Origin of the sequence: Flavobacterium sp. YO64 (assembly GCF_004119505.1) — a bacterium.
Classification (GTDB): Bacteria; Bacteroidota; Bacteroidia; order Flavobacteriales; family Flavobacteriaceae; genus Flavobacterium; species Flavobacterium oncorhynchi.
Window position 1 is genome coordinate 115,344 of the sequence record NZ_NRQV01000007.1, and the last position, 57,671, is coordinate 173,014.

Sequence of the window (57,671 nt, forward strand, 5' to 3'; positions counted from 1 at the left end):
AAGAATTTAGTATATCTTTCGGCAAGCGTATTGTACATTCCGTTTCCTAACAAAACGCCAATTACGTTATCGCCTTTTAGAAATTCTTTTGCGCTTAATTCGTAAACATTGTAATTAACCGTCTTATCGTAATCTGTCCACAAAGGCGCAAATTGACTGTTACCCACTTTTTTCCCGTTGATACTCAATTCATAATGTCCTAAACCTGAAATATAAACTACGGCTTCTTTGATTTCTTTTTTTACTTCGAAAGGCTTACGCAACATAATACTTCTTCTTGCTAAAGAATCGGAAGCATTGATAAACGAGTTCTTTTTTTCTCTGTTGAAAGTGGCCGTGTGATAATTTCTTCCTTCTGGCAAATGACTATCGGCTTTTGTTATTGCACCAATCCAAGTTGGATTTAAATCCGATTCTAATGAAGCGGTTCTGAAAGTGGCTGTTCTACTCCATTTTGAAATTTTCCCTTCCTGATTCCAAACTTTAACTTTCCAGAAATACTTAGTTTCGTTTTTTAATGGATTTCCACCGTAAACAATATGCAGATTTTTCTCGGAATTTACTCTTCCTGAATTCCAGATATCTCCATCGTCATTATTTAGTTTTTCTTCTGAAGAAGCTACTAAAATTAAATAAGCAACTTGTGACGCACCAGATTCTTTTGAAACCAATTGCCAGCTTAATCTCGGCTGATTCTCAACTACTGCTAATGGATTTTCTGCCATTTCTGTTGTTAGGTGTACAGGCAGAATTTGTCCTTTAGAAACTACAGTTGCTAGAAGACAAACGACTAATAATATGCTTTTAAAAAACTTCACTTTGTATATTTTTTTTTCGCCACGAATTCACGAATTAACTCAATTTTTTACTTTGCGTTTAATTTCTCTAATTTTTTCTGCCACAGATTAAAGGATTAATTGGATTATAATCTGTGTTAATCATTTTAATCTGTGGCAAAAATTACGCAACGTTTATAAAATAATTCGTGAATTGCTTCGCCCGTTCGCTATCGCTCGGGTCGTGGCTATTTTTCTTTACAACTTTTTAGTTATCAACGATTCGATATTGAATACTGCTTCTGGGATTAATTTTCCGGTTTGAGGCAGATCGTCGTAATCGTCTGTGTCCGGCGCTGTGTCCGGATCTGGCGTATGTCTCTGTTCTCCTGTGCGGAACATGATTCGCTCAAAACCGTCCGTTGGCGCGTAAAATATCTTTGTTGATTCTTTTCCATCGTTTACTTTTATAGTGTACTGACGGTTTTTAGCATCTAATTTAACAGTGATTGTATATGCTTTGTTTGCTTCGTATTTTGTAACCGAACTCAAACGCGCACCATTTTTCACCTTTAATTCTCCATCCGAATCAAAAATCAATCTTACGGAAGGCAATCCTTTTTTGTTTTGGAATTCGACCTGCAATAAACCGTGATTGTTTTGCTCTGGTTTTACTGTAAAAACGGCTTCCATCTTTGATGCAAAAGGAATCACTCTTTCAGCACGGGAATAATCAAAATAATCCTGATCTCTCAAAGTCAGCCATTTTTTACCATCAGCTTTCTTTTCGATTTTGGTTGATGCCCAAGAAAGATCATACGTATTCCATAATTTTAATTCTTGTCCGTCAGGAAGATTATTGAAAACATCATCAACATTTTCAGTAACCACCGAAGTAACAGGAACGGGAATCGATGCCACCCAAATATCTTCTTTGTTCACGCTGTAACCTACCCAGATTTTTCCGTCTGGCGGAGTTCCATTCTTTTCCGTAATTCCACGAACATATTGAGGGCCTGCAGATTTGTAGTTTCCGCCGTAACGCATCGGACTTACTTCTCCGTGAACCAATAATAAATCTTTATAATTCAATCCATCATCACTTGTAGAAATCGCCAAAGGCCATCGATATTCTGACGGATTATAAAGCGTTGCATAACGATTATCAGATGTTTTTTGTCCCCAAATTTTAGCATTACTGTTTACAAATCCTGGTGCACGCAACGGCATATAATCCCATGATTTTCCACCATCTCTGCTGATTGAAGTTAAAGCATGTTTCCATAAACCAACAACGTTTCCGTTTGGTAAATGATAATAACTAAAGGCTTTGTATGGTTTCTGTAACGGAATCAATTCATCGTCACGATCGGCTTCCTCTACCCATTGCTGTAAAACTAATGGTTCTGATAAAATTTCTTCGCAGGCTTTTTTCAAACCTTTGTCTTTTGATGCGGTATAAAAAGGAAATTTCGATTTCGATTTATCCCAGCTTTTGTTGTATCTGATGAAATAAATTTCACCAAAACTTCCGTCTTTCTTGATTTCACGAATGACACGTCCAATTCCTTTTCCGTCATTTGGATCGTCTTTTTCATCCATTGCAATTCCGTAATACGCTAAAGCAAAAAGTCGGTTGTCTTTTGAGGTATAAAAGCCCATTCTTTGGTGCATAATCGCATCTAAGTTTTTCGCAACGCCCTCAACACCTTCTTTTTTCCATCCGTCAGGAATGCTGTAAATAGGGAAAATAACTTCTGGTTTTGTCCACGTTACGCCATCTTTAGAATTCATAATAAAAGTCTGGCTTGGCGGAATATGTTCGCCAGAAGGATCGCTTAAATAATGCAGATAAAAGGTATTATTCCAATACGCCATCATTGGCTGGTGGTTGTATGTCCATCCAAAACCATCTGCTTTTTCAGGATGTTCACGGCTTGCACGCATGATTTGTGTAGCGTGAACGCCAACCGCTGGACTCAACTGTCCGTGATGATAATCGATGTTTGAAAGTGTTTTACCAACATAACGTACAGTATCGTTCTGTGCATTTACAGCAGTGCAAACCAAAATAATTGTAGCTGTGATAATGTTGGTTTTTATGTTTTGGAAAGTAATCATTGTTTATGTTTTTTTGCCACAGATTTCACAGATTTTCACAGATTAAAAAAAATCCTTTAAATCTGTGAAATCTGTGGCCTTATCTTTTATTTTTTATCAATTAATCCTTTTAAAACGTCTTCAGAGACTGTTGTAATTGTTCCGTGTTTGTGTCCTTCGGGAAGGGTTATTTTTGATGAAACATCTTCAAAATGAACAAAATCTGTGGTGCTTAACGCTTTATAATTTTTTGAACCGTAATTATCATAATATAAGAGCCAGTTTTTACCAACTTTCACTACTGTTGGTCCTTCTGATAAATATTCTGTCAAGGGTTTTGACGGTTTTTCAAATGGTCCTAAAGGCGATTTTCCAAAAGCTACTTTTATATTTCGCATAGGTCTTGTGTTGTCTTTTAAAACCAAAACATAGTCTTTTTTTCCTTTTTTGACAATCACACAATCAATTACGCTGAAACCTGGTTCGTAATATAATTTTGTATCTGAGAAAGTTTTGAAATCTTTCGTCGTTACATAATACATTCGGTGGTTGTTTTTCTCTTCTTCAACTCCTTTTTCAAATCGGAATGGGATTGTTGATGCCCAAATAATAATGTATTCTTTTTTTACATCATCATAAAAAATTTCAGGCGCCCAAACGTTTACGACTTCTGGCTCATTCTTCATCACAGGAATATATTGCTGTTCTGTCCAATGAATCAAATCTTTTGAACTAGCATAGCCAAAACCATTTCCGCCTTTCCAGTCGGTTGTCCAAACCATGTGATAGGTTCCGTCTGCCCCTTTTGTCATCGATGGATCACGCATGATTTTACTGGCTCCGATTTCTGGCTTTAAAAATGAGCCTTCTAAACCTTTCCAATTGTAGCCGTCTTCGCTGTAAGCCAGATATAAACCCTCGGTTGCGGGTTCTCTAAACGACGTAAAAAGATATAAATCTTTCTTTTTCTGCGAATAACTAATCGCAAAAAGCGAAAGGGTCAGTATGATGAATATTTTTTTCATGATATAAAATTGAACACTAATTTCATGAATTATCACAAACCAAATTGGTGTAAATTCGTGAAATCTGTGTTATTATAATCTATTCTGTAATTGCTTTTTTATATAAAGAAGCTCCTTTTTTGATTTTCGTTGTTACGTTATTTAAAACATTGTTTTTTAGGAAAATGTTTTTAGTGTCTTTTCCATCTGCTTCAATAAAAATATCAGTTGGATTGAATGGAAAATTATTATTGATTAACACATTTGAAACATTATCTAATTTAATAACAGGAACTCCTTTTATGGCTGTCGAAGATCCAACGTTATCTAAAATCACATTTTTTGAATCTGATATTTTGAAAGAAGAACCTACACTTGCATTTACTTTTACATCGTGAAATTCTACATCTGTGGCTGTACTTACTGTAAAACCTTCTTTTCCGTCCATATTGATATTAGAGAAAGTGATGTTTTGAATTGGCATTTCAGTAATTCCAAGTATCTGCCCTGCTTTATTTACATTTGAAGCCGTAATGTTGCTCATATGAATGTTTCTGAAAATCGGCGTTTTCTCGGTTACAGGTTCAACTTGTGTTCCTTTATCGTAGAAAAGGCTCAACACGATGGCTTCTTCTTTGATATTTTTCATTACGATATTATCTACCCGAATATCTTCTACCACTCCACCTCTTCCTCGTGCTGCTTTAATACGGATTCCGCGATCTGTTCCGTCAAAAACACAATTTGAAATCGTTATTTTTTTGATTCCGCCTGACATTTCACTTCCAATAACAACGCCACCATGACCACTTAGCATTGTGCAATTGGTAATCGTAACATTTTCTGTAGCTTTTCCGTATTTACGTCCGTCACCGTCTCTTCCTGATTTGATGGTGATACAATCGTCGCCGACGCTGATATGGCAGTTTGAGATATGAACATTGGTACAAGAAGAAGGATTTATTCCGTCTGTATTTGGCGAATGCGGATTAAAAATTGAGATTCCAGTAACTGTTACATTATCACAGAATTCCGGGTTGATTGTCCAAAAAGGCGAATTTTGAAATGTAACACCTTCAATTAAAATGTTTTTGCAGTTGTAAGCCTGAAAGAAAGAAGGTCTGAAGAATTTCTTATCAACTGTTCTTTTATAATACGGTTCTGTGTAGAGGCCTTTGTTTTGCTCTTCCCACATCGTTTGGTATTTGGTTGGAGGCAGTGGTTCTTTGGCTGTTTCTATTCGGTAAACTTCATTCCACCACGCTTTTCCTTGTCCGTCGATTACACCTCTTCCTGTGATTGTGATATTTTCAACGTCTTTTGCATAAAATAAGGGTTGGAAACTTTTCATCACAATTCCTTCATAACGCATTTCTACATAAGGAAGAAAATCATCGAAATTCTCTGAGAACTTCAAAAGTGCTCCAGAATCTAAGTGAATCGTGATGTTGCTTCTTAATGTTAAAGCTCCAGTTAAGTATTGTCCAGCAGGGAAAAAGATGGTTCCTCCACCGTTTTTAGATGCTTTTTCAATGGCATTCTGAATGGCTTGAGTGCATTTTATTCCTTTGTTGTTTCCGCCTTCGTTTAGAATGTTTAACCAGCCGTCATTTGCGAAAGCAGTGTTTAATCCGGTGATGAAGCAGAGTATTATTAGTATATTTTTCATAGTTGTGTTTTTTTGTTCTCTCGCATTTTTTGTCATTTCGACGTAAGGAGAAATCCTCGCAAGAAACTCCATAAAGTGAATCTCTAATCTTTGTCGAGCTACTAACGGAGATTTCTCCTTCGTCGAAATGACAAGATTGTGGATAATTCGTGATTCCTCCATATTCACGAATTGCATTTCACTAATTACTTTTTACCTTTCACTAATCATTTAGTAGATTTCAAAATCAAAACCCAATCATTACCATCTTCTTTTTTCCTTCTGGTTGGAAATTTTGAGTTCCTTTGTTATCGAATATTCCGATTTTAGTTTTCTTTCCATTTCTTGGATTGTACCAAGTCGCTTCGAATTTATCTCCTGAAATTTTTCCTAGTTTTACTTCTATTATTCTTCCATTGTACGTATATAATAAAGCATATTTTTCTCCTCTTACGGCTGGAATATAATCGTATTTTTCTCCTTGATTAACCACTAAAGAAACATCTGGAGCTCCTTCTAAAAATGGTACTTCTTCCATTAATTTCTTAATGTAAATCATTTGCTTTGCTCCAGGAGCATTGATTGCCGATGTCCATAATTCTTTGTTTCCATACGCTGGGTTATCTCCTTTTCTGAACATCTGCATTACGGCATTATGTCCATACGTGTAACCTGCTGCACCTGATAAAACTGACCAATATCCGTAACGGCGTACATCACTGTCTTTCCATTTTGGCTGCAAAGTATCATGCAAACCGTGTGGAATTCCTTCGTAAGATGGTTCTCCGTCAAGAGTTGGTTTTGTTGGTTTTAATTCGAAATCTCTTAGAACGAATTTGTAATTGTCTTCTTTGAAATTCGTTTTTATTGAATCCTGATCGTATCTTCTATGTCCAGACTGAAACATATTAAAATCTAACCATTTTTCGTTATGATAATTCTCAGAAGAATCAGTTCTACCGAAAGGGTGAAAAGTTACTAATTGGTTTGGATTATTCGTTTTTAAAGTATTTCCGATGGCATTCCAAATATCCATAAACTCATTTCCATGAGTATCTCCTCCGTTTAACCAAATTATGTTTGTTCTATTTTTATATCTATCAGCCAAGAACTTAGCGTAAACAATTGCTTGTTCTTTACTTACTTTATTTCCTTTCGAAACGTTTGTTCCCCATACTGGAACCATTGCCAAGTAAATTCCGTTTTTCTGAGCCACGTCTAAAGTGTAATCTACGTGATCCCAATAATCGTATTCTTGCTTATTATTAAAGTTGTTTCCAGCTGTAGTTAAAGGTTTTGAAACATCCTCGTTAATTAAAGCGGCATCGCCATAAACGTTAACAGCATTGATATTATGCAAAACCATCACCTGAACAACGTTGAATCCTTTTTCTTTTCTGTCTTTAAAATATTTCTCTATTCCTGCTCTATCTAGTTTTCCGAATGCCAGCCAGCCTGTGTCGCCCAACCAAAAAAATGGTTTTTCGTTTTCGGTCACAAAATGATGCTGATTTTTAGAAACTTTTAGCTGAGGCAGATTTTTAGATTGCGAAAAACCGCTTTGTGCTGTAAACATAAAGCTTATACTTAGTGCGAATAAAGATTTAATTTTCAGATTCATTTTGTTTTTTGTTTTGCCACGAATTGCACAAATTTTCACTAATTTTCTTTCTTTACTATGTTCTGTTTTGCCACAGATTTCACAGATTAAAAGGATTTTTTATTCTCTTTGTGTTTTTATTTCACACAAATTCTGGCAGATTATTTTTAATTTTTAATTCTCAATTTTTAATTTTTTCTAACTACAAAAAGCACTTTTTCTTTTATTTCAGCTTGTGGGATTGTCACTTGTTTTCCTCCGCTGATGTTAGCTTTTTTTGTTATATTTCCTGTTGTTGCATTGATTGTAAATACTTCAAATGTTCCTTTTTCGTTTGATAAATCGATTGTAATATCTTGGTCATTTTTCAGGTAAAAAAGATAACTTTTTCCTTTGTTTTCTAATTTCCAAAGATTGTCTGAAAACGTATTTCCGTCAACTAATTTCATTTCGCTTAAAGCAGAATAAAACTGAGGCAACTCAATTTTCGGGATATTTGGCATTGAAGCTCCCGCCATTAAAGCTGGCCATCCAAATCTTGAAGAACCATCTGTTGAATATAAAATGACTTTCTCTGGATATTTTTCTCTGTATTCGCGAACGGCACGATAAACTTGATTGTCTGTTTCTTTTCCAGTTTTTAGTTTTCTGGCGTGCTGTCTTGGTGCTAAATTAACACCTCCCTGCGGTGCATAAGCCGATCCGTCTTCTTTGTAATACCAATAACGAATATCGATTACGTCAACGGTTTTTACTCTTTTGGCGTCATTTAAAATGGCATCTTGCACATCTTTTGTAGCACTTAAACCAATTAAGCCTTTTTTGCCAGTTTCGTCTTTCCACTTTTGAGCTTGGTCTAACCAAAATTCCATAAAATGAAGCGGACCTGTATATTCGGCACTAGTTAACTGAATTACGTTGCTGTTTTCCTGAAAGTTTTCGAATGATTTTCTAATAAACCCTTCGTGTAATTTTCTTCTTTGAGCATTAGTAATATCGTAAAACTGCTCCGCCATAAAAATACGTTTGTCTCCTGCGTAAGGCGGTGGCTCTGGAAATCCTGTGCTGTTGATATTGTTCGCAGAACGCCAAGGCGAACTTGCCCAATGCGCTCCCGCTTCTAAAATATTATGCTGAAAATACTGCTGATTGATTAACAATTGTCCGTTTGGTTCTGCAAGCGTTGCAAACTGCGCTAAACGTGTCCAATACCAATCGTTGAATTTTGTTAAATCGTATTTGCTTAAATGATCCCAAGCTAACTCTTTTCCGCTTCTTGCGAAAGGCTGTTCGTAAAATGGAGGCCAAACATCGTCATCGACTCTGCGAACACGTTCGTGATCATCCATTCTTCTATCATACCATAAACCGTAATTGTGCTCTAAAGCAACGATATTATTTTTAGTTAAATAATCAACGGTTTCTTGTACTTTATCAGTCAATCCGTTTCCTGTTCTTCCAGGTACAAAACGCGTCAAATGTGGTGTTGATTTATTTACAAAATCATCGGTTAAATCTCCTCTCCACCATGCAACGTTGGTTTGTTTTCCAGCAATTACTTTTCCTTCAAAAGTTAACCAGCCATTTTCTGTTGTTACTTTCGAAGTTGATTTTTCTATTTTATTTGATACAGCTTTTAAATCGTTTGCATTTCTTAAACCTTTACTATCTGTATTAATCGGATTTGCTTTTGAAGCTTCTACAATCCATTCTTGTAAACTTTTTGCTGTTGCAGCTGAATTTTTAGTAAGCTCTTGCGCTACTTCAATCGTTGGACTTGAAGAGGGTTCTGAACCTAGATCATAAATAAATGGCTGAACAGGAAGTTTTCCTAATCTGGCTTCTAACTGTGCGTAGAATAAACTTCTCGGACTGATGTGTCCATTTACATCTTTCCAATGTCCGTTTCCTCCAAATTGTCCCCAAACTCCAAAAGCCCAGTTTTGTGCTGTTGGCGGACTGTAACATTCTACTTTTGATGCTGATGATTCCCAGATTACAGAATTAGCGGCTGTCCATCCAGCGCCTCTTCCGCCTTGTTCTCTGTTGTTGTAGCTTAACGCTTTTCCGTCGATATTAGCGATGTCAAATAAAACTCCTGTTGCCCAGCTTCCAATTGCGCCGCTGTTTTCGAATGGTAAATGTGATTCGCATTGCACGAAAGCATTTGGACCTGTTGTCCCAAATCCGCCAACGGCAAAATCATGATATCCAAATTCTGAATAACAGCGTTGGAAAAGTATTTGCTGACCTTCGGTATAAAAAGTATGTCTTCTAAATGAAGCGATTTCAGAAATCGGTTCTGTCGCAATACAATCTTCAACTGTAATCTGCTGACTTGTTTTTAAAATTGTAACGGCTCCTCCTGCAAAGTGTTTGAAATTAACTTGTTTTACCCAAGCATTTCTGGTGTTTTCAATGCTGATTGCCTGCCATCTATGTTCTTCGTCTTTTAAGTTTGAAGGATTGTAAGTTGATTTTATTAATATGTTTTCAACTCCGTTATTTTCAATTCTTCCTGCCCATAAATAAACGGTTACTTTTGAAGTTCCAAAAACATCATCCAAAGACATTGTAATTGGTGCATTTACAGTTACTTCGTTTCCGTTGATTTTAGTTACGACACGATTCCAGGTTGTAATCCAATCTCCTTTTTTCCAGCCAATCCATGAAGTTTCTCCGCCGAAATCCTGCATGTTTACTTCTTTAATGAAATTGTCTGTTAAAGGTTTGCTGATTTCGATTTCGTCGCCAACTTTTAATTTTGAAGTGTTTTTTAACTGAATTTTCTGCGTTCCAAGTGGTGTGTAAGCGTTTGCGAATTCAAATGAATCTTTATACACTTTATCGTTTATGCCTACGATTCTAATTAAAGCTTCTCTTTCTAATCCTGTTCCTAAAAGTATAGTTCCGTTTTCAGAATTGCCGCTTCCTCTTAAAACTACTCCTGATTTTCTAATGTATAATGTTCCGCTGATTTTGAAAATTCCTTTGTCTAACAAAATTGCGCCGCGAAAACCTGATTTATCTGGCTTTAGAGAGCTTACATAATCAATTGCATTTTGGATTTTCTTCGTTGCATCATCTTCTTGTTGGGAAACAAAAATTTTGTTGTCTAAATTTGGAATGGCAACTTCAGAGTTTCTATATCCTGCAAAAGAAAAATCTGGAATTTGGTTTCCTAGATTATCAGTTGTGAAAGAAAGTTTTCCTTCTTTGGTTTTAATGATATCTGGGAAATTGTTTTGGGCTGTGATGTTTAGACTTAAAAGTAACATTAAACCAGACAAAACTATTTTATCTTTTTGAAGGGAGATTGTATTTTTTAACTGGATAAAATTCACCTTATTATTTTTTTAGACTTTAAAATTAAACCATATAAGTAATATAAGCTCATATAATTTTTAGGTTTGTCTTTTTGCACAATCTTGTCATTTCGACGAAGGAGAAATCTTCGTTGCTAAATCGACAAAGATTGATATACTTTACGGAGTTTCTTGCGAAGATTTCTCCTTCGTCGAAATGACAAACTTTGGGTATATTCTGTATGTTAATTAAACCTGACAGGTTAGCGTTGAGAATATTAACTGATTGAAATTATTATTGTAACAATGATTTCAACTTAGCCAAAGTATCTGTATTATTTTCAATTTTCGTCCAATCAATTTTACTGTTTGGATCTATTCCATTAAAATATTTTTCAATGTTGGTATAACCGTCTCCATTTGCATCTTTATTAGCATCTGAAGCATCGTTCGGATTTAAGCCATATTTCTTCTCCCAAGCATCTGGAATTCCGTCATTATCTGAATCTTTATAAGCTTTTCCTTTGTAAGTTGGATATCCTCCAACTTGATCAGGATGCGTAATAATTCCTTTTTTGTATGAATCAGCAGGTAATCTTCTTTTAATGAACTCTTTTCCGATGTTGTTTTCTAAACCGTCTTTAACTTCGATTTTTCCTGTTCTAACTTGTTTTAGGATTCTTTCGTCAACAGCATCTCTTCTTGGAATTGTCGCCCCAACATTTGTCAAAACATATTCGTATGCTTCTTCTGCTTTCATAATTTTAAATGCAGGCATTGAGAAAGGTTTTGGTTGTTTGATTGCGGCTAAAAACTCTTTAGTTTCAGCCTCAGGAAGACTTTCCAATTGTACTCCGCCATTCCAGTTATCGGCTGTAACTTCTGGAGAACCTACAATGAAGTTTCCAGAAACATAAGCTCTTCCGTATTGTTTTGGTTCAATATATCCTGATTCAGGTTTTACTATTCTATACGCAATAGGTTCATTTTCCGGCGTTACCGGACCTGGTTTAAAATAGTTATTGATGATATTCAACATCGAACGATAATCTCCTCCATCAAGAGTACGATTCCACCAATTAAATACTACGTTATTCACAAAATTAAAATCGCCATGCATTCCGATAGAAGCATTTCGAGAAATATTGTCTGCCCATAAATTACGCATAAACGTACTATTTAATCCACCAATTGTACTTCCGAAAGCATGATTATAAGTATCTAAACCTTCTGATGAAATAGTGTTTTGAATCGTGATATTACTAGCTGGTAATTTTTCTAGTTTTGATTTTGAGTTAACTGCAAACTGATGTCTGTAAAGTGAAATATTTTCGTCTAATCCCCAGCTTACGGAGCAATGATCAATTATAGTATTTCCAATTACATTTCCTCCCAAAGCATCATCTCTTCTTGTTACTTCGGTTGCACCACGTCTGAAACGCATGTGACGGATAATAACGTCATGTGTATCTATTTCTAAAGTTTCTCCTGCAATACAAATTCCATCACCTGGAGCGGTTTGTCCTGCAATCGTAACGTATGGCGCACGCATGCTGATTCTTTTTTTCAATTGAATGATTCCCGAAACATTAAAAACAATAGTTCTCGCTCCAACTGCTTCACAAGCTTCACGAAAAGTTCCTTTTCCACTGTCTTCCAGACTTGTTACAACAAATATTTTTCCGCCGCGACCACCTTGTGTGTATGCTCCACCTCCTTCAGCTCCGGGAAAAGCAGGAATATCTGCCACTACAAAATCTTTTGGATACGAAGCCCAAGGTAAATAAGGTTTTCCTTGTTTTGCTTCTTCTTTAATAATGTGGTAATTGGTATTCCAAATTTCGTTAAGTCTTTTTTCTTCGTCAGCTAAAAGAGCATCCGCTTTTTCTTGAACTGGTTTAGGAATTACAGGGTATTGTGCATAAGCAGATGACACAAGCGAACAAAATGACAATGTCATAAATGTTCTTTTTAAAGTACGGTTTGGGAAAAAATTTTGCATTGAATTGTATGTGGTTGTAGTTAATAGTTTTTGGTGCAAGTTTTTAAACAGAAAATTATTCTTTTGCAGTAGAATCTTTTACTTTATTCTTTTCTCTCTGCTCAACACGTTCGTGCCAATCTTTACTTTCTTTATTTAAATCGTAACCTTGTTTTGATAAATAGTTATTGATTCTTCCTTTGTATTTACCAAACCAGCCGTGTTTTTCTTTAGATGAACCACCGTCCATTGCATGTTCTCTGGCTTCAACTAAAGCTTTGTAGATGTAGTCTTTTTGCTCTGCTGTTAAATTTGGAAGCATATCGTTGTAACCTGCGACAGTAATAGGAAGTACACCGTAAGTCATTCCGTCTTTAACTTCTGTGATTTTATCTTCTGATAATTCTTTACTTAATTTTTTGATATACGATTTGTGCAATTTTGCAATTGATTCGTCGGCTTTTGCTTTTAGTTTATCAATTTTCTCGTTTTGCTTTTCTTTAGCTAAACTCTTATCTTCTTTTACTTTTTTGATTTCAGCGTCTCTCCCATCTTGAATTTCAGTTAAATCTCTGAATTGCTGAGCGATGATGTTCGAAACTGCTTTTTCTTTTGCTTCGTTTTTCAAATCTAATTTGGTAACGATTTTTGCCGCTCTTTCATTAGTAACTTTTACATATTCAGGATCTAAATGCTGTTGCGCATTTAAAGTTGAAAATGCGAAAACCAACGATAATAAACCAGCATTTATTTTATTTAGTGCCATGAGTTTTCTTTTTTAGCATAATTATTTTAAACACATAGAAACATAGTTTTTTGTAACGTTTAAAGATGTTTCACTTATTCTAAATACACAGAGTAAGCTATGTGAAAGAAATGTATTTCTCTTTTTATTCTTTTAATAAAGCTTTAAATCTATGTTTCTATGTGTTGAATAATTCTTTCTGTTTTTCTTATTTTAAATCTAATAAAGGTCTAACTAAAGTTTCTTTGTTATTAGCTAAATCTTTCCAGTTTACTTTTATTGCAGGGTTTACACCATTTATGTAATCTTCAATATTAGAGTAACCATCTCCGTTTAAATCTCCTTTTGCATCAGATGGATCGTTTGGATTTAAACCGTATTTTTTCTCCCATGCATCCGGCATTCCGTCTTTATCTGTATCAACGTATGGTTTTCCTTTGTATTCTGGATATCCTCCTACTTGAGAAATATCAGTGATAATTCCTTTTTTATAAGAATCCATCGGTAAACGTCTGTGTTCGAATTGGTAAAATTCTTTTTTCTCTAATCCTTTTGCATATTCTGGAACTCCCGTTTTTACAGTTCTTACGATTCTTTCATCCACTTTGTCTCTAATTGGAAGAGTTGCTCCAACGTTTTTAAGAACAAATTCATAAGACTCTTCTGCAGTCATAAATTTGTTGAACCACGGCATTGGGAAAGGTTTATCTGTTTTCATTTTAGCAAAGTATTCTTTTGCTTCGTCATACGTCATTAATTCCCCTTTTTTATTCTCTAACTGAATTCCGCCATCCCAGTTGTCTTTAGTTACTTTATCGTTACCGTTAACAACGTTTCCGTTTACATAAGCTCTACCAAAAACCATGTATGGTAATTTACTTCTTCCAGATTCTGGTTTTAAGATTCTATAACTGATTGGTTGTGTTAAATCGGTTACAGGTCCAGGCTTGTAGAAATTGTTGATGATGTTGTAGTTTGCTGTATAATCGCCGCCATCTGTAGATCTGTTGTACCAGTTGAAAACAACATTATTTACAAAATTGAAAATTCCGTTCCAACCGATAGAAGGGTTTCTTCCAGCATTATTCGCCCACATATTTCTCATGAAAGAGCAGTTTTCTCCACCTAAAGTACTTCCGAAAGCGTGGTTGTACGTATCTAATGCTTCTCCGAATAAACTGTTTTGGATTGTAATATTTACCGTTCCAACTTTAATATCTGGATAACCAGGTCCTGGATTGTACATATGTCTGTAGATTGACATATTTTCATCTAATCCCCAAGTTGCTGATACGTGATCGATCATAATATTTCCAACAGGGTTTCCTCCGATAGCATCATCACGACGGCCTACGAAAGTTTCTCCACGGCGAAAACGTACGTGTCTGATAATTACATCATGCGTATCGATCCAAGTTGATTCTCCTGCAATACAAATACCATCTCCAGGCGCTGTTTGTCCCGCGATTGTAATGTAAGGTGCACGGATAATTAACGGGCTTTTCAATCTGATAATTCCAGCAACATTAAATACCACTATTCTTGCTCCTCCTTTTTCGCATGCTTCACGCAATGTTCCTGGTCCACGGTCTTCTAGACTTGTTACAGTGTAAACATTTCCGCCTCGACCACCGAAAGTAAACATTCCACCTCCTTCAGCACCCGGGAAAGCAGGAATTTCTGCCTGAGGTAAATCTGTTGGTCTTGCTGCCCACGGAATATATGGTTTTCCATGTTTTGCTTCTTCTTCAATAATAACTAAAGCTTTTTCCCAAGCTTCATCAGAAAGTTTTTGGGCTTCTTCTTTAATTGCTTTTTCCTGCGCTTGAACTTCCGGACTTATCTTTGGATATTGAGCAAAACACTTTGCACTTCCCAAAAAAAGCAGAGCTGTGATAAATAATGCGGAATTTTTCATGTTATTTTTTAATTATGGTAATTCTTTTTAAACAAATCACCTGTATTCTTGAAATACAGGTGACTGTTTTTTGTATTATAAACTATTATTTAAGTGGGTCAAATGATCCGCCCCATCCTTGAGTTTGCTCTAAATATGGAGAAGAATCTAATAATGATTGATAAATTCCGAAGAAATAGTATTCATTGTACCATGTAAACTTCCAATTGTTTGTTGTAGGATCTAAATTATCTCTTTCTACAATTTTAAAATAATTGGTATACATATAATCTAAATACGCATCAAAATTTGCCAATGTCGTTCCGTTTATTGTTACAGGAAACGAAGCTGGTTCTCTATTAAGCACAGGTGCGTTACCCGTTGCTACATAAAATGGATCTGCAGTTCCGATGTAATTTGTACCATCAGCTTTTTTTGCTACAATATAATAAGCTGTTCTTCTTGTTCCATTCAATGGCTTAACTCCAAGTCTTGATGCAGTTGCACCAGCATCAAAAAGTTTCCAACGTCTTAAATCATAAAAACGCTTATTTTCGTATGCAAACTCAATTGTTCTTTCGTTTAATACTGCTGCAAAATGCTGATCTCTTGAACTTACCGCAGCCAAACCATAATGTCCGTCACCATTTGTAATTCCTGCACGAGCTCTAACTGATTCGATCAAAGTTTTTCCTTCTGCCAAACTACCAATACCAATTGCACTTTCAGCCAAATTCAAAACAACTTCAGCAAAACGCATTTCCATATAATCAGTTCCGCTGTTCAAATATCCTGCAGAACTGCTTGATGCTTCATTTGTTGCTTTTCTAAGATAAATTCCACTTGAGTTAGCTCCTAATGTCTCTGTAAATTTATCAGGATTTGGTGCTGCTGTAGTTGGCGCTTTACTATACCAGCTATATGTCCATTGTTTAAATGCTGTATTTTCAGCATATTTCCAAGTTGCACCATTGTATGCAAAAGTTTTATAAAATCTAGGATCTCTATTTTTATAGAATAATACAGGATTGTAAGCTGGATTTCCAACTATACTTTTACCATCTGCCATAGGAAAAACATCAACCATTTGTTTGGTAGGTGAAATAGCTCCATTTCCTCCTGATGCTTTAGATCTTACTGCTCTTTCCCATCCATTATTTTTTTGAGCATTTACTATTGTTGAATTGTTAAATCCAAAAACGATAACTGCTTCAGGATTTCCTACTTCTGCAAGCCACATATTTCCCCATGCAGTTCCATTTGCTGTTCCTCCAACTGAGTAAAGTCCTTTTCCATCTGCTTCTAAAAGTGTTTTCGCTTCAAGATTTGCATCATAGGCACGTTTCCATCTTTGTGCATCATCTGTTGGATTAAAAAGCGGACTTGCCCATGTTAATAACACTCTTCCTTTAAAAGCTGCTGCCGCTCCTGCTGTAATTCTACCCCAGTTTGCAGTAGTCCATTTTACATCTTTCAATAACTCTTTTGACTTATCTAAATCTGATACAATTTGTTCGATACATACTGATGTTGGGCTTCTAGGAATTTGAGAAACGGTAGATCCTTCATCAATAATAGGATTTTGAGCTGTTAAAACAATTGGCACACCACCATACAGTTTTACCATTTCATAATATTGATAGGCTCTCCAGAAATACATCTGTCCTTTCAGCGGATTTTTATCTGCATCAGCCATTCCGTTTTTATCAATTTGCTCTAAGAAGATATTAATCTGTCTTAATCTCGTCCATGTATTGTTTGCAATACTCGAAGAGACTCTGCTTCCAATGTAAGGAAGACAGTTTGCATTGTTTGGAGAAATAGTTGCCCAAATTTTATTCCAGTTTACTTCGCCTGTTAACTCTTCGGTTGTCTGCGAAAAATCGTCATTTCCTCCAGCTGCTAAATCCCATGTATTAACTGCTGCATTATTTCCTGGCAAAAACAATCCATAAACATAATCAACATATCCAGTAGCTAATGAAGGAACTTTAAATACATCTTCATTTACACCGTTAAAATCTTTTTTCTCTTCAAGAAAATCATCATTACAGCTAGCTAAAGATAAAGCTGCTAAAACTGTAGTTAAACCTACTATTTTTATATATTTTATTTTCATAATATCGTATTTTATGAGTTATTAGAATCCTAAATTAAGTCCCAAAGAAATTGTTCGTAAAGTAGGATAATCTAAATAACTACCGTTAGCTTCCTGAAAACTATATGGATTATAAAGATTAAAAGGATTAAGCGCCACAAGATTTACCTTACAGCTATTCATTTTAAGAGCCTTTAAAGCATTTTCTGGCAATGCATAACTTAGTGTTATGTTTCTACAAGCGATTCTAAAAGAATCAACTTCCCAAAATTTAGATGCAACTGAGTTTATAGATTCAAAAGCTGGATTTGGCATTGATCCGTTTGGATTAACTGTTGGATCATATATATCATTCCAAATTGAAACTGTATTATCTACTATTTGCGGAATTTTAGTTTTTAAAGATTTTCTTGCTTGGCTTCCAATGTCGCTCCATCCATTTCCAAACGAAGCATTTACAACTGTATTCAAACTAAATGATTTATAAGCGAAACGCAAAGTAGTTCCTATAGAATATTGAGTATTTGCTTTTGAAGCCAGCTGTACTTGATCGTTTACATCTATAATACCATCTGGAGCTGCAAATTTTCCATTTCCTAAATACGCACCTCTTACATCTGAGTAATACAACATTCCTGGTTTAAGGTTTGCAACTGCTGTTCCAAATACCGAAGTAATATTATACTTACTCACATATGCATTTATATCCTCTTGAGTTTTGAACATACCTATGTAATCATATCCCCAAACTCCATTATCTGATGAATATCCTGGCTTAGGATTCCATGGTTTTAAGATGTCCTCATCATTAAAATCTCCTTTAATTACCTTATCTCCCGACCAGCCAAAACGCAAATCAATTCCATAACTTGTGTCTTTACCAATTTTATCAGACCAGCCAACAGATAATTCATAACCATATGTATCTACAGAACCATAGTTTTGTGCTGCTACTGTTCCTCCAATAGTAAAAGGAAGATTTCCTGTTTTGTTTAAAAGCAAATTAGTTCCTACATTATAATACGATTCTGCTGTAACGCTTAATCTATTGTTTAAAAATCTAGCATCAACACCAAAATTCATTTTAAGTTCATCACTCCAAGTTGCGTCTGGGTTTGGAGAAGCCTCCATTTTCCATCCATTTGTCAGGTCTGAATTTCCTCCAAAAACACCACCTTTATAACCTTGGAAAGTATAACGTTGTCTCCATAACCAAGCCTTAGTATCATCTTTTCCTAAAAGACCAACAGAGTATCTTACTTTAAGAAAATCTATAACTGAAGATTTAAAAAAGTCTTCTTTTGACATTACCCATCCAACAGAAGCCGAATAAAAATTACCCCAATAGTTTGCAGGAGCAAACTTTGTAGAAGCATCAGATCTAAATAAGAACTCTGCTAAATATTTGTCATCATATGCATAATTTACCCTTCCAACATATGATAAAGATCCTGATTCACTTTTTGTAGTAGAACCATCAATTGGCCCAGTCGCTGTATTAAACTGCCCATTTGTACCTTCTAGAACGTTTGATTTAAAAACAACTTCATTATTAGATGTTGCTTCAGATCTTTCTATTGCAAACAAACCACTTACGTTATGTTTTCCAAAAGTACGATCGTAAGAAAAGTTTAAATTATACTGTTGAGATAAATTTGTTGTATTTGAAAAATACAAACGATTTCCGTTATCATAAAATTTTGATCTAAGCGGTGGTGTTGTAATATCGTCATTATAAATATGACCATTAGTTCCCAAACCTGTAAATTGATACAAAGTGTATCCAGTACCAACTTGAGTTCCTCTGCCACTGCCCATAGTTCTAGCATATGCTCCTCTAGCCATTAATCCTTTTACGAAAGGAAATTTGTACTCAGTGTACATATTAATGGTCATTGTAGTAGCTGTAGTTTCAGCAAGATTATTTAAACGCTTAATTTCGTTATAGTGATAACGCTGATTACCGTCATTATTATTAGGAAGCTCCATTGGAAGTCCATTTACATAATTTGGAATATACGGCACGTGCATCAATAATTTATTGTAATCATTCTCTTCAACCTCTCCTCCAATTTTATTAAATGTTTTAGTTTGATCTGAGTAAAAACCAGACAATTGAATTCCAGCTTTCCAATTACTAGATAACTTAATATCAGTACCTGCTCTAAAATTCCACTTTTCATAATCTAGAGTACTTAAATTACCATTTTGTTTATAGTAAGAAACTCCCGCAAAATAAGTAGCTTTATCTGTTCCGCCACTCACATTTAAATTTTGTCTTAAGTTAAAAGAAGGCTTCCATTCGTCATCTAAATAGGTGTTCTTTAATGTCTTGAAATATTCCAATTCATCATCTGAAAAGAAATACTGAGGATCTGTTACAGGCTGATTGTAACCATTAGGTCCATTCATTATATTCACGTACTTTCCAAACTCATATGCATTTAACGTTTTTGTCTGGTAGGTTTTGTCGTTGGTACCGTAAGAACCACTATAAGTAAATTTTGGATCACCTTTTGTTCCTCTTTTAGTTGTTACTAAAACAACACCTTGAGCAGAACGAGCTCCATAAATAGCGGCAGCAGCATCTTTCAAAAACGAGATACTTTCAACCTCAGATGCGTCTAAGTTATCAAACAAAGTACTGTCGTTTAAACCTTGCGCGTCAATCTGTAATACACCATCAATTACATATAATGGATTTAGATTTCCACCATCTTTTGCTAATGAATAAGGCTGACGAATTGTTAAATTAGATTTTGCTCCAGGTCTTGTCGATCCTCCTGATACTCCAACTCCTAAAACTCGTCCTTGCAAAGCAGTTCCTAAATCACCAACAGGCAGGTCTGAAATTTCACTCATCTTAGCGGTCACTACTGAACCTGTAAGATGACTTTTCTTTTGACTTGCATATCCTACAACTACAATGTTTTCTAATTGATTTGAATCTTCTTCTAATTTTGCATCAATTACTGTTCTTCCTGAAAGAGGTAATTCTTTCTTTTTCATTCCAATAAAAGAAAAAACTAATGTTCCTCCAGCTTTTACTTTAATCTGATACTGCCCATTAAAATCTGTAGTAACAGTATTTTTTGTAGACTTTTCAGTTACGTTTACTCCAGGCATTACTCCTCCTGAATTATCTGTAACCGTTCCTGTCACGGTTACAGTTCCTTGACTGTTTGTTGTTTGAGCATAACTCAGCACACTCATCAGTGTAAACAAAAGAAAACTACATCTTTTTATAAGTGCTTGTTTCATAAATGTTTTTGTTTTGGTTAGGTTATTATTTAATGTTAGTTAGTCATGGTAAATGTGCCTCTTTATTTCTCTAAGATTCTAATGAAAACTTAAAGCAATAAAATTAAATGTTAAAAACACATTTATTTTTTTGTATCCCAAAAATATAACGATGATACATTACAACCGTCCTGCACTATCCTGCTTTAATGGCATTATCTAAAAAAAAGCAACTCAAAAAAACAATATTAATAAAAAATAGAAAGAATATGTGTGCGATATCGAAAATTTAGGCAATATGTTTACGCATAATTAAATAGAAAGATCGCAATTTTAAGAAATGCAGCAGTATCTTCATCAAAACTAAAAATTAGCTGTTAATTTTGTAAAATTACGCTGTGAAGCTCTGAATTTTAAAGCGTTAACTTTACACTTATAATTCTAATAAGAGGTTTTTACTTAGCTTTAAGAGTACATATTAGCCTAATAAAACCTACAAATACTACAACTTAAGTCTTTTGAATATTCCTTAAAAATTTCACAAAAAATATTTTTTTTTAAACGTAAATTCTGACCAATACTTTTTATAAGTGTAAAACAAACAAATATTCAAAATTATGTTCAAATATCGTTTGCCTTAAAAAACATTAAAATGTTGGAATGGTAAAATATTATCGAAAAGGAAGATTTTTTTTTATGATTGCTTTCTAATTTTATTTACTAGGATTCCATCCGTTTAGAACTAAATCCCTACTGTATTTTTTACCATCTGCTTTTTTTAGCTGATGTGACCACGCAGCTCTTTGAGATAAATCTTTTGCGCTAGATCCTTTACTTCCCAATTCAGCATAATACGCCGTTTTATCTTTATCGGGAAATCTGGTATCAATCCACGCATTCCAACCTTCTGGTGTAATATGAGAACCAATATCAGTATTAATGAAAACCGTTTGAGCGTATGGCCGCCAAGGTCTTCCTAAAAAGACTTTATCTACAGATTTGTCTTTTGCGCTAAGCTTACAATCAACAAAAACAAAACCGTAAGCTTGTCCCTCCGGAGTTGAAGCTGCCGTAATATAAGAATTGACTAAACTTTCAATCGTGCATTTATAAAAATAAGCTGTTGCAGCACCAAAAATAAAATCAGTTGTTCCGTTAATAAAACAGTTTTCAAAATAAGTTCGAGTATTTCCTTCTGATAAATAAAGCGTATCCTGATTCCCTAAAAGATTGCAGTTTTTCACAATAACACGATCGCTTTTAATATGAAGTGCCACCGCCTGTCCTACTCTGCCTGCCGTATTTTCAACAGTAAGATTTTCGAGTGTACAATCGTTTCCTTTAATCAAGAAAGAATAAGAAGTTCCTGTTCCAAACTCTTTTTTGCCAGATGCATCAACTTCTCTTAATGGTTTTCCCGAATAATCATCGAATGAAATAATAGTTTTGTTTCTGTCAAGACCTTTTAAAGTAATGAACGTTTTAGAAACTGGAATCTCCAATTTCTCGACATACTTTCCTGGCTTTATACTTATTATAACACGTTTTTCTGAATTGTCCTTGATATTGTTTACTGCTTCTTGAATGGTTTTAAAATCGCCTGAACCATCTTGAGCAACCGTTAATGCCAATTTGTTATCGAGCGTTTGGGCCGATATTGAAAGTGTTGTTACTAAAAACAAGGCTAGGGCATATTTCATGTTTTCCAATTTACTTATTTATCTTCTATTTATCCTTCTATGAGAAATTTAAAAATCCGTTTATAATCCGCGTCTTTACGAAGTAAATCCGTTTCATCCGCGTACAAACTTAATGCGACATCCAAACCGTCATTTCGCCTTTTCCTTTATTTCCCCATGCAAAATACGGAATCAATTTTACGGGTACAGCAGTTGCATCTTTAGACGAAAGCGATTTGTATAAAGTTTTATTCCAAGAATTATTCGAATTTATAATGGCTTCTGCATCAATACTTACTAAATTTCTATTACTCAACGTGAAATTGTTAGTTGTAAATTTCGATTTCAAATTCAAAGCCACATCATTAACGCTTATTTTAGCAGGAAGCTGATCCGATTCTAAACAATAAACCAAAGGCCCTCTTTTTACAGCAACCTGATTTTTAACTTCTTCTACTAACGGATTGGCTTCCATCAACTCGACTGGCATCGGGAAATTTATTTCAATAATATCTCCTTTTTTCCATTTTTGATTTAATTTCAAATAACTTCCTGAAATGATTTTATCATTAATCTTGGCATTATTAACTGAAACCGAACCACTCTGACTCCAACCTGGAATTCTTAAAAAGAAATTCTGCAAATCTTTAGGAGCTTTTACAATTTTCAAAGTTATTTTTCCATCCCAAGGATAATTAGTTTGCTGTTCAATTTCAATTTCTTCTCCGTTTAAAGATTTTGTTTTCAATTGATTACTTCCGTATAAATTTACATACAAACCTTCTTTTGAAATATTATAAGCATAATTTCCAACTTCGGCAACCGTTCTCGTTACGTTTGGTGCGCAACAATTTGATAAGGCGATATAACCTTCACGTTCATTTCCCCAACGCTGATGAAATGGCAAATCGTTAGAAACATTCAGCGGATTATTATACAAGAATTTTTCTCCTTCTAAATCCATTCCAGAAAGAACACTATTGTACAATGCCAATTCTACAATATCAGCATATTTGGCATCTCCAGTAATCTGAAGCATTCTCCAATTCCATAACACATTTCCAATATTGGCACAGGTTTCGGTATGAGCCGTTGCATTTGGCAGTTGAAAAGGTCTTCCATACGCCTGATGAATTTTCTGAACAACCGTTGGATCATAAGAAGTTCCATCTGGGGAAACTCCATCGTATAAAGAACCACATCCTCCCGTAATGTACATTTTACGATAGGTTACATCATCCCAAATCGATTCTAAATTGTCTAACAATTTCTTTTCTCCTGTTTCGGCATATAAATCGGCAACTCCGGCATAAAGATAATTCGCTCTTACAGCATGTCCCATCGCAGTAGTCTGCTCTCTAAATGGAATTCTATCTTGATTATCATCGGTTCCGTCATTTGTAGTTCCGCGAATGTCAATTAGATTATTAGCTAATTCTAAGTATTTCGGGTTTTTAGTCGTTCTGTACATTTCGACAATTCCCATGTAATGTGACGGACAAATTGCATTTCGAGCCAATTCTGGCGAAGCTTTTTTGTAGAAATCATATAAGAAATCTGCAACTCCTTTTCCAATATTCAAGAAGTTCGTTTTTCCTGTGGCACGATAATGAATGCAAGCTGCAGTCATTAAATGTCCCATATTGTATTTCTCAAAACCCAATTGTTTTTTCACTTCTTCTGGGCCTAAAGTTCCCCAACGTTCGTCGATTAAAACTGGTGTATGAATATAACCGTCTTTGCGCTGTACTTTCGCGAAAAGCGCAATGGCTTTATCCATTTCTGCGTCGAGTTTTTTATCTTTTGTTACGGCATAAGTCGCTGCCATTCCTTCAAAAATTTTATAAAAATCTCCATCATGAAAAGAAGGTCCTTTAAAAGCTCCTTTGCTTAATCCTGCTGCTATTTCAAAGTTTTTGTAAGCATGCGAAACTTCATCGTTATGATACAAATCCCACATGTACGGCAAGGTATTTTTGGTTTCTACATCAAATTGTTCTTTCCAAAATCCGTTTGTCCATTTTACATCTTGTAAACCTACGCTTTGTAATTTGGAATATGGACTTTCTGAATTTGCAACCAAACCTTTGTTCTGGGCAAAGATTACGGTTGAAAGAAATAAGGATGATATGATGATATTCTTTTTCATTTTGAATTTATTTTTTGTTTGCCACGAATTACACGAATTGCACTAATTTTTTCTTTTTCTTGCCACAGATTAAAAAGATTAAATTGATTTTAATACTAAATAATCTCTGCTAATTCTTTATCCCGATAGCTATCGGAGTGGCAAAAAACTAATTCGTGGAAATTAGTGTAATTCGTGGCTAACTAATTTTTTATTTTACAAAGAAACTAATAGTTCTGCTCATTGAATCTCCATCCGCATCTTTTACAGTAACGATGAAAGAAGCAAAACCTTTATCTGAAGCCGTAAACTGAATTTCTTTTCCTTTTAAACTTACTTTTCCATTTTTTACATCGGAGAAAGTATAAACAGGTTTGTTTTCAAAACCTTTGAAATAATCCGCTGCATTTAAAACTTTTTTATCTTTTAAATTGATGAAATAATGAGGCTGCGCCAGCCAGTCTAAATAATTATCCAACTGCGTAAATCCATCTTTATCAGTATCCTGATTAGCATCTGAAAAATCTCCTGCTGGAGAATTTTCATTTAGACCAAAAACCTTTTCCCACCAGTTTGGTAAACCATCATGATCAGTGTCCCAATCTGATGGACGAGTTTCTGACGCAAAATTTGGCCATCCTCCTGCATCCTGTTCGTTATCAATCATACCGCCTAAACCACTTTTGCTTCCTTTGTAAGTAAATGTTCCTTTTAAAGTTTCGTTTATAATTCGGTTATCGTGTTTATCAAAAAACGGCTGATTAGCACCAACATCAGAAAGTACATTTTTATAAGCCGCTTTCGCTGATTGCGTGTTTACATAAGAAGGAAAAAATGGTTTATCTACAAAAGTTTCATATTCCACTTTTTCTCTATTTGTTACAGTCGATTTTCTGCCTTTATCTTGAGATTTCTCATCGAAATAACCAGGCATAACATTTCCATCAAAATAATAACGCTGCATTCCTTTTCCAACGCCTTCATGCTGTGCATTTAACGCTACAAAAATTCCCGTTGAAGCACCCGGTTTATAATAATTATTGACAAAATTTACCTCGTTTGCACCACCGTCAGTTGTTCTTTTTCCCCAGTTGTAAACCACATTATTAGTAATATCCAATCTTCCTGTATAAAATCCATCGCCGCTTAGACCTCCGCCAATACTCCAGTTTCGTCCGTAATTATGAGATAATAAGTTATGATGAAAACTACCTATATCGCCGCCAATTGTAGCAGCATAACCGTGCATTTTTCCTGCTTCGTATTTATCATGTCCCGCAACGTTTAAAGCTTCCGAAATTAAAGTTCGTTGTAAAGTAATATGATGTGCACCACGCGAACTAAACGATTCATCAATAGTCCAGCTAATCGAACAATGATCGATAATACTGTAATCGGCACCAGTTAATCCCATTCCGTCAAAAGTGGTTCCGCCTCCGATTCTCACTTTTAGAAAACGAATCACTCCATCATTTCCCGTCAATCCAATTGGCGCTCTGCTAATCGTAATTCCTTCTCCCGGAGCAGTTTGTCCCGCAATAGTAATATAAGGCTGATTTGCCACTAATCTCGAAGCCAATTTTATATTTCCTGAGACGTTGAAAACAATAGTTCTAGGACCAACTTCCTGATTGATCGCATCTCGTAAACTTCCCGGTCCGTCATCATTTAAATTGGTTACTTCAATTACTTTTCCGCCACGACCTCCAACAGCATAACGACCGTAGCCTTCAGCTCCCGGAAATGCCAATTGTGCCGGTTTAAACGACCAAACATTTCCTAGAGTTACTTCGCCATTATTATCTACTTCATCCACTCTCCAATAGTAAGTTGTACCAGTGTATAAGTCAGAAACTGTAAAAGATTTATCCGTTAGTTTTCCTTTAAATTCTTTTGAAGCTTCTGTTGCGTTTTCTACCGCATTTTTATCTACACCAAAATATAATTTATGAGAGGCCACATTTTTTACAGCATCCCATTTTAAAGTTAAAGTTTTACCTGCTTCAACATGTTCATCTCTATTTTTTGGTTCTGGAGTACGAGCCTGATTCATCAAATTTGGCGTATCAATTTCAAAGCCATTGATTACAATCTGTTTTACAATATCAGGATTTGAAGTCGGATCAATTTCAAAACGAACAATTACATCTTTGCCTTTTTCAGCATTAAAAGAAATGTAAGCCATTGAAGCATCAACTTTAGCATTGGCTCTCTGACTTGCATTTACAGTTTCCTGAAGTTTTCCGTTTACATAGATTTTTATTGGAGAAAAAGTTTTCCCTGTAATCACATCAAAAGCATTATGAAAAGTCAAAAGTGTATGTTTTCCCGCTTTCAGTCCGCTTATTTTTAGTTCTAGATTTTCAGCCGTAACCAAACCATCACTTCCTAATTTATTGTAAAACGGAGCGCTCATCCCAACTTTATACCATTTTGAAGTAAAGTTTCCTTTTAATTTAAAATTAACTCCATTAAAACTTTTTTGGTCTTCTTTTCCTTCATTAATCACCCACGAATCATAACTCGGATCATGAACTTCCTCCAGTCTTCTCTGAAAAAAATCAAAGTCAACTTTTACAATTTGTTTATCAGCATTTACAACTGATTGTGCTTGTCCGTTTGCTGTGAAAAGTGCTGCCAATGCAAAAGAACACACTAATTTCTTTATCATTTTGATTTAATTTAATTTCGTTTTTTCTGCTTCAGATTTTCCTAACAGATTTATAATGTCTTTTTTTCTTTCTTCTGGAATTACTTTTAAAACCTTCAATTCTCCATTTAAGAGTTCGGCTTCAATTGTTGTATTTTTTTTGGCATGTAATTTAAAATGGACGTTCCATTCTTTTGGCCAAGCTGGAAAAAGATAAATCTTTCCATCTGCTTCCTGCAAAAGCATTTCCTGCATGCCAATCATTCCCGATCCACCCCAATTATGATCTGGAACCCAGTCAAATCCCGGTCCCCAGAATGCTGGAAAACGTCTTTCTGAATTAGCCATTTTCATTTTATTATATTTCATCGCTTCTTCCGTTAAACCTAAACGAGCCGAGAAAATATTATCTTGTTTCCATCCTATGTGACTTCTAAATTTTAAAGCATCTGGATCATATTTCCATGTATTTAAAGCTGTTTCTAAATCAGGTTTCCCAATGCCGTAAATTCCCCACGGATAAACAGGATATAGTTGTGGCACTTCCGAATTATTTACTCTTTCCCAAGTTTTGGCAGGAAGTAGAACTTTATGATTCTCAATCTGTCCGAAATTTAAAGGCGGAATTCTGGTTTGAAATGCTTTTAAATATTCTGAATCTTCTTTGGACAATTGATTACCTGAAAGGTTTAAAAGGTTTTCTGTAATAACTTGCAAAGCCGAAATTGTGCTGTTGGCATTATTCGCCATTTTATATGTTTCAGCTCCTGAACCCGGAAAAAGAATTAATTTTCCGTTTCCATCCAAGGCTTTTCTTCCTCGTTGTTTCGCTAAATATTGATAATGTTCATCAAAAAATCGAAGACAGCTTATAATAAATTGATTATATTTTTGAATATCTTCTCCAGCATATTCTTTCTGCTGCAACATCATTTGACAAAATTCTAAAACCGTATCCCATTCGTATTCGAGCCACGCATTGTATTCCATTCCCGAATCGTAGTCTGCGGGGCGTTTCCATTCGTATTCAGCTGGATTTGGTAAACCGAAGTTTTCTAATTGTTCTGTAAATGAAGCGCCGTTATGTTTCCAGTAAACTTTGCTTCTTAATTCAGCATTTTTTTGAAGACTTACGTAATAATCCAATTGTGATTTCATCATATCAAAATCACCGCTTTTTACCATCGGAAAATAAACCAATCGCTGATTTTGAGCCGTCATCGTTCCTCCGCCCCAATTTCTGAAATCGGGCGTAAAATTCAGGTCTTTGTTCGTGTAAACAGGATCAACTGTAAAAAGTCCGCCATTGAATTTTGTTGGATATTTTCCGTACGCATTACATCCAAGCACGTATCGGAACAATTGATAATTCTGCCCGATTTGATAAACCGAATCTTTAACAGTCGATTGATTTTTTTGAGTGAAAATAAAACTGCGATTCCAGAAATTATTCCACCATTTTTGAGTATTTTTTTCTGCCTGTTTTGTTGTGTTTTTATTGGCTGAAATCAAACTTTTCAATCCATTATTCCAAGTAGAAAAATCAGATTGATTGGTGTTTAGATAAATTTCTAAAGAATATTTTTTGGATGGTTTTACACTTGATAAATTAAAACCTTTAAAATCGGTATTCTGATATTTTCCTAAATACGTTCCGCTTGGTTTTAGGTTATTTCCTGTCATAAATCCACCGAAAGTCAGATTCGCAATTGGGTTCAGCATTTGCTCTTTAACCGATTCCATTTTTTGTTGTTTTACCGCTACGTCAAAAACCGTATTTTCTCTATTTCTATGATAGAATTTAACTCCATTATTTTCAAACGAAATAGAATCTTTATACGTAACAAGTTCTCCCTGAGGTGCCCATTTATAAGAATTGGCATTATTTTCTTTTCCTTTCGGATAACGGTTTTGATAACGCCAGCTTTCATAAGAAGCCGTCATTTGTAAGGCGTTTTTACTTTCTAAATCAACATGAATAATCGGTTTAAAAACATCCACCCAAAGTTTGATTTTAGTTTCATTCTGCTCAACTAAAACATATCCATCTTTTAGTTTCAGTTCCTGATGAAAACCTTCTTTTCCTGCAAATGGATTTGGTGTTAAAGTAACTTTCACTCGACCTAATTTCAACAAAGTATTATGTTCGTCAAAAGTCCCGCTTCGTGAAAAATAAAAATACAAATCACCTTTCTCGACCCAGACATTCATGCCAATATCACCGCCTCCCAAAGGCATAGATTCAGATGAATTATTGCTTTGTGTTGTCCAAACCTGATTGTAATTATCAAGCACAGGGATTTGCGCTTTAAGGCAAAGCGTTGTGAAAAGAAGTATAAATAGTATATTATTTTTCATTTTTTACATTTTCCTGCAATTCCGAAGCTTCGGGACAAAATCTTGGAGGTATTTATTTTTTTATTTTCTCTCGCAGATTTATTCTCATTTCTTGTCATTTCGACGAAGGAGAAATCTTCGCAAGTAACTCCGCAACGATAGTCGCCAATCTTTTTCGACTTTCTCGTGGAGATTTCTCCTTCGTCGAAATGACAAACTAGACGTTAAACTCATAAGTCAAACACCTACAAGTTTTTGAAAACCTTGCAGGAGCATCCGTATATTACCATTCGTCTGTTCTAAAAGAAGAAACTGGTAAACCGCCTGCACTAAACAATTCCGCTTTTGCGAAATCTTTCCATAAATATCTTACTGCCACTGGATTTTTCACTTTATCAGAAGTCAGAACTACTGACTTCCTTCTTACAACAGTTTTAGCTGGATAAAAAACTTTGTCTGCTCCTGCGATTTCAAAACCTAAAACTTCTTTGTCATAAGATGTAATTCCGTTATTAACATCATCAAAAGAAACCGTTAAAGCACCATCTTTTATTTCCATCGATTTGTATTTCGGACTTTCGAATTCAAAACCTTCAATTCCGTACGTTCTTGCCAAAGCTTGAAAAGCCAGACGGTTTCCTCCTTTTTCCTTGTCCATTGGATGAATGTTATTCTCTTCTCCAACATCCATTAAAACTGCCATTGCTGAATTCGGAATTTCCTTTGAAGCCTTAAACTGCGCTTCTCTCAAATAAGCCGAATTGTATTTTTCCAGATAATCTTTTGGATGAAATGAAGCATAATTAAAAGGCGCAATCTGAGCAAAATAAAAAGGAAAATCTCCCTGATTCCACAACGTTCTCCAACTACTGACCATTTTCTTCATTAAAGCGGTATATTCAGAAGCTCTTTCGTAATTCGATTCGCCTTGATACCAAATACAGCCTTTAATTCCATAACCAATTACAGGCGAAAGCATTCCGTTAAATAAAGTCGTTGGAACACGATTTGGATCTTTTGCTAATTCTTCTTTTGTAGTCGGAATTTTAGCGCTGGCAAAATCTTTCAGCATTTCTTTGTTCATCCAAGCTTCCATGCTCGAACCGCCGTACGAAACATGGATTAATCCAACCGGAACATTTAAAACTTCCTGTAAAAGCGATCCAAAATACCAAGCCGTCGCACTAAAATTGGATGTTGATTTTGGAGAAGCTTCTTCCCATTTCCCTTCAAAATCTTGTAAAGGTTCTAAAACCGTTGCTCTTGAAACTGTAATTAAACGAATGTTTTTATTGGTTGATCTTACAATAATTTCGTTTCCGTTTTTAACAGGTTGTCCTTGAAATCCTTTTAATGGCATTTCCATATTCGACTGTCCTGAGCAAAGCCAAACTTCTCCCAACAGAACATTTTTGATGGTTACTTTTTCATTTCCTTCTGAAACTTCAATTGTGTAAGGTCCGCCAAAAGAAATAGTTTTTAAATCCGTTTTCCATTTACCAGAAGCATCTGCTTTTGTTTTGTAGGTTTTAGAATCCCATGAAGTTTTGATTACGACATTGGCGTTTTTTTCTGCCCAGCCCCAAATAGGTGCGTTTGATTTTTGTTGCAGCATCATGTTATCAGTAAACAAAGCTGGTAATTTGATTTTTGCATTGATTTGAAAACTTGCTAAAATCGTTAATAATGCAATAATTGATTTTTTCATTTTAATTTATTTTTTATTGCCACAGATTAAAGGGATTAGAAGGATTTTTAATCTGATTTTTTTAATCTTGTTTTTTATTCTTTAAATTCTCAAAAGATATGTCGCTCCTCTGGAGCTAAACTAATCTCTAGACATTCTTTTCTATAAATATTTTTCTCTTCCAGAGCTTTTCTTCGTTGTGTTCAATAAAATATTCAAAATCAAAACACATCTTAAATTTTCGTTCTATAAAATATTTTATTCCTTAAGGACTTTTCCGTAAGTCCCAGAGGGACGAAATATTTATAGAAAAAATGATACCTAACACAAAAGCTCCAGCGGAGCGACATATTTATCTTCATTTTCTATTTTGTAGCCATTTAAAAAAAAATCTGTAAAAATCCTTTAAATCTGTGGCTAACATTTATTTCTCCTGTAAAATCACAACCGGTCCAAACAACCCTGCTTTCAACAACGGTTCTCCCTCTAAACGAAACGGCGCTGTTGTCCACGTTAATCTTTCTTCTTTTGGCAATTTTTGATCGCCGATTAATCTATTTGCCCAGGTATTTGTGACTTTAATTTCTATTGAATTTTTTCCCTTTTGTAAAGCTTTTGAAATATCAGTTTTGAAAGGGAAAGTCCAAAGCGTTCCACAGTCTTTTCCATTGATTTTGATTTCGGCAATATTTGAGATTTCTCCTAAATCCAACCAGATTTTATTAGAATCTTTTCCTTTCCAAACAAACTCTTTTTTATAAACTACTGTTCCAGAATAATACTTAATCTGATCATTATTTGAAGTACTCCAATCAAAAAGTTTATTTGTTTCTACAACCTCTTTTGGACCTTTAAATTCAGCATCAAACTGCAATTCCCAGTTTTCATCTAAAGTCTGAACTTTTTCAAATTCAGAAGATTTTCCATGTGCTAAAACTTCTTTCGTTTCTCCTTTAAAAATCACAAAACCAGATTCGTTGGCATCTAAAGCTATCGAAACAATTGTTCTTCCGTTTTCTATTTTCCAATTGGCTAAAGCCGAAGTTTGATCTGTTACGGGATTATACCATTGCGGAACTTTTCCTGCTATTCTGAAAGAAGCATCAAATGTTCTTTTTTCTCCTTTTTGATTGGAAATAAAATAAACATCTTCAGTATCCGATTTACGATGTGTCCAAGCCAATGTTTCGGCTTCCAAACGCTTTAGATTAGGAAAATAAATATCCTGAGTAATTCCGATCGAAGCAAAATCATTTCCTAAATACGGTAATTTGATAACTGTTCCTTTTCCGATTTTCCATGTTGATGAATTGGAATTATTCCAAATTTCATCAATTACATTCTGCCATTTCTTTTGATCGGCTTCTGATTGAATTCCTGGCTGAAAATTCGGTTTTTCATCAACAAAAATGGTTGCTCCGTCTTTAATCAATTTCAGTATTTTTTCGGCTGAAGCCAAAGAAAGTATCTTATTTGGTGCCATTTTATGACTTCCCGGAAAGAATAAAGCTCCATATTCTATTCCTCCATCAAACGAAATTTTTCCGTTTACTACTTTAGCTCTATTAATTAAAACATCAGCATTAAAAGAATCATATTGATAACCATTTAGCGGATTAATCCATTGTGATAAATCGGTAATATTTTTAGAATAGGTCACTTCTTTAGGCATTTTTGCCGTTGGCTGACCTTCATTTTCTAAACGGATTTTCTCGCTTTCCTGTCTTTCTTTTCCGAACACATTTGGGATAAACGGAACCAAACGATCTGGAACAAAAGAACGGGAAGGATAATCTTCGCCAATAAAAACTGCCAAATCAATTACAGGTTTTCCTTTTTGCAATTGAAACTGTACTCTTTGGCAATAATCAAACCACGCTTTTCCTGGTTTCCACCACGTTTGGTCTCTTTGGAAAAAGGTTCCAATATCGTCCAGAGTCATTCCGGGTTTTCTGTCCGTCCACGGATTATGCACAAAAACATGATAGAATAAACGGTTGGTTCCTAAAGCATAATTGCGGTCTGCTGTTGTTTTTAGATTTCCGGGATGTTCGTCCCAATCCATTCTCAGAGCCGTAAAAGATTCTGCCTGAATAATATCTTTTCCGTAGATATGCCCGCCAGAAATGGCATCGACCATATCAAAAGGTTTGTCGTGCGTTGGGCTTTTCAGCCAAAATTCTCCACCCGGATAATCAACATATTTATAATGCAACAAAGCATCACTCATCATCGTTGGCGCAACATTTTCTGAACTTAACTTAACGTTATATTCTTTGGCAATCTGAGCGACAGTTCCGTAGAAATTATCGGCAACTAAATCGGCAATTGTTTTTCTAACATCATATAAAACTTTCTCTGAAAAATCAGCACTTTCTATCGGAATTCCCGCCATAACGAGAAGATATTCTACAAGATCGTAACCACGTCTCTTTTTAAACTCTGCCTGAAAAACCGAAGACCAGTTTTGGCTTCCACATTCCCAGCTGTCAAAATGAAGAATTTCTAAAACTTTTGAAGCCAATTCAGGCCCAGCAGAACGAACGGCTTCTCCAAACCAATTATCTAACTGAAAACGAATTAATTCAGGATTAAATTTGTCAACTTCCAGTCCTTTTCCTGCTCCGCCAGTTGCATTTTCATGTCCTGTAGAAGTATGTCCCATTCGGATAATTTTCCATTTCTCTTTTGGTGCTTTCCAATTCAAATTTCCATCAGCATCAACAAAATTAGAAATATTGATGATTTCTGTTTTTTTGAATGCATCAGAATTTGGAATTTCTTTTTCAGTAGTCTGTGGAGTCAAGCGCCATATTGCTCCTGATTTTCCTTCGTAATTATTAATTAGCGACTGATTCGAAAGTGTAATTTTACTTACTTTCAGGTTTTGTTTCCACTTCGCAAAATCCAAATCTTCTGCTCCGGGTTCTGTCCCTTTTGGATCGTAAACAAATCTGAAATATTTTGCTGTAACTGGCGTAATGGTATGTGTATTTGGGAAATCCATATCCTGCCAGCCATGACGCGGTGCAATCAGTCTTTCGTGAAATCTAAAATGAACGCCGTCATCGCTCACTTCCACAATTAGACGTTGTGCCTGAAAATCTCTTCCTTTGGTTTCAATGACAATAGATTTACAGGTAAAAGGCTGTGCAAATTCGTACTGAATCCATCCGGCATCGGCAAATTTGAAATTCTCGTCTTTCTTAGGATCAGCCAAAAACGATGCATCTGTATTGTTTGATGTGGTAACTTTTGGCAGTTGCATCTGCGAAGTAATTTGGTATTCTTTAATCGGAATAGCAAAAGTGGCAATGTCTTTATAATAGTCTTTGTAATGCGCTGGAACTGGTAGTTTTGACGTAACTTTTTTTCCGCCTAAAATTTCAGTCGTCGACCAAACTACTTTCTGCATCGACATTTCTGGTGTAATCCATGGCCCGCCTGCAACGGCAAATCCGTCTGCTCCGTGAAAAGCTAGTTTCAAACCTAAACGATCTGCTTCTTTAAAAGCCCAATGAATCATATCCCAAAACTCCGGACTCAACTGCAAAACCGGCGGATCTATCAATGGTGGATTGGCTGGCCCTTTGATAGTCATTAAATAAGCACCCGCAATTCCCGCTTGTTTCATAGCTTCTAAATCGGCCGTAATTCCAGGTTTAGAATACGCCGATTTCATCCAATACCAATATACCCAAGGTCTTGAGGATTCTAATGTTGGCTGAAAGTTGGTTTCTTTTTTATGGACTTCCTGTGCAGAGACGAAGCTTGCTAAAAGGAGGATAAAAAAGAGGTGTTTTTTTTGAAACATTTTATTGCTTTTATTTTGTTTGTAAACCCGACAGGTTTTTGAAACCTGTCGGGTTTGATGTATTATTTGTTATTAAAAACATAGCCAATGGTTTCAGCCATTGGAGCGCAACGTGATTTAACGATACGTTTCCCGAGGTTGAAACCTCGGGCTATGTTTGATAATCTTTCTGCAGTTTCTTGCGAAGATTTCTCCTTACGTCGAAATGACAAACTTTATCTTTAATTTTTAGTTCTTAATTTTAAAATTATCAATTATCTAATATTTAAACTTCTTCAAACTATTTTCTAACTGATTTTTTGATCCACTGAAAGGCGTCAAATAAAAACTATACTCATAATTTCCAGACTTAATCTGATATTGTTCTAAAGGCTGTGCAACCAATGTCCAGCTATCGTTTCCTCCAACTCCCATTTGGATTAAATCGATGTTTACTGTTAAAAATCCCGGATCTTTCAAATCGTATGTATGACCAGATGAACTTAGGTTTTCCTGCGTATACGGCCATGCGCTCATGCTTAAAACTTTGGTATCGTTTACTACTAAAAATCCGTTGTTTTTCTGCGGAGTACTTAATGCCATCCATCTTACATCACATCGGTTTCCGTTTTCTTGTGGTTTTGGGTAATGTTCAATAAAATCATTTATTGGAAGCGAAAATCTCCCAACAAACGAACCGAAACTTCTGTCGCTGTAATTTTCTAGTTCTCCTTTACCGTACCATGAAATCTGGTCGAAACTTCTTTTAACTCCCATCTGCATTCCGATTTTTGGAATGTTTGGTAGTTTGTCTGAAGCTTTTAAACTGTAATCTACTTTTATTAATCCGTTTGGTAAAATGTTGTAGATTACTTTTACACTAGCACTGTCTTTTATTACTTCGTAATCACTTATAATCTTAATTTCAGAAGCTGATTTGTCAATTGAAATATTAACCAATTTTGGTTTTGCTTTGTACCATTGTTTCAACAACTTTTGCGATTTCCATCCACGTTTATCGTTGTCTGTAAGTGGTCTTACGAAGTTTGGTAATAATGGTGCAAAAACTTGTTCTTCTCCGTTAAAAATATAAGAACTTAAAGCTCCGTTTGTTTTTCCAATTGTAATATCAAAAGTTTTTCCTTTGATTTTGAAATCTGAATCGGATTCTGAAACGTTCAGTGTTTCTTTTTTAGATTCTGGAGAAACGGTTTCTCTCTTTTTCAATATAAACTGATCTTCCGCGACAGCGTAACCTTTTGAAGCCCATAGTTCCTCTTTTGAAAACTGGAATTCTATATTTAAAATATATTCGGCATCCGCTTTCATTTTTGGGAGATACGGACTCACATCTAAAGTTGTTGATTGTCCAGCCTCTAGTTTTAGTGGTTTTAAAATCTGAGTTTTGATTACATTTCCGTTTTCCAATACTTTTAAAACTGGAATATAACCTTCTAATGATTTAACAGCCTGACGATTTTTGATTTCTAATTGATTTCCGTTTAAAGTTGAAACCGCTGGCTGATACACCCATTTATTCTCAAAAATAGATCCTTTTGGTTTTCCATTAGAATCTACAATTCCTTTTGTATTGAAGTTTCCATCGTGGTATTTCTCGCCAAAATCTCCTCCGTGTGCAAAATAATTCTGACCTGATCTGGAATCAAATTTTACGATTCCCTGATCTTTAAATTCCCAAATACAACCTCCAATCACTCTTGGAAGCGAACGGAATTCATCCCATAATTCTTTTAAATTTCCAACTGAATTTCCCATCGCATGAGAGTATTCAACGAAAATAATCGGACGAGTATCTTTCTTTTGATCTACTAAAAATTTAGGAGTGAAAACGCCTGGATAAAAACGGCTCACCATATCGACATACGAATCATCCTGCGGATTTTCGAATCGGTACGCATGATCGATCGTTTTTGGATATCTAGGATCAAGCGGATCGATATAACCATCTAATTTTGCATTTCCCTGCGCTGGTTCGTAATGAACTGGACGCGTAATATCAAAATCATGAACCCAGCCCGACATTGCAGCATGATTTGGTCCTTTTCCACCTTCATTTCCTAAACTCCACATTACAACTGATGGATGGTTTTTATCTCTTTCGACCATTCTCGTCATTCGTTCCATATAAGCATTTGTCCAAAGCGGATCATTGCTTAATTATCCGCCAATTCCATGTGTTTCCTGATTGGCTTCGTCCATGACCATGATTCCGTATTGATCGCATAATTCGTAGAAATAAGGATCGTTTGGATAATGGCTTGTACGAATAAAATTGAAATTAAACTTTTTAATCGTGGTAATATCTTGTTTGATATCTTCTCTCGTAACGGCTTTTCCTCTTGTCGGATGATGATCGTGACGGTTTACACCATAAACGTAAGTTTCTTTTCCGTTGATGAGCATTTTTCCATTTTCTTTTGAGAATTCAATCGAACGGAAACCCACTTTACAGCTTTTGGCTTCTGTAACATTGCCGTTTTTATCTTTTATAGAAATGACCATCGTATACAAATTCGGCTCTTCTGAACTCCATTTCTTCGGATTTTTGATCGTTTCCTGAAAGAATCCGAAACGAACATTATCCAAACGAGGATAACTTTCATTAATCAAATCAATTACTGGTCTTTGAAGTGGTTCTTTGAACATTGAAGTATTATTGGCATCATATAACTGCACATTCATCGTATAATCTTTGACTTTTTCTCCTGTAAGATTTTCTACTTTTGGGCGCAGTTTAAAGATCGCATCGGTATATTGTTTGTCTAACTTGGTTTGAACAAAGAAATCCTGAATACGCAGTTTTGGCTCAGCCATAATAAAAACTTCACGCTGGATTCCGCTCATGCGCCAGTGATCCTGATCTTCTAAATAAGAACCATCTGTCCAACGGATTACACGAACAGAAACTACATTTTCTCCTGCTTTTAAATAAGGCGTAACATCAAATTCTGATGGCAGAAAACTGTCTTCGCCATAACCTAAAAATTCTCCGTTTAACCAAACTTCAAAACCTGAACTTACAGCTCCAAAATGTAACGTAATCGTCATATCTTTCCAGTTTTCAGGAACAGTAAAAGTTCTTTGATAAGAACCAACTCCATTATAATCTTTAGGAATATAAGGCGGATTTATTGGTCGAAACGGATAAACGGCACTTTTGTAAATTGGATTATCATAGCCTTTCATTTCCCAATTTGAAGGCACTTCGATTTTATCCCATCCTGAAACAGTATTTTTATAGAAATCTTTAGAAGCTTCTTTTAGGTTTACAGCATATTTAAAATCCCAATCGCCGTTTAGCATTTGGATTCGGCTTTTGGTTCTGTCGCCTTTTAATGCGTCTTCTACACTTGTGTATGAATAAGCAGTTGCTCTCGATGGCTGTCTGTTAATACTTGTAATCGTTGGATCTTCCCAAGGCGCGAATTCGTATTTTTTGTGCAATTCTGGAATTCCTGCCGGCTCTCCTGTTACGGATTGTGCCTGCGTGTAAGTTGTGAATAGTAAAATTACAGTCAAAAAGTCGAAAGTCGAAAGTCGAAAGTTGAAAAATTGCTGAATATGATTGGTTTTAAACATTATTTTATTTTTAGTTTTTTTGTCATTTCGAGGAACGAGAAATCTTCGCGCGATAATCTACAAAGATTGGTAACCATCCTGTGTGGAGCTACTTGTGGAGATTTCTCCTTCGTCGAAATGACAAAACTGGGTCTTTATTTATTTTGTGTAATTAAACCTGACAGGTTTAAAACGTACTGTATCTTAATTCTTTGTACTTCCCTCTTAATTCTTCTTCTTTTTCTCCGGCGGTGCTACAAAATTCAATTTGCTTTTTCCTAAATCTTTAGACGTTGCAATGGCAATTCCTCTTTGTTCTGCTTTGTTAACGGCACAATAAAAATGATAAACAACGCCATCATGTTTTACCACAAATGATTTATGCGCAAACATATCATCGTAAGGTTCAGAAGATTTAACTAAATCATCTCCTTTCCAGTCGGTCCAGTTTACTAAATCATTTGAAACCGCAAATCGGTTAAATGCTCCTTGATTCCAACCCGTCCAAAAAGCTCCAAAATAGAACATCACCCAAGTATCATTAATACGCTGAATATAAGCATCACCCGAAATTCCTTTATGATGATTGATTAAAGGTTTATCGCCATAACGTTTCCATGTTTTCATATCGTTTGATACCGCCATAGCAATGCGTTCTGCACCTTTAGCCGGATTTATACTATCACCACGAGCGTTATAATACATGATAAAATTGTGTCCTGTCAGTTTGTCTTTATCACGGATCACGCTGTTTTTGTACATTGTGCTGTTATCCCACCATTTAGCATCTTTATCTTTTGGCGTTAAAACGGGATTTTCAAGTCTTTTAAATTCGTGTGGTTTTGTCGGTGCTTCTTTGGTATATGCCATTCCGATTGATAAAACGCCTGCTTCGTAACCTTTACTGTCTCCGCCGAAATAGCTCATCCAATATTTGTCATCGTACTTTTCCCATTCGTAGCTACCACCCCAAGTTGGGTCTTGCAACGAGATATATCCAGCTTTTTGGTTGACATCCCAATGTTTTTCATTTTCTGAGAATGACATTACTTTTCCTAGATATTTCCAATCTAAAAGATTATCGCTTTCAGCTAACCAGGTTTCGTAACCTCTTCCGTCGTAAATTAAATACGTCATGTACCATTTTCCGTCTTTTCTAAATACACTCGGACAATCCATTTTGTATGAGTTGTCAGTTGGAACCATTACCAAACCGTATTTATAAGGCGTTTTGATTTCTTCGTAAATCTCCTGCATTACGGTTTCGTTGATTTCTCTTTTCTTGTATTTGGTTGCACAGCTGGTTATAGCAAGTGCTGAAATGGTTAGGATTAGGTATTTAACTTTCATTTTTATCTTTTTTTGCCACGAAGGCGCTAAGGCTCTAAGTTTATTTTTTTCTTTGTGACTTTGTGTCTTTACGAGATTAATTTCTAAGCTTATATTTAGGTCTCGCAAAGTCGCAGAGTCTCAAAGTTTTTTTTCTCTCGCAAATTTTGCAGATTTAGCTGATTTTTTATCTACCTGATCTGCAAAATCTGCGGGAAACTTTAATTTATTTTTTTCAATTCTTTTAATTTAGATTCCATTACGTCTTTATTCAATTTTACTTTTACCATTCCTGTTGGATGAAATCTTCTTTTCAAATCGATTGCATTATATACTATGGTATAAACGTCATTTCCTTCTGGGATTAAACACAAAGGCGTTCTCATAATATCCCACCATTTATCTACTTTAGTTTCGATTGGTAAATAATGTGCTTCTGCCCAATTGATGCCGTCTGCTGATAATGAATAGGCAATCATGTTTGGTAAATGATGTCCCCAGCCGTCTGGACCTCCGTCGAAAATCGCGATGTACAGACCGTTTGGTAATTGACTAACTATTGGATTTTCTACAAACTGCGGATGCATGGTTTTAATTGGTTCCAAACCTTTGTTCATTCTTAACCAAGGACCTTCTAAACTTTTAGATTCGGCTAAAGCTACAAACCAGCCTTTTCCTGATTTTTTCGGATAATCTGCCCATGAATTGAATGGATATGCACCGCTGTAAAATCCGAAGTATTTATCGCCAACCTGATATGGAAAAAACGAAGCAACACCCTGACGTCCTTCCCAAGGCTGAGAATCTAATCCTGGTTCCATAATTATTCCCATATCTTTATATGGCCCGCCAATTCCGTTGATTCCTTCTACAGTTGATTCGCAACGCCAAATTCTTCCGAATGAGTGATTTGGTTCTATTGTTTTACTTACGGTATAAGCTAAATAATATCCGTACCATTTGTTTGCTTTTTCATTGAAAACTGGCATATATGACCAAATTGCACCACGACGATCATTCATTGGGTTATCATCTTCCGTAACGGCATAAGTTCCGCTTGCTTGATAAATTGTGGATTCTCTTTTCCAATGGATTGCATCTTTACTTGTCCAATGTCCGATTTTGGTTTTTACACGATCATAATAATAGTCAACGCCTTTTTCTCCCGCTCTTTCGGTTGGAAACATATGATACGTATCGCCGACTTTTACAACACGTCCACCTTCAAAACCTCCCTGAATTCCTTCTGTCCCTGACATTCCTTCGTCTATAACAGGTTTGTTTTCTCCGCCAATAATTTCGAAAAGTGGTTTTTCATCTGAAAATCCTTCTACGACAAAAGTTGGATTCCAAAGTTTTCCGTCTGGTAATTTTGCATTTCTTGGTTCTAGTTTTTCAGAATCTTTAACAACTCCTAAAACTGCAAATAATCCTTTTCCAAGATTTAAAGTTTGTGTTCCTTTTGAGAAAGAAATTGCATAAACATTTACGGAAGGCAAGCCTGTAATCGTTAATCCGTTTTCTAAAATTAATTTGGCATTTTGAAGTTTATCGGCTTGAAGATACTCTGAATTACTTTCCTGAAAAACACCAATCAAAACCGTAACAGGTTCTTTAAATTTTAACTGTAATGGAGCATTGGTTCCGTTTTTATATTTATCTAAAGGAAGTTCAATTCCCTGTAAACCTTGCAGTTCTGGGGATAAACGAACAATATTGTGTTTACTTCCTGAAAAAACGTGAGAATATTGTGTGGTCTTGAAAGTTTTGTAATTTGATTTTACGATTTCGAATGACGCTGGTTTCCATGCAGAAGTTTGTGCTGTGACCTGGATGCAGAATGCAAAAAGCATTAGGAAAGCGGTTCTAAATTTGAAATTGTATTTGGTACTTTTTGAAAACATTTTTTTTATTTTTTATTAATTCCAGAATTTCTACAATCTTGTCATTTCGACGAAGGAGAAATCCTCGTTTGCTGAGCACGCTTGCAGATCAAACTTTGCGGAGTTACTTGCGGAGATTTCTCCTTCGTCGAAATGACAAACTAGGCGACTAAGAACTAAGCACTAATGACTAGTCACTTAAATAGCCTTATAACTCACTTTATACTCCACATTCGGTTTTACAATCAACTGATATTTATTTTTTGCTAATTCTGTAATGGTTCCTGAGTTTGTTTTGGGTTTGCTGGCACTTTCAAAAATCAATTTTCCTTGTCCTTCGCCTGCTTTCACTTTAATTTCTTTGGTACTACAATACACGGCAACTTCTCCGTTTGGTGTTGGCACTTTTCCTTCCATCCATTTTAAACCGCCTAAACTTGGTTTGATTTCGTATTCTAAATAACCTGGAGCGGTTGGTTTTACACCTAAATAATATTTTCCTAATAAGTAAATCGGACTCGCTCCCCAAGCGTGGCAAAGGCTTTTCCCGTAAGGACGACCGTACATCGTTAAATGCTCAGTTCCTTTTTTATTCGGATTATATTCTTCCCAAAAAGATGTTGCGCCTTCATTCAGCATTCCGCCCCAATAATCTTTCATTTCTTTTAAAACATAATCTTGTTCGCCCATTGCGCATAATGCTTCCAACTCGTAAAAACGCATGTACGGTGTTGTGATTTGAAGAACATCTTTATTCAACAACACTTTACTTTTTACGCTCTGTTTTTGTTCTTCATTAAAATAATTGAAGAAAATACCGAACATATTAGCGTATCTGGTTACAATACTTTGCATTTTACCATCGATACGCTGGTGTTTCATTACGTTTTCCTTTTTATCCCAAAACACATCAAATAATTTCGTTTTTAAATCATCACCTAATTTTTGATATTGTTTTTGGTCTTCAGTTTTACCTGCAATTTCGGCACTTACAGCCATCGCTTCTAAACTTCTTGCTAAAAGCATTTGCTCAAAACTAACTTCGCCAGTTTTTGGAAGTCCGTCAGCCCAGTCAATAAAAACCCAATCGCCTTCTAATGGTTCCAAGAAGCCGTTTTTATTTCTTCTTTCTAAGCAGAAATCCATAAGCGATTTCATTCTTGGATAAAAAGTTTTGATGAATTTTGTATCGCCTGTGTGTAAGTAGTAATCGTAAACGCCTACAAACCAATACAACGAATAATCCATTATAATGTTTACGTGAGCCGTAACAGGATCTTTTCCGCGAAGTGCTAACATAGTTCGTTCTACCGAAGCCGAATCAAAGAATAAATAATAATTCATTAAATAACTCTGATAAGCATCGCCAGACCAAACCCAACGATCGCGTTTAATTCCGTCAATAAAAAATTCACGAGACGTTAAATGCATCGTGTAAGCCGACACATCCCAAATTTTATTCAATTGTTCATCCGAAGATTTGAATGCACCACGATAGTCTAATGGCAGATACTCATAAAGCATCGAAATCGAATCATATTTTACACCTGCATCTGCTTGTACCTGAACATAGCGGAATGCTTTCGAACCATCATGTGTATAAGTTTCAGATTGTTTTCCATCAAAAGATAAATGATCTAAAGTTTCGCATTTGGCAGAATCTAAAGCTTCTTCACGAGATTCGCCATAATACAATGCTAATTTACCTTTTCCTTTTAAACCATGAATTTTAATGTAACCAAAAGTTTCTTTACCAAAATCTAATAATTGACCAGCTCCTATTTTTTCTGTTTTTTTAGCGCTTAAAGGTTTGGTTGTTAGTTTAAACTGAGAAGGTTTATTTTCTGGAGAATTAAAATTCCAAGAACCAACAGGAACCCATGGCGTACCAGATTGTTGTGCTTTTCCAGTTTCATCAATCCAAAGTTTATCTTCATTGGTTACTTTCCAAGATGCATCAGATTTAACATAATTACCAGCAATATAAATAGCCGGCAACACTTCTTGATTGTAAACTTTAAAAGAAATTTTGTGTTTTCCGGCAGGAACTGTGATTGATTTTGGCTGTCCGTAAATTTGAACGCCGTCTAATAGTAACTGAAAAGGTCCTTCTGAAAAGATTTTCACCTCGTCTGGCTGTGGAATATCTACTTCTGTTTGAAAAGTTACCAAAGCATAAGGACTATAGTATTGCCAAAGCGGAGGAAATACCGCTTCACGTTCTGTACGCCTTACTTGCATTTTATTGCTTAACCAAACTTCGAAATCACCTGGATACCAGATCCATGTCGCTTCTTTTGATTTTTCCTGTGCAGATGACAGAGAACAGAATAAAAAGGCAACAAAAAGAAGTAAAGTCCTAAAAATAGAAAAGCGGTTTAGCATAGTTAGTTTATTTTGGGACTAAAGATAAGTGTTATTTTTACATTTCACAACCTGTAGTATCCTGTTATTTCATAAAAAACTATGATTCTTGATAAATTTTTAAGGGAAAAATTATGACTTATCACTTTTTTAGTACTAAAAAAAATGATGTTAGAATTTTAGAGGACACCGATGAGACGGATTCGCTATCGCGAAGACACGGATGAAAACGGATTTTTCTTTTTTTACTATTAATAGCTTTGCCAAAGTTTTGAAATTAAGAATATAAGAAACTTTTATATAGGCTTAAATTTAAAGCCAGCTTACGCATTTTTGTCATTTCGACGAAGGAGAAATCTTCGCAAGTAACTCTGCAACGAAAGCCCAATCTTTGTCGAGCTTCTCGTGGAGATTTCTCCTTCGTCGAAATGACAAAGATTGTGCTATTTTGGATAACTAAAAGAAAAAATCCGTCTAAATCCAAGTCTTTACGAAGCAAATCCGTTTTATCCGCGTTCTAATTTAGGCTAACAATCTAAGCAATCATTCTCTCAGATTCGTTTTCATCTTCCAAAATATAGTTAGAAGGTGTTTTGCCTAAATGCTTTTTAAACATATAAATAAAGGCGCTTGTAGTTTCGTAACCTAAATTGAAGGCGATTTCTTTAATGGATTGCTTTTCACCCAACCGTTTTATGGCTTCTAACAATTTTAATCGGGTGCGCCAGTCGCTGAAATTCATTCCCAGTTCTTTAATAAATAAGCGGGATAAAGTTCTGGCACTCATAAAAGAAAGTTCGGCGTAGTATTCTATCGTGTTTTTGCTGGCAATATCTTCCATTAAAAGCTCGACTACTTTTTGAAGTCTTTCGTGATTGGTTGTTGGCAAAAAAGTAGCGCTTGGTTCAATTAAAGCCACTTCGTCTAAGAAAACTGCAATGATTCTTTTTTGCGACGGAGTGAGATTTCCTTCTATTCCGAAAGAAATAATTTTAAAAACCAATTGCTTTAAAAACATCGGAATATCAAATGAAAAACTGTTTGTAGGCAATCCTTCCATTGCAGACGGATCGATAAAAACGCTGTAATAATTAACGTCCTTCTGAAAAGTAACCTGATGTTCTACGCCACCCGGAAGCCACAAGCCCTGCAACGGATTTACAACCCAAATATGATTGCCCACTACAACGTTCATTACGCCGCGAGTTGCATAAATTAACTGACCTCTTGGATGTGAGTGCGAAATACACATTTCGTTGGTTACCATTTCGGTATAGCCAATAACAGGAATCGATGGATCTACTCTGTATCCATGTTCCTGCGCCATTCGATATGTCCGAATCTGGTTATTCATTGTCCAAATATAGCAATTCTGACATTAGTATTCTTTTAATCTTTGCAAAAAAATAACACAATTGTTGTTTTAACACTAATTAAAATTAAAAAAATAACGCATGGACACTATTAAAGCAAATCCTGATATAGTAAAAAAAACAACCTACTCGATCTTATTCATTATAAGTTTTTCTCATTTAATTAATGATCTTTTACAGGCTCTAGTTCCTTCAATATATCCTCTTTTGAAAGAAAATTTTAATCTAAGTTTTACTCAAATTGGTATTATCACTTTAACTTACCAAATGGTTGCTTCAATTTTACAACCATTTGTGGGCATGTATACTGATAAAAACTCGAAACCATATTCATTGATTATCGGGATGTGTTTTACGATGGTTGGGCTATTTCTTGTTTCAATTGCATCTAGCTTTACTTATTTATTATTGTCAGTAAGTTTAATCGGAATTGGATCTTCAATTTTTCATCCAGAATCTTCGCGTGTGGCGCATTTAGCTTCAGGCGGAAAAAGAGGTTTGGCACAATCTATTTTTCAATTGGGAGGAAATGCAGGAAGTGCAATTGGTCCTTTATTGGCAGCGTTTATTGTAATTCCCCATGGACAATCTTATATTGCTTGGTTCTGTATTATCGCGTTAGTTGGTGTTTTCGCTTTGTACAAAATTGCAATTTGGTATACGGCACACTTATCTGAAAGAAATGCGAATAAAGCTTCTCATAAAATTGAAACGCATCATTTGTCTAAAAATAGAGTAATCGGTTCGTTGATAATTTTATTGGTTCTTATTTTTTCTAAATATTTCTACATGAGCAGTATTACGAGTTATTATACTTTCTTTTTGATTGATAAATTCCATATCTCCATTCAACAGTCACAAGTATATTTATTCTTGTTCTCGGGTGCCGTTGCTGCTGGAACTTTGATTGGAGGACCAATTGGAGATCGTTATGGCAGAAAATATGTAATCTGGGTTTCTATTTTGGGTGTTGCTCCGTTTACTTTGATGTTGCCTTACGTTTCTTTATTCTGGGTTGGAACTTTATCTGTAATTATCGGATTGATTCTTTCTTCTGCATTCTCAGCGATTCTGGTTTATGCAACTGAATTAATGCCTGGAAAAGTCGGACTTGTTGCGGGTCTTTTCTTCGGATTTGCTTTCGGAATGGGCGGTTTAGGTTCTGCTATTTTAGGAAAAATTGCCGATGCTACTAGTATTGAATATGTATTTAAGATTTGTGCGTTTCTGCCTTTAATTGGGGTAATTACTGGGTTCTTACCTAATTTGGAGAAGAAAAAGAAGGTTCAGTAATTTTTAATGTCACAAAGTCGCTAAGGCGCAAAGTTTTTTTTAAAAAGTTTTAATTGCGTCCAGCTTTAGCTGGATGACAAATTAATTAGGAAGCTCAAAAGGCTTTAGCCAAAATATCTACAATTTGGCTAAAGCCTTTTTATATTCTTTTTACATATACCTCCAGCTAAAGCTGGAAGCAATCCATAAAAAACTTTGCGTCTTAGCTCCATATAACTATCGGGATTGCGAGCAAAATTTTATCTGTATATTTACAATCTTTTTCAAAACATAGCCCGTGGTTTCAACCACGGGAAACGTATTTTTATAAACGTAATGTCATACATTGCGTCCCCGTGGTTGAAACCACGGGCTATATTTGAAATTCTTTAATTTTTATTAATGTCCATTAAAAACCAAATACAAAGCCAAAATCGTCAACCCCAACAAACCAAACAAAAGCTTTACCTTTTTACTCGTTTTAGGAACATCCGTTTCATCTGAAACATTAACTTCAGGATTTTTATCGGTTAAAGAAATAATAACTGCTGTAATTAAAAGTACCGCAAAAATGTAAAAGGAAATCAATAAAAAGTGAGGCCAAACCGGATATTTATCTGCGGGGAAAATCCATAAATATAAAACCCCAACAAACAAACTAAAAGCCGAACCCCAAGAAAGCGTTGCATTTACGGCTTTTTTGGTAGTGCGTTTCCAGAAAACACTCAAAAGGAAAACAACAGATAACGAAGGCGCCAAGAAACCTAAAACCGCCTGAAAAATGTTGAATAAATTCTGTCCTTTGATATTATCAATCGCAACAGCAATCAAGATCGCAAAAACACATCCTGCAGCAATCGTTAAACGACCAATTTTAATCTGATCCTGAATCGTCGCCGTCGGGTTGATTTTCTTTACATAAATATCATTCGTAAAAACGGTGCTTAAAGCATTTAACGAAGAACCAATTGTTCCCACCAAAACCGCAATCATCACACAGATTACCAAACCGTTCATTCCGCTTGGGAAAAGGTTCGTGACCATTGTCATATAAGCCAAATCAGAATTGCTTCCTAATTCGGGATATAACGCATAACACAAAATTCCGGGAAGAATAAACAAAGGCAAAGCCATAACTTTTAACCAACCAATAAAGTTTACGCCCAATTGTCCCTGTTCTAGGTTTTTCGCTCCCAAAACACTCTGCACCATCGATTGATCGGTACAGAAAAAAGCAACCGCTGCTACCGGATATCCTAATAAAATTGCAGGCCACGGATAATGCGCATCATCTGAAGGACGGACTAAGTTCCAAAAATTAGAAGGTGTTTTGGCAATTAAAACATCAATTCCACCTAATTTCTGTAAACCTAAAAAAGAAAGCGTCAATGAAACTACAATCAGTAAAATCATCTGAAAAACATTCACTTTTGCAATTGCTTTTAATCCTCCTGCAAACGTAAAAATTCCAGAGAAAATCACTAAAACGGTAACGCTCTGCCACATTGGGATTCCCAAAATCTGACGAACTAAAACACCTCCGCTGAATAATCCTAAAGACAACCAGCTTACCAATATTTTTACCAAAGCATACCAAGCTAAAATATTCTGAGTACTGTCGCCGTAGCGTTTTCCCATATATTCGGGCATTGTGCTTACTTTACTCGCAATATATCTTGGCGCAAAAACCATCGCCAAAAGCAATAAGAAAACAAAAGCGTACCATTCGAAATTTCCTGCTACAATTCCCGTAGCGTAACCGATACTCGCAAAAGCCAATAATGACGAAGGTCCAACATTGGTTCCCCACATATTAAACCCGATGCTGTACCAGTTTAAGGAATTTCCGGCCAGAAAAAGCGTTTCGTTTTTCTTTCTCTGTTTCATACTTACCACATATCCAATGACCAATAAAGCCACTAAATAACCCGCAACAATTACAAAATCGAGCGTGGTTAATTTATCGTAGATACTGTTCATAATCCGTATTCGTTAAGAATATCGGCAATTTTAACCGGCATTCCAGTTTGCAAAGATTTATCCATTGCTTGTAATAAAGCCACAGTTCCAATTCCTTCTTCCATGTTTGGATAAGCTTCAAAACCTTGCTCGATACTATCTGTAAAGTATTCTAGGTAATTCTGATATTCCCCGCCGTGATGGCTTTGCCCTTCAAAACGGAAATAATATTTTATCGTGCTGTCGCCCCAAGTAATTACTTTTTCTTCTCCCGTTCTATCTGTAATAGCATAACGTAATTCGTGATAATCGGCTTGACTTGCTCCTTCAGTTGCTCTTAAAATCGTGCTCATTCCGCTGTCACGTTGTGCAGGCTGAGTCGGCGATGTATAAACACCGCTTACACGGGCAATTCTTCCATCGGTTGCTTTGAAGATAAAATGCATTGTATCTTCATTCTTCAATCCTGCATTTTGTCCGTTACTGCTAATCATTCCGTACCCCATCACTTCCTGAATATTTGGCAAATACCATCTGATGAAATCTACGGGATGACTCAAACCTCCGTACAACCATTTAAACGATTGCAAAAGCGACCATTCTTTCTTTAAAAACCATCTGTGATCGGCATGATATTGCGCTTCAATCGTAATTAAATCTCCAATTAATCCCGCTTCATAATCAGCTCTTTGTCTTTTGGCTGGTTCGAAGAAACGGGAACTTTGTCCGATAAAAACTTTCTTTCCTGTTGATTTACTTAATTCTAGTAATTCCTTTGCATCCGAAAGATCATCAATAAAAGGTTTTGTACAAACAACGTGTTTTCCATGCAACAAAGCTTGTTTTACATGTTGTGCGTGAAGATGATCTGGCGTATAAATCGCAATAATATCAATTGATTCATCTTTCAATAAATCATCGTAATTGGTGGTGTACGAATGAAAATCGAATTCTTTTGCTCTTTGTTTACACAATTCTTCGTTTCGGTCGCATATTTTAACGAGTTCTAGTTTTGAACTTTCGATTGCGGCCGACATTGTGCTTCGTCCTTCTCCAAGTCCCAGAATGGCTATTTTTAACATGAGGTGTGGTTATTTTAGATTGTTGATTTTGTTTTTTTTTGCCACATTTAAACCCGACAGGTTTTAAAAACCTGTCGGGTTTATTGTAACGTTTATTTTTTTGCTTCTACTTCTACTTTATTCAAAAAAATCCAGGTTTCGTCTGGTTTTGCGCCATCGATTCCGCTTTGGTATTTTTTCATTAAAGCATTCCAGTCGTCTACGCGAGGATTGTTTTGCGTTGTTTTTGGATTTAATTTATCCAAATTTTCGCCTTTCGGAATACTGATTACCAAAATTAATTGTCTGTCTTTTTTGAAAACCTGTAATTGCTGAAAATCAGCATTACAGAAACCTTTGGCTACTTCTGGCCATTTTTCGAATTGTGTTTTATGATACTCCACATATTCTTTTTGCAATTTTTCATCAGCAGGAAGATTGGCTGTTAAAACAATATTTTCCCAATCTGATGCTGGTTTTGAATCTTTACATCTTTCAAAGTTTTGGAAATCATAAACCAAATCTTCATAGATTTTAATTTCTAAAGAAGGAAAAGCTCCTGCCAATTTTCTCTTCGTTCTTTCTGGCTGATTCATTTTTCCGTAAATCACCAAATGATTTTTCCATTGGTACAATTCCTGACCTACGATTCTAAATCCGGTTAAAGTCGATTTGATTTTTTCGATGTCAAAATCAGAACCTATCAATTCGATTGCATATGGTTTTGGCATTTCCTGTAACCCCCATTTTTCATCAATAACAACTTCTTTTTCTAAATCTTTGTAAGGTGCTCTGATTCCCGCAGCATCTTTAATTTTAGTGCTTACATAAGGATCATTGTGTTCCCAGATATTTCCTTTTGGACCGTTATGGTTTTTTAGGATTTTTTTCTCAGCAATCCAGTTGTTTTTAATCGTAAAACCTTCACTTCCTTCATCGGTATACAAATACAGCCACAAAAACGGATCGTGTGCATACGGACTATTATAAACCTTGTCTATATAATTTTCTTCAATTCGGCTGTTTGGCTGAGCCGAAAGTGTATAAATTCCTGCAACATCATGTAAATGTTTTGCGTAGTGATGAATTTTATTTCCTAGAATTTTATTGTTCTGCATCACGTTTGGCGTGTGCGTCCAACCCCAGCCCATTGCCATTCCAGAATACGAAACATCCGAAATTTCGTTGTGTTCAATCGTAATATTTCGAACAAAACCAGCGCTAATTCCCAGGGTTCCCCAATCTTCATTGGTTACATTTGTAATTAAATTATCTGAAATCACTTCATCCGAACACATTTCTCTTTCATCTTTTATGATTAAAGGCAAATGCGCTTCAAAAGCTTCTTCAGAGAAAACACCAACGTTGATAGCACTTCCGCCAATATCTTTAAACAAATTTCCTTTTACAGTATTATGATTTGTTCCTTTATTTAAATCTAAACCAGTTGAAGCTAAATGTTCAAAACGACACGATTCAAACTGAATATTATTGGCATAATTTACTTCGACTGCCGAGCGAGGTCTTCCTACCCAAGCCTGATTTTCTAAACTCGCCTGATTTGGCGTTCCTGGCTGTTTCAATTTATAAGCATCCAATAAATACATACCAGATTGCAAAGGCACATGACCTTGTTCTGAAGGACGAAGCCAATTGCTGTATTGAAATGAAATTCCTTTAAATTGAAAATGATGTACAGGAGAATCAATCGTTCCTTTTACTTCAACCAGATTTTCCAAAACAGGAACAGTAACTTTAACCGAATTAATATCTTCCCCTTGACGTGGAATATAATAGACTTTAGCATTCTTTTTATCTAAAAACCATTCTCCGGGTTCGTTTAATAATGAAAGAGCATTGTTTAAATGAAAAGCAGAATTTCCGTTGTTTTTAGAAATCCACGGTGCAGGCCAAGGATGCTCACTTTGAATTCGGCTTTCAGGCTCTTCAAACGAAAGTCTGGCGCTGTCTTTCTGTACTTCAATATTTTTAATTCTAAGGTTCGCAATCGACCACCATTGCACGATAAACATTTCCATTCCCGGTTCAAACTTAACCGATTTATCTTTAAACGGAATCCAGCAAGTCTGCGATTTATGATCCCAAGACAAAATTCTCTCCATTGTATTTCCTGCCGTACTTTTGGCTCTAACGGCTTTTTTTCCGTTTACCCACAATTGTCTGTAATTGATTAATGAACCCGCTTTTTGAGGCGCATCAGCTACCCAAAACGTTCCTTTTTTACCATTTAAAATATTAACTTTTTTCCAATTTTTTATTTCAATTCCACCGCTTATAATGGGTTTAGCATTTACATCAGCTTCAATTGTTGTTGGACTTTCGGCGGTTCCAGAATCTTCTGGTCGTACAAATAAAGGTTCATTTAAATAATACGTTCCGTTCATCACTATAATACGAACACCGTCTTTAATTGATGGATCTTTTAATCGGCGTAGTTCTCTGGCTTTTCGCATTGCCATATGAACAGTTGCCAGTGGATTTGATTTTGTTCCAAGGTTGGAATCTTTTCCAGATGGTGAAACCCAAATTTCTGCAGCGTTTGCCGAAAAAATTGTAAATACCGTTAAAAAAACGATTAGTAATTTGTTGAAAGGAATTAAACGCATTATTTATAGTATTGATTTTTTTATTGGGATAAAATTACGAGGCATTAATTTTAAGTATTATTATTTTTACAAATAAATGTATTTTTAACACTTTTACCAAATAATTAGGACAATTTAAAAGAATATAAAATGACAGGTATCCTGTACCCTCCTGTAATTAAGATAAACATCAAATTCTTGCACTATCTTTTAAGCCAAAACTCCAAATAAAAATCTTAATTAATTTCCCATAAAAAAATTAAATTCATAAAAAATCTGTTATAATTAAATCAAAATTGTCGTTTCATAATATTTTTTAATAGATTTGTGTAATCGATTACATTATTAAATTATAGTTTATACGGGATTTTTTTATTCATCAAATAAAAAAATAGCAGATAAAAAACCTAGCCGACATCAAAAGTAAATTTTAACCATAATACAATTCTAATGAAAACTAACCTGACTAATCTTTTCTGTACAGCTTTGACCATTCTGGCAGCAAGTTTTTCTGTACCAGCTTTGGCACAAAAAGCATCTGACACTTACAAAGACATTGAATTTAAAATGACCAAAATAAAAGAGCCGGTTATTCCTAAAAACAGTGTAAACATAAAAGATTTTGGTGCCGTAAACGGCGGTTATGTTTTAAATACTAAAGCTTTCGCCGATGCTATAGATGCGGTTTCTAAAAAAGGCGGCGGAAAAGTTATTATTCCTCCTGGAATCTGGCTTACAGGTCCAATTATCCTAAAAAGCAATATTGAATTACACGCAGAAAGAGGTGCTTTAATAAAATTTTCTACAGACAAATCTTTATATCCTATTATCGAAACCAATTTTGAAGGCTTAAATACTTGGCGTTGCATCTCTCCAATTTATGGCAAAAACCTTGAAAACATTGCTTTTACAGGAAATGGTGTTTGGGATGGTTCTGGAGAAGTTTGGAGACAGATTAAAAAGAGCAAATTAACTGAGAGCCAATGGAAAGAAGCTATTTCTAAAGGCGGTGTTTTAAATGCACAAAAAACGAGCTGGTATCCATCAGAAACCTTTATGAATGCTTCTAAAGGTGCAGATCAAAATGTGCGCCCTGATTTAAAAACTAAAGAAGATTTTGAAAAAATTCATGACTTTTTACGACCTGTATTGGTGAGTATCCAAAACAGTAAAAGAGTTTTATTTGACGGCCCTGTTTTTCAAAATTCACCTGCTTGGAATATTCATCCTTTTATGGTGGAAGATTTAATCGTTAGAAATGTAACGGTTCGTAACCCATGGTATTCTCAAAACGGAGACGGTCTTGATATAGAATGCTGTAAAAATGTTTTGGTTGAAAATTCAAGTTTTGATGTCGGTGATGATGCAATTTGCATTAAATCAGGAAAAGATAAAGATGGACGCGAAAGAGGTATTCCTAGCGAAAATATCATCGTAAGAAACAATATCGTATATCACGGACACGGTGGTGTAACGGTTGGAAGCGAGATGTCCGGCGGTGTAAAAAACCTGCATGTTTCAAATTGTACTTTTATGGGAACTGATGTTGGTTTACGCTTTAAAAGTGCACGCGGAAGAGGCGGTGTTGTAGAAAACGTATTTATTTCGGATGTTTATATGACCGATATTCCATCGCAGGCTATTTCTTTCAATTTGTATTATGGAGGAAAATCAATAGCTGAAACTTTAGAAGAAGGCGGAGATAAAATCATTAATAAAGCAATGCCTGTAACGGTTGAAACACCTCAGTTTAAAAATATTTCGATTAAAAATATTACGATTAAAGGTGCTCAGCAAGCGGTATTTTTACAAGGTCTTCCTGAAATGAATTTGGAGAACATCGAAATTTCAAACTTAACGGTTACGGCTGAAAAAGGATTTTCGATTATTGACGCAAACGGAATCAAAATCACCAATGCAAAACTAGATATCGAAAACAGTAATGTATTTGAAGTTTACAATGTAAAAAATATGTCTTTAAAGAATGTCGAATTCAATTCTACATCTCCTAAAGCTGTAAATATAAATGGTGAAGGAAACGCAAATATCGAATTGGTTTCTTCTAAAAATTTAGATTTTTCAAAAACAACTACACTTGGAAATGATGTTCCAAAAGGAGCTGTAAAATTTTAATCACAATTTCAAAATGAAATTTATCAATAGTTCAAAAGCAGTTGTTTTAAGTCTTTGTGTTTTCTCGTTTCTACATTCAAACGCGCAAAATAACAAAGAGGAAAAATCAGTAATCAGCACAAAAGTTTTTACAGATGGGACCAATCATTGGTACCATATTAAAGACAAAACTAATATCGTAAATCCAATTCCGAATCAGCCTCAATATGCTGAAACGGATTATGCTAAAATTGCTGATAATATTTTGCTTTTTCAGCGTAATAATGGCGGATGGCCGAAGAATTATGATATGAAAGCGATTCTGACTCCAAAGCAAATTGATACGGTTGTTGCAACCAAACCAATTCTGCATACTACTTTTGACAATGAAACGACCTACACACACGTCAATTATCTGGCTCAGGTTTATACTTTGACTAAAGAAACCAAATACAAAGACGGTGCGTTAAAAGGAATTGATTTTATTTTGGAAGCGCAATACGGCAACGGAGGCTGGCCTCAATATTTTCCTTTAGAAAAAGGTTACAGCCGACATATTACATTTAATGACGGTGCTTATATGGGCATTATGAATCTTTTGAAAAAGATCGTAAACAATGATCCTGATTTTGCATTTATTGATGTAAAAACTAGAAAAAAAGTAACTGAATCGTACGAAAAAGGAATTGACTGTATTTTAAAAATGCAGATTAAAGAAGATGGAAAACTTACGGCTTGGTGCCAACAGCATGATGAAATTACGCTTTTACCTGCATGGGCGCGAAAGTTCGAACCGCCAAGTATTTGTAATGCCGAAAGTGTTGATGTCGTATTGTTTTTAATGGCAATCGATAATCCGAATGAGAAAATTATAAACTCTATTCAGGGAGCTGTAAAATGGTTTCAGGATTCTAAAATATACAATACCAGAGTTGAAAGTTTTCAGGCTCCGGAAATGGATTCTAAATACAAAAAAATTACCAACGATGTGCGTGTCGTAACTGATACTGCTGCACCGCCAATCTGGACGAGATATTATGAATTAGGAACTCATAAACCTTTATTCTGTGATAGAGACAGCCAGTTTTTGTATTCTTTAGCAGAAGTCAGCCGCGAACGCAGAAGCGGTTACGCATGGTATACGGATAAACCGGAAAAGGCATTAAAGAAATATACATCTTGGCAGAAGAAATGGGGCTCAGGAAATGATGTTTTTAAATAATTTTCCGCAAAAAATAAAAAATATTAGCCACAGATTACAGGATTTTCACAGATTTTTTAATCATTTTAATCCTTTAATCTGTGGCAAAAAATCTATTATAGATTATAAAATGAAACCGCATTTTTAAACCAAATCTTATTTTGATCTTCGATAGAGAACTTCGAAATATAATCCTCTAAAGTTTTTACAACCTCTTTATAATCAGAAGCAATATTAAGAACCGGCCAATCTGAGCCGTACAGTATTTTATCTGTTGAGAAATTTTCAAAAATCACATCCAAATACGGCTTTAAATCCTCTGGTGTCCAGTTTTCCCAATCGGCTTCGGTTACCATCCCTGAGATTTTACACCATACATTGTTATATTTAGCAATTTCTTCGATTCCTTTTTTCCATGAATCAATACTTCCTGATTTGATATCTGGTTTAGCAATATGATCAATTACAAACTTTTGATTCGGAAAATCTTTTACCAAACTTATCGCAGCCGGCAATTGACGATGAAAAATCAGAATATCATACGTAAAATCAAACTCTTTTAAAGCTGAAATTCCATTACGAAAATCTTCTCTAAACATAAAATCATCAACTTCGCCTTGTACAACATGACGGAATCCTTTTATTGCTTTATTCGAAGAAAAATGACATAAACGTTCTGAAATATTATCTGCACGAAGATCAACCCAGCCTACAATTCCTTTTATAAAATCATTTTTAGATGCCAAATCCACAAGGAAATTGGTTTCGTCTTCAGACTGACTTGCTTGAACTGCTACACAACCAGAAAACTTATTTTCTGTAAGCAATGGCAATAAATCTTCTGGCAGGAAATCTCTTTGAATTTCTGACATACTTTCATCAATCCAGCTGTCTCTAACGGGATCAAACTTCCAAAAATGCTGATGAGAATCAATTCGGTTATTCATTTTGAATTAGTTTACATCGTTGATTAAAGCACGATCTAAGTGCACATAACCTCCATCTACAAAAACAAATTGTCCTGTTGTATGCGAAGAACGATTAGAAATAATGAAAAGCGCCGTATCTGCAATTTCTTCTGTTTTAGTCATTCTGCCTTCAAACGGAATACTTTTATTGATTTTCTTTAAAACAATTTCTCCGTCTTCCAACGTTTTAATCCAATCTTCGTATGCAGGAGTATAACTTTCAGCAATAATAATAGCATTAGAACGGATTCCGAATTGAATTAAATCTACCGCCCATTCTCTTGTAAGTCCTAAAACGCCGCCTTTTGCAGCAGCATAACCTGACGTTCCGCCTTGTCCCGTTAAAGCTACTTTTGAACCAATATTCAGGATATTTCCTTTTGATTCTTTTAAGTATGGAAGCGCATATTTAACCAGTAAAAAATAACTTACTACATTTAGTTTTAATGAATCCATAAATTCCTCGTAAGAAGCATCTAAACCAGCACCGTCATTTACACCAACATTATTGATGACAGCATCGATTCTTCCGTATTTTGCTACGATTGTTTTTACAGCATTTTCTATTTCTACAGGATCAGTTACATCAGTCTGCACAAATAAAGAATCAATTCCTTTTTTTTGAAGCTTTTCAGCATACGCGAAACCTCTTGCATTTCGATCTACCAAAACAGGAATCGCACCTTCATCTGCAATTCGGTTAATGATTGTTTCTCCAATACTGCCTTCCTTTCCAGCCGAACCAGAAACAACAACTATTTTATTTTTTAAGTTTAAATCCATTCTTTGTGGGTATTTAAAGTTATATTTTCCCTCATTTTTGTCATTTCGACGAAGTAGACCCGAGCAATAGCGAACAGGCGAAGCAAATCTCCACGAGTAGCTCCACCAAGAAATTCGCCAATCTTTGTTGAGTTTCTTACGAAGATTTCTCCTTCGTCGAAATGACAAACAGTACTTTACAATATACTCTTAGTCTTAGTCTTAGTCTTAGTCTTAGTCTATTTCAATTAACGCTTTGATGACATTGTTTTTTGGATCGATTAATTGTCCGAAATCAGTAATCATTTCAGAAAAACTTGTTCTATGTGTAATGTACTTTTTAGGATCTATTTTGCCTTCTTTCAAGCATTTCATTACATATTCGAAATCTTCAATAGTAGCATTTCTGCTGCTCATTAAAGCAGATTCTCTTTTATGAAAATCAGGATGACTGAAACTTAATTCGCCTTTTTGAAGTCCAACTAAAACAAATCTTCCGCCATGCGAGATATAATTGAAAGCACTGTTCATTAC

The 57,671-nt window shown here is 35.3% G+C and carries 31 protein-coding genes and 1 pseudogene (2 of these 32 cut by a window edge); 3 read left to right on the forward strand and 29 right to left on the reverse strand.

Going from position 1 to position 57,671, the window contains the following annotated elements; translation table 11 throughout:
* From BOW57_RS06985 to BOW57_RS07090, 23 genes and pseudogenes are all read right to left on the reverse strand, one after another.
* On the reverse strand, positions 1-818 hold the 5' portion of the coding sequence (locus tag BOW57_RS06985) for a glycoside hydrolase family 78 protein (protein WP_129053530.1). The gene continues 1,963 nt to the left of window position 1, outside the view; 818 of the gene's 2,781 nt are visible here — the first part of the coding sequence; its start codon is at positions 816-818; its stop codon lies beyond the left edge, outside the window.
* A gap of 216 nt (positions 819-1,034) precedes the next feature.
* Complete coding sequence (locus BOW57_RS06990) at positions 1,035-2,897, reverse strand: six-hairpin glycosidase (RefSeq protein ID WP_129053531.1); 1,863 nt, start codon at positions 2,895-2,897, stop codon at positions 1,035-1,037.
* An 86-nt stretch (positions 2,898-2,983) separates the two neighbouring features.
* Positions 2,984-3,901: a glycoside hydrolase family 43 protein gene (locus BOW57_RS06995; protein ID WP_129053532.1), complete on the reverse strand. Its 918-nt coding sequence runs from the start codon at positions 3,899-3,901 to the stop codon at positions 2,984-2,986.
* A gap of 79 nt (positions 3,902-3,980) precedes the next feature.
* Complete coding sequence (locus BOW57_RS07000; protein ID WP_129053533.1) at positions 3,981-5,549, reverse strand: glycoside hydrolase family 28 protein; 1,569 nt, start codon at positions 5,547-5,549, stop codon at positions 3,981-3,983.
* A 226-nt stretch (positions 5,550-5,775) separates the two neighbouring features.
* Positions 5,776-7,149, reverse strand: a complete 1,374-nt coding sequence (locus tag BOW57_RS07005) for a glycoside hydrolase family 140 protein (RefSeq protein WP_241687404.1) — start codon at positions 7,147-7,149, stop codon at positions 5,776-5,778.
* A 167-nt stretch (positions 7,150-7,316) separates the two neighbouring features.
* Complete coding sequence (locus BOW57_RS07010) at positions 7,317-10,472, reverse strand: DUF6298 domain-containing protein (protein WP_241687405.1); 3,156 nt, start codon at positions 10,470-10,472, stop codon at positions 7,317-7,319.
* A 256-nt stretch (positions 10,473-10,728) separates the two neighbouring features.
* Complete coding sequence (locus BOW57_RS07015) at positions 10,729-12,435, reverse strand: polysaccharide lyase (protein WP_129053534.1); 1,707 nt, start codon at positions 12,433-12,435, stop codon at positions 10,729-10,731.
* Positions 12,436-12,490: 55 nt separating this feature from the next.
* Positions 12,491-13,180 carry a DUF3826 domain-containing protein gene (locus tag BOW57_RS07020; protein WP_129053535.1) on the reverse strand — a complete coding sequence of 230 codons (690 nt, stop codon included), beginning with the start codon at positions 13,178-13,180 and terminating at the stop codon, positions 12,491-12,493.
* Positions 13,181-13,367: 187 nt separating this feature from the next.
* A complete protein-coding gene (locus tag BOW57_RS07025; protein WP_129053536.1) occupies positions 13,368-15,077 on the reverse strand; it encodes a polysaccharide lyase in 1,710 nt (569 codons plus the stop codon).
* A gap of 85 nt (positions 15,078-15,162) precedes the next feature.
* Positions 15,163-17,175 (reverse strand): RagB/SusD family nutrient uptake outer membrane protein, encoded by a 2,013-nt coding sequence (locus BOW57_RS07030; RefSeq protein WP_129053537.1) that lies wholly within the window; start codon positions 17,173-17,175, stop codon positions 15,163-15,165.
* Between the two features lie 21 nt (positions 17,176-17,196).
* A complete protein-coding gene (locus BOW57_RS07035) occupies positions 17,197-20,415 on the reverse strand; it encodes a SusC/RagA family TonB-linked outer membrane protein (RefSeq protein ID WP_089054806.1) in 3,219 nt (1,072 codons plus the stop codon).
* A 692-nt stretch (positions 20,416-21,107) separates the two neighbouring features.
* Positions 21,108-22,094, reverse strand: a complete 987-nt coding sequence (locus tag BOW57_RS07040; RefSeq protein ID WP_129053538.1) for a pectinesterase family protein — start codon at positions 22,092-22,094, stop codon at positions 21,108-21,110.
* A gap of 109 nt (positions 22,095-22,203) precedes the next feature.
* On the reverse strand, positions 22,204-24,222 hold the full coding sequence (locus BOW57_RS07045) for a glycoside hydrolase family 127 protein (RefSeq protein ID WP_129053539.1): 2,019 nt from the start codon (positions 24,220-24,222) through the stop codon (positions 22,204-22,206).
* Positions 24,223-24,412: 190 nt separating this feature from the next.
* On the reverse strand, positions 24,413-26,872 hold the full coding sequence (locus BOW57_RS07050) for a polysaccharide lyase family 1 protein (protein WP_129053540.1): 2,460 nt from the start codon (positions 26,870-26,872) through the stop codon (positions 24,413-24,415).
* 6 nt (positions 26,873-26,878) lie between these two features.
* Complete coding sequence (locus BOW57_RS07055) at positions 26,879-29,209, reverse strand: DUF5703 domain-containing protein (RefSeq protein ID WP_129053541.1); 2,331 nt, start codon at positions 29,207-29,209, stop codon at positions 26,879-26,881.
* A gap of 262 nt (positions 29,210-29,471) precedes the next feature.
* Positions 29,472-30,896, reverse strand: a complete 1,425-nt coding sequence (locus BOW57_RS07060) for a sialate O-acetylesterase (protein ID WP_129053542.1) — start codon at positions 30,894-30,896, stop codon at positions 29,472-29,474.
* A 403-nt stretch (positions 30,897-31,299) separates the two neighbouring features.
* On the reverse strand, positions 31,300-34,689 hold the full coding sequence (locus BOW57_RS07065; protein WP_129053543.1) for a glycosyl hydrolase: 3,390 nt from the start codon (positions 34,687-34,689) through the stop codon (positions 31,300-31,302).
* A 258-nt stretch (positions 34,690-34,947) separates the two neighbouring features.
* Positions 34,948-36,198 carry a beta-galactosidase domain 4-containing protein gene (locus tag BOW57_RS20855; protein WP_241687407.1) on the reverse strand — a complete coding sequence of 417 codons (1,251 nt, stop codon included), beginning with the start codon at positions 36,196-36,198 and terminating at the stop codon, positions 34,948-34,950.
* 48 nt (positions 36,199-36,246) lie between these two features.
* A pseudogene (locus BOW57_RS20860) lies at positions 36,247-38,268 on the reverse strand (glycoside hydrolase family 2 TIM barrel-domain containing protein); the annotation flags it as partial.
* A gap of 204 nt (positions 38,269-38,472) precedes the next feature.
* Positions 38,473-39,597, reverse strand: coding sequence for a glycosylase (locus tag BOW57_RS07075; RefSeq protein ID WP_129053544.1), 1,125 nt, complete (start codon positions 39,595-39,597; stop codon positions 38,473-38,475).
* Between the two features lie 200 nt (positions 39,598-39,797).
* The gene (locus BOW57_RS07080; protein ID WP_129053545.1) at positions 39,798-41,480 is read right to left on the reverse strand and encodes a hypothetical protein; all 1,683 of its coding nucleotides are present in this window, start codon (positions 41,478-41,480) and stop codon (positions 39,798-39,800) included.
* 177 nt (positions 41,481-41,657) lie between these two features.
* Complete coding sequence (locus tag BOW57_RS07085) at positions 41,658-43,844, reverse strand: family 78 glycoside hydrolase catalytic domain (protein ID WP_129053546.1); 2,187 nt, start codon at positions 43,842-43,844, stop codon at positions 41,658-41,660.
* 514 nt (positions 43,845-44,358) lie between these two features.
* Positions 44,359-45,177 carry a helix-turn-helix domain-containing protein gene (locus tag BOW57_RS07090; protein WP_241687406.1) on the reverse strand — a complete coding sequence of 273 codons (819 nt, stop codon included), beginning with the start codon at positions 45,175-45,177 and terminating at the stop codon, positions 44,359-44,361.
* Between the two features lie 100 nt (positions 45,178-45,277).
* On the opposite strand from BOW57_RS07090, the gene BOW57_RS07095 reads away from it, so the two are divergent.
* A complete protein-coding gene (locus tag BOW57_RS07095) occupies positions 45,278-46,489 on the forward strand; it encodes an MFS transporter (RefSeq protein WP_129053547.1) in 1,212 nt (403 codons plus the stop codon).
* Between the two features lie 378 nt (positions 46,490-46,867).
* Here the strand turns inward: BOW57_RS07095 and BOW57_RS07100 are convergent, their stop codons facing one another.
* The 3 genes from BOW57_RS07100 to BOW57_RS07110 form a co-directional block, all read right to left on the reverse strand.
* Positions 46,868-48,448, reverse strand: a complete 1,581-nt coding sequence (locus tag BOW57_RS07100) for a sodium:solute symporter (protein WP_129053548.1) — start codon at positions 48,446-48,448, stop codon at positions 46,868-46,870.
* A complete protein-coding gene (locus tag BOW57_RS07105; RefSeq protein WP_129053549.1) occupies positions 48,445-49,509 on the reverse strand; it encodes a Gfo/Idh/MocA family protein in 1,065 nt (354 codons plus the stop codon). The genes BOW57_RS07100 and BOW57_RS07105 overlap by 4 nt, the downstream gene beginning before the upstream one ends.
* 92 nt (positions 49,510-49,601) lie before the next feature.
* Complete coding sequence (locus tag BOW57_RS07110; RefSeq protein WP_129053550.1) at positions 49,602-52,115, reverse strand: L-rhamnose mutarotase; 2,514 nt, start codon at positions 52,113-52,115, stop codon at positions 49,602-49,604.
* A gap of 429 nt (positions 52,116-52,544) precedes the next feature.
* Here BOW57_RS07110 and BOW57_RS07115 point away from each other — a divergent pair, with 429 nt between their 5' ends.
* Together BOW57_RS07115 and pelA are read left to right on the forward strand one after the other, a co-directional pair.
* Positions 52,545-54,227 (forward strand): glycoside hydrolase family 28 protein, encoded by a 1,683-nt coding sequence (locus tag BOW57_RS07115; protein WP_129053551.1) that lies wholly within the window; start codon positions 52,545-52,547, stop codon positions 54,225-54,227.
* Between the two features lie 13 nt (positions 54,228-54,240).
* Positions 54,241-55,428, forward strand: a complete 1,188-nt coding sequence (gene pelA / locus BOW57_RS07120; RefSeq protein WP_129053552.1) for a pectate lyase — start codon at positions 54,241-54,243, stop codon at positions 55,426-55,428.
* 95 nt (positions 55,429-55,523) lie between these two features.
* Here pelA and BOW57_RS07125 read toward each other — a convergent pair whose 3' ends face one another.
* The 3 genes from BOW57_RS07125 to BOW57_RS07135 form a co-directional block, all read right to left on the reverse strand.
* Complete coding sequence (locus tag BOW57_RS07125; protein ID WP_129053553.1) at positions 55,524-56,354, reverse strand: amidohydrolase; 831 nt, start codon at positions 56,352-56,354, stop codon at positions 55,524-55,526.
* 6 nt (positions 56,355-56,360) lie between these two features.
* The gene (locus BOW57_RS07130; RefSeq protein ID WP_129053554.1) at positions 56,361-57,158 is read right to left on the reverse strand and encodes an SDR family oxidoreductase; all 798 of its coding nucleotides are present in this window, start codon (positions 57,156-57,158) and stop codon (positions 56,361-56,363) included.
* Between the two features lie 213 nt (positions 57,159-57,371).
* Positions 57,372-57,671, reverse strand: the end of a protein-coding gene (locus tag BOW57_RS07135) for a zinc-binding alcohol dehydrogenase family protein (protein ID WP_129053555.1). The gene runs 714 nt beyond the window's last position; the window shows 300 of its 1,014 coding nt (coding positions 715-1,014); the start codon falls outside the window, past its right edge; it ends in the stop codon at positions 57,372-57,374.

What these genes read in the sequence shown, in the direction of transcription:
- BOW57_RS06990 (WP_129053531.1), bottom strand. Translation starts at nt 2,897, where the DNA reads ATGATTACTTTCCAAAACATAAAAACCAACATTATCACAGCTACAATT.
- BOW57_RS06995 (WP_129053532.1), bottom strand. Translation starts at nt 3,901, where the DNA reads ATGAAAAAAATATTCATCATACTGACCCTTTCGCTTTTTGCGATTAGT.
- BOW57_RS07000 (WP_129053533.1), bottom strand. Translation starts at nt 5,549, where the DNA reads ATGAAAAATATACTAATAATACTCTGCTTCATCACCGGATTAAACACT.
- BOW57_RS07005 (WP_241687404.1), bottom strand. Translation starts at nt 7,149, where the DNA reads ATGAATCTGAAAATTAAATCTTTATTCGCACTAAGTATAAGCTTTATG.
- BOW57_RS07015 (WP_129053534.1), bottom strand. Translation starts at nt 12,435, where the DNA reads ATGCAAAATTTTTTCCCAAACCGTACTTTAAAAAGAACATTTATGACA.
- BOW57_RS07020 (WP_129053535.1), bottom strand. Translation starts at nt 13,180, where the DNA reads ATGGCACTAAATAAAATAAATGCTGGTTTATTATCGTTGGTTTTCGCA.
- BOW57_RS07025 (WP_129053536.1), bottom strand. Translation starts at nt 15,077, where the DNA reads ATGAAAAATTCCGCATTATTTATCACAGCTCTGCTTTTTTTGGGAAGT.
- BOW57_RS07030 (WP_129053537.1), bottom strand. Translation starts at nt 17,175, where the DNA reads ATGAAAATAAAATATATAAAAATAGTAGGTTTAACTACAGTTTTAGCA.
- BOW57_RS07035 (WP_089054806.1), bottom strand. Translation starts at nt 20,415, where the DNA reads ATGAAACAAGCACTTATAAAAAGATGTAGTTTTCTTTTGTTTACACTG.
- BOW57_RS07040 (WP_129053538.1), bottom strand. Translation starts at nt 22,094, where the DNA reads ATGAAATATGCCCTAGCCTTGTTTTTAGTAACAACACTTTCAATATCG.
- BOW57_RS07045 (WP_129053539.1), bottom strand. Translation starts at nt 24,222, where the DNA reads ATGAAAAAGAATATCATCATATCATCCTTATTTCTTTCAACCGTAATC.
- BOW57_RS07050 (WP_129053540.1), bottom strand. Translation starts at nt 26,872, where the DNA reads ATGATAAAGAAATTAGTGTGTTCTTTTGCATTGGCAGCACTTTTCACA.
- BOW57_RS07055 (WP_129053541.1), bottom strand. Translation starts at nt 29,209, where the DNA reads ATGAAAAATAATATACTATTTATACTTCTTTTCACAACGCTTTGCCTT.
- BOW57_RS07060 (WP_129053542.1), bottom strand. Translation starts at nt 30,896, where the DNA reads ATGAAAAAATCAATTATTGCATTATTAACGATTTTAGCAAGTTTTCAA.
- BOW57_RS07065 (WP_129053543.1), bottom strand. Translation starts at nt 34,689, where the DNA reads ATGTTTCAAAAAAAACACCTCTTTTTTATCCTCCTTTTAGCAAGCTTC.
- BOW57_RS07075 (WP_129053544.1), bottom strand. Translation starts at nt 39,597, where the DNA reads ATGAAAGTTAAATACCTAATCCTAACCATTTCAGCACTTGCTATAACC.
- BOW57_RS07080 (WP_129053545.1), bottom strand. Translation starts at nt 41,480, where the DNA reads ATGTTTTCAAAAAGTACCAAATACAATTTCAAATTTAGAACCGCTTTC.
- BOW57_RS07085 (WP_129053546.1), bottom strand. Translation starts at nt 43,844, where the DNA reads ATGCTAAACCGCTTTTCTATTTTTAGGACTTTACTTCTTTTTGTTGCC.
- BOW57_RS07090 (WP_241687406.1), bottom strand. Translation starts at nt 45,177, where the DNA reads ATGAATAACCAGATTCGGACATATCGAATGGCGCAGGAACATGGATAC.
- BOW57_RS07095 (WP_129053547.1), top strand. Translation starts at nt 45,278, where the DNA reads ATGGACACTATTAAAGCAAATCCTGATATAGTAAAAAAAACAACCTAC.
- BOW57_RS07100 (WP_129053548.1), bottom strand. Translation starts at nt 48,448, where the DNA reads ATGAACAGTATCTACGATAAATTAACCACGCTCGATTTTGTAATTGTT.
- BOW57_RS07105 (WP_129053549.1), bottom strand. Translation starts at nt 49,509, where the DNA reads ATGTTAAAAATAGCCATTCTGGGACTTGGAGAAGGACGAAGCACAATG.
- BOW57_RS07110 (WP_129053550.1), bottom strand. Translation starts at nt 52,115, where the DNA reads ATGCGTTTAATTCCTTTCAACAAATTACTAATCGTTTTTTTAACGGTA.
- BOW57_RS07115 (WP_129053551.1), top strand. Translation starts at nt 52,545, where the DNA reads ATGAAAACTAACCTGACTAATCTTTTCTGTACAGCTTTGACCATTCTG.
- pelA (WP_129053552.1), top strand. Translation starts at nt 54,241, where the DNA reads ATGAAATTTATCAATAGTTCAAAAGCAGTTGTTTTAAGTCTTTGTGTT.
- BOW57_RS07125 (WP_129053553.1), bottom strand. Translation starts at nt 56,354, where the DNA reads ATGAATAACCGAATTGATTCTCATCAGCATTTTTGGAAGTTTGATCCC.
- BOW57_RS07130 (WP_129053554.1), bottom strand. Translation starts at nt 57,158, where the DNA reads ATGGATTTAAACTTAAAAAATAAAATAGTTGTTGTTTCTGGTTCGGCT.